General features: G+C 63.6%; 50 protein-coding genes (2 of these 50 cut by a window edge). 11 read left to right on the forward strand and 39 right to left on the reverse strand.

What is annotated here, in order from left to right; translation table 11 throughout:
- Positions 1-756, forward strand: the 3' portion of a protein-coding gene (locus PPGU16_RS00265) for an exodeoxyribonuclease III (RefSeq protein WP_180721197.1). Its footprint begins 27 nt before the window's first position; the window shows 756 of its 783 coding nt (coding positions 28-783); its start codon lies beyond the left edge, outside the window; the stop codon is at positions 754-756.
- 12 nt (positions 757-768) lie between these two features.
- Here PPGU16_RS00265 and PPGU16_RS00270 read toward each other — a convergent pair whose 3' ends face one another.
- The 7 genes from PPGU16_RS00270 to argB all read right to left on the reverse strand — a co-directional run bounded on the left by PPGU16_RS00270 (position 769) and on the right by argB (position 7,912).
- Positions 769-1,944 carry a M48 family metallopeptidase gene (locus PPGU16_RS00270; protein WP_180722503.1) on the reverse strand — a complete coding sequence of 392 codons (1,176 nt, stop codon included), beginning with the start codon at positions 1,942-1,944 and terminating at the stop codon, positions 769-771.
- Positions 1,944-3,338, reverse strand: a complete 1,395-nt coding sequence (locus PPGU16_RS00275; RefSeq protein WP_180721198.1) for an AmpG family muropeptide MFS transporter — start codon at positions 3,336-3,338, stop codon at positions 1,944-1,946. Before PPGU16_RS00275 ends, PPGU16_RS00270 begins: the two co-directional genes overlap by 1 nt.
- A 12-nt stretch (positions 3,339-3,350) precedes the next feature.
- Positions 3,351-3,959: a methionine biosynthesis protein MetW gene (gene metW / locus PPGU16_RS00280; protein ID WP_180721199.1), complete on the reverse strand. Its 609-nt coding sequence runs from the start codon at positions 3,957-3,959 to the stop codon at positions 3,351-3,353.
- A complete protein-coding gene (gene metX / locus PPGU16_RS00285; protein ID WP_180721200.1) occupies positions 3,956-5,101 on the reverse strand; it encodes a homoserine O-succinyltransferase MetX in 1,146 nt (381 codons plus the stop codon). The genes metW and metX overlap by 4 nt, the downstream gene beginning before the upstream one ends.
- Positions 5,102-5,339: 238 nt before the next feature.
- Positions 5,340-6,005, reverse strand: coding sequence for a nucleoid occlusion factor SlmA (gene slmA / locus PPGU16_RS00290; protein ID WP_180721201.1), 666 nt, complete (start codon positions 6,003-6,005; stop codon positions 5,340-5,342).
- A 14-nt stretch (positions 6,006-6,019) separates the two neighbouring features.
- Positions 6,020-6,799 carry a pyrimidine 5'-nucleotidase gene (locus tag PPGU16_RS00295; protein ID WP_180721202.1) on the reverse strand — a complete coding sequence of 260 codons (780 nt, stop codon included), beginning with the start codon at positions 6,797-6,799 and terminating at the stop codon, positions 6,020-6,022.
- 213 nt (positions 6,800-7,012) lie between these two features.
- Entirely contained in the window at positions 7,013-7,912 is a 900-nt protein-coding gene (gene argB, locus PPGU16_RS00300) for an acetylglutamate kinase (protein ID WP_012399489.1), read from the reverse strand.
- A gap of 301 nt (positions 7,913-8,213) precedes the next feature.
- Between argB and PPGU16_RS00305 the strand changes: the two genes are divergently transcribed.
- Positions 8,214-8,495 (forward strand): cysteine-rich CWC family protein, encoded by a 282-nt coding sequence (locus tag PPGU16_RS00305; RefSeq protein WP_180721203.1) that lies wholly within the window; start codon positions 8,214-8,216, stop codon positions 8,493-8,495.
- Here PPGU16_RS00305 and PPGU16_RS00310 read toward each other — a convergent pair.
- Entirely contained in the window at positions 8,492-10,114 is a 1,623-nt protein-coding gene (locus PPGU16_RS00310) for a tetratricopeptide repeat protein (RefSeq protein ID WP_180721204.1), read from the reverse strand. The genes PPGU16_RS00305 and PPGU16_RS00310 overlap by 4 nt on opposite strands.
- Before the next feature lie 114 nt (positions 10,115-10,228).
- Here PPGU16_RS00310 and PPGU16_RS00315 point away from each other — a divergent pair, with 114 nt between their 5' ends.
- Entirely contained in the window at positions 10,229-11,533 is a 1,305-nt protein-coding gene (locus PPGU16_RS00315; RefSeq protein ID WP_180721205.1) for an ATP-binding protein, read from the forward strand.
- On the forward strand, positions 11,530-12,072 hold the full coding sequence (locus PPGU16_RS00320; RefSeq protein ID WP_180721206.1) for a response regulator transcription factor: 543 nt from the start codon (positions 11,530-11,532) through the stop codon (positions 12,070-12,072). Before PPGU16_RS00315 ends, PPGU16_RS00320 begins: the two co-directional genes overlap by 4 nt.
- Positions 12,073-12,171: 99 nt before the next feature.
- Here PPGU16_RS00320 and hslU read toward each other — a convergent pair whose 3' ends face one another.
- The 9 genes from hslU to PPGU16_RS00365 all read right to left on the reverse strand — a co-directional run bounded on the left by hslU (position 12,172) and on the right by PPGU16_RS00365 (position 21,578).
- Positions 12,172-13,512, reverse strand: a complete 1,341-nt coding sequence (hslU, locus tag PPGU16_RS00325) for an ATP-dependent protease ATPase subunit HslU (protein WP_180721207.1) — start codon at positions 13,510-13,512, stop codon at positions 12,172-12,174.
- Positions 13,513-13,521: 9 nt separating this feature from the next.
- A complete protein-coding gene (gene hslV / locus PPGU16_RS00330; protein ID WP_035987163.1) occupies positions 13,522-14,058 on the reverse strand; it encodes an ATP-dependent protease subunit HslV in 537 nt (178 codons plus the stop codon).
- Between the two features lie 414 nt (positions 14,059-14,472).
- Positions 14,473-14,892 (reverse strand): RNA polymerase-binding protein DksA, encoded by a 420-nt coding sequence (dksA, locus tag PPGU16_RS00335; RefSeq protein WP_012399496.1) that lies wholly within the window; start codon positions 14,890-14,892, stop codon positions 14,473-14,475.
- Between the two features lie 604 nt (positions 14,893-15,496).
- Entirely contained in the window at positions 15,497-16,585 is a 1,089-nt protein-coding gene (locus tag PPGU16_RS00340) for a CobW family GTP-binding protein (protein ID WP_180722504.1), read from the reverse strand.
- A 178-nt stretch (positions 16,586-16,763) separates the two neighbouring features.
- Complete coding sequence (locus PPGU16_RS00345) at positions 16,764-17,966, reverse strand: class I SAM-dependent rRNA methyltransferase (protein WP_180721208.1); 1,203 nt, start codon at positions 17,964-17,966, stop codon at positions 16,764-16,766.
- Positions 17,967-18,041: 75 nt separating this feature from the next.
- The gene (gene xerC / locus PPGU16_RS00350) at positions 18,042-18,965 is read right to left on the reverse strand and encodes a tyrosine recombinase XerC (protein WP_180721209.1); all 924 of its coding nucleotides are present in this window, start codon (positions 18,963-18,965) and stop codon (positions 18,042-18,044) included.
- A gap of 11 nt (positions 18,966-18,976) precedes the next feature.
- Entirely contained in the window at positions 18,977-19,696 is a 720-nt protein-coding gene (locus PPGU16_RS00355) for a DUF484 family protein (RefSeq protein ID WP_180721210.1), read from the reverse strand.
- 82 nt (positions 19,697-19,778) lie between these two features.
- Positions 19,779-20,639: a diaminopimelate epimerase gene (gene dapF, locus PPGU16_RS00360; protein ID WP_180721211.1), complete on the reverse strand. Its 861-nt coding sequence runs from the start codon at positions 20,637-20,639 to the stop codon at positions 19,779-19,781.
- A 54-nt stretch (positions 20,640-20,693) separates the two neighbouring features.
- On the reverse strand, positions 20,694-21,578 hold the full coding sequence (locus PPGU16_RS00365; RefSeq protein WP_180721212.1) for a lipid A biosynthesis lauroyl acyltransferase: 885 nt from the start codon (positions 21,576-21,578) through the stop codon (positions 20,694-20,696).
- Positions 21,579-21,851: 273 nt separating this feature from the next.
- Here PPGU16_RS00365 and metK point away from each other — a divergent pair, with 273 nt between their 5' ends.
- On the forward strand, positions 21,852-23,039 hold the full coding sequence (gene metK / locus PPGU16_RS00370; RefSeq protein WP_007744723.1) for a methionine adenosyltransferase: 1,188 nt from the start codon (positions 21,852-21,854) through the stop codon (positions 23,037-23,039).
- A gap of 224 nt (positions 23,040-23,263) precedes the next feature.
- Here metK and PPGU16_RS00375 read toward each other — a convergent pair whose 3' ends face one another.
- On the reverse strand, positions 23,264-23,626 hold the full coding sequence (locus tag PPGU16_RS00375; RefSeq protein ID WP_180721213.1) for a hypothetical protein: 363 nt from the start codon (positions 23,624-23,626) through the stop codon (positions 23,264-23,266).
- Between the two features lie 414 nt (positions 23,627-24,040).
- On the opposite strand from PPGU16_RS00375, the gene PPGU16_RS00380 reads away from it, so the two are divergent.
- Positions 24,041-24,802 carry a phytanoyl-CoA dioxygenase family protein gene (locus PPGU16_RS00380; RefSeq protein ID WP_180721214.1) on the forward strand — a complete coding sequence of 254 codons (762 nt, stop codon included), beginning with the start codon at positions 24,041-24,043 and terminating at the stop codon, positions 24,800-24,802.
- A gap of 12 nt (positions 24,803-24,814) precedes the next feature.
- Here the strand turns inward: PPGU16_RS00380 and PPGU16_RS00385 are convergent, their stop codons facing one another.
- The gene (locus PPGU16_RS00385) at positions 24,815-25,015 is read right to left on the reverse strand and encodes a DUF3185 family protein (protein ID WP_028363859.1); all 201 of its coding nucleotides are present in this window, start codon (positions 25,013-25,015) and stop codon (positions 24,815-24,817) included.
- 311 nt (positions 25,016-25,326) lie between these two features.
- Between PPGU16_RS00385 and mgrA the strand changes: the two genes are divergently transcribed.
- Both mgrA and PPGU16_RS00395 read left to right on the forward strand, forming a co-directional pair.
- On the forward strand, positions 25,327-26,370 hold the full coding sequence (mgrA, locus tag PPGU16_RS00390) for an L-glyceraldehyde 3-phosphate reductase (protein ID WP_180721215.1): 1,044 nt from the start codon (positions 25,327-25,329) through the stop codon (positions 26,368-26,370).
- Between the two features lie 753 nt (positions 26,371-27,123).
- Positions 27,124-28,263, forward strand: a complete 1,140-nt coding sequence (locus PPGU16_RS00395; RefSeq protein ID WP_180721216.1) for an IS481 family transposase — start codon at positions 27,124-27,126, stop codon at positions 28,261-28,263.
- A gap of 211 nt (positions 28,264-28,474) precedes the next feature.
- Here the strand turns inward: PPGU16_RS00395 and PPGU16_RS00400 are convergent, their stop codons facing one another.
- The 5 genes from PPGU16_RS00400 to PPGU16_RS00420 all read right to left on the reverse strand — a co-directional run bounded on the left by PPGU16_RS00400 (position 28,475) and on the right by PPGU16_RS00420 (position 36,350).
- Complete coding sequence (locus PPGU16_RS00400) at positions 28,475-28,657, reverse strand: hypothetical protein (RefSeq protein WP_007582094.1); 183 nt, start codon at positions 28,655-28,657, stop codon at positions 28,475-28,477.
- A gap of 260 nt (positions 28,658-28,917) precedes the next feature.
- The gene (locus PPGU16_RS00405; protein WP_180721217.1) at positions 28,918-30,192 is read right to left on the reverse strand and encodes an MFS transporter; all 1,275 of its coding nucleotides are present in this window, start codon (positions 30,190-30,192) and stop codon (positions 28,918-28,920) included.
- A 139-nt stretch (positions 30,193-30,331) separates the two neighbouring features.
- Entirely contained in the window at positions 30,332-31,822 is a 1,491-nt protein-coding gene (locus PPGU16_RS00410) for an efflux transporter outer membrane subunit (protein WP_180721218.1), read from the reverse strand.
- An 11-nt stretch (positions 31,823-31,833) separates the two neighbouring features.
- On the reverse strand, positions 31,834-33,108 hold the full coding sequence (locus PPGU16_RS00415) for an efflux RND transporter periplasmic adaptor subunit (protein WP_180721219.1): 1,275 nt from the start codon (positions 33,106-33,108) through the stop codon (positions 31,834-31,836).
- A 59-nt stretch (positions 33,109-33,167) separates the two neighbouring features.
- Positions 33,168-36,350 carry an efflux RND transporter permease subunit gene (locus PPGU16_RS00420; RefSeq protein WP_180721220.1) on the reverse strand — a complete coding sequence of 1,061 codons (3,183 nt, stop codon included), beginning with the start codon at positions 36,348-36,350 and terminating at the stop codon, positions 33,168-33,170.
- 439 nt (positions 36,351-36,789) lie between these two features.
- Here PPGU16_RS00420 and PPGU16_RS00425 point away from each other — a divergent pair, with 439 nt between their 5' ends.
- Both PPGU16_RS00425 and PPGU16_RS00430 read left to right on the forward strand, forming a co-directional pair.
- Complete coding sequence (locus tag PPGU16_RS00425; RefSeq protein ID WP_007582104.1) at positions 36,790-37,002, forward strand: hypothetical protein; 213 nt, start codon at positions 36,790-36,792, stop codon at positions 37,000-37,002.
- 115 nt (positions 37,003-37,117) lie between these two features.
- The gene (locus PPGU16_RS00430; protein ID WP_180721221.1) at positions 37,118-38,149 is read left to right on the forward strand and encodes a serine/threonine protein kinase; all 1,032 of its coding nucleotides are present in this window, start codon (positions 37,118-37,120) and stop codon (positions 38,147-38,149) included.
- A 23-nt stretch (positions 38,150-38,172) separates the two neighbouring features.
- Here PPGU16_RS00430 and PPGU16_RS00435 read toward each other — a convergent pair whose 3' ends face one another.
- Positions 38,173-40,170: a DUF3857 domain-containing transglutaminase family protein gene (locus PPGU16_RS00435; protein ID WP_180721222.1), complete on the reverse strand. Its 1,998-nt coding sequence runs from the start codon at positions 40,168-40,170 to the stop codon at positions 38,173-38,175.
- Positions 40,171-40,568: 398 nt separating this feature from the next.
- On the opposite strand from PPGU16_RS00435, the gene PPGU16_RS00440 reads away from it, so the two are divergent.
- Positions 40,569-41,291 carry a PepSY-associated TM helix domain-containing protein gene (locus PPGU16_RS00440; protein ID WP_180721223.1) on the forward strand — a complete coding sequence of 241 codons (723 nt, stop codon included), beginning with the start codon at positions 40,569-40,571 and terminating at the stop codon, positions 41,289-41,291.
- A 287-nt stretch (positions 41,292-41,578) separates the two neighbouring features.
- Here PPGU16_RS00440 and PPGU16_RS00445 read toward each other — a convergent pair whose 3' ends face one another.
- From PPGU16_RS00445 to PPGU16_RS00510, 14 genes are all read right to left on the reverse strand, one after another.
- On the reverse strand, positions 41,579-42,607 hold the full coding sequence (locus PPGU16_RS00445) for an XdhC family protein (protein ID WP_180721224.1): 1,029 nt from the start codon (positions 42,605-42,607) through the stop codon (positions 41,579-41,581).
- Complete coding sequence (locus PPGU16_RS00450; protein WP_180721225.1) at positions 42,580-43,161, reverse strand: SRPBCC family protein; 582 nt, start codon at positions 43,159-43,161, stop codon at positions 42,580-42,582. The genes PPGU16_RS00445 and PPGU16_RS00450 overlap by 28 nt, the downstream gene beginning before the upstream one ends.
- Positions 43,152-44,393: a vWA domain-containing protein gene (locus PPGU16_RS00455; RefSeq protein ID WP_180721226.1), complete on the reverse strand. Its 1,242-nt coding sequence runs from the start codon at positions 44,391-44,393 to the stop codon at positions 43,152-43,154. The genes PPGU16_RS00450 and PPGU16_RS00455 overlap by 10 nt, the downstream gene beginning before the upstream one ends.
- 5 nt (positions 44,394-44,398) lie before the next feature.
- Positions 44,399-45,286, reverse strand: coding sequence for an AAA family ATPase (locus tag PPGU16_RS00460; RefSeq protein ID WP_180721227.1), 888 nt, complete (start codon positions 45,284-45,286; stop codon positions 44,399-44,401).
- A 122-nt stretch (positions 45,287-45,408) separates the two neighbouring features.
- Positions 45,409-46,206, reverse strand: coding sequence for an FAD binding domain-containing protein (locus PPGU16_RS00465; RefSeq protein ID WP_180721228.1), 798 nt, complete (start codon positions 46,204-46,206; stop codon positions 45,409-45,411).
- 12 nt (positions 46,207-46,218) lie between these two features.
- On the reverse strand, positions 46,219-48,606 hold the full coding sequence (locus PPGU16_RS00470) for a xanthine dehydrogenase family protein molybdopterin-binding subunit (protein ID WP_180721229.1): 2,388 nt from the start codon (positions 48,604-48,606) through the stop codon (positions 46,219-46,221).
- 10 nt (positions 48,607-48,616) lie between these two features.
- Positions 48,617-49,117 (reverse strand): (2Fe-2S)-binding protein, encoded by a 501-nt coding sequence (locus PPGU16_RS00475; RefSeq protein ID WP_180721230.1) that lies wholly within the window; start codon positions 49,115-49,117, stop codon positions 48,617-48,619.
- A 979-nt stretch (positions 49,118-50,096) separates the two neighbouring features.
- Positions 50,097-51,494, reverse strand: a complete 1,398-nt coding sequence (gene bcaP, locus PPGU16_RS00480; protein ID WP_180721231.1) for a branched-chain amino acid transporter BcaP — start codon at positions 51,492-51,494, stop codon at positions 50,097-50,099.
- Positions 51,495-51,625: 131 nt separating this feature from the next.
- Entirely contained in the window at positions 51,626-52,282 is a 657-nt protein-coding gene (rqpR, locus tag PPGU16_RS00485) for a response regulator transcription factor RqpR (RefSeq protein WP_180721232.1), read from the reverse strand.
- 38 nt (positions 52,283-52,320) lie between these two features.
- Positions 52,321-53,208, reverse strand: coding sequence for a sensor histidine kinase (locus PPGU16_RS00490; RefSeq protein ID WP_180721233.1), 888 nt, complete (start codon positions 53,206-53,208; stop codon positions 52,321-52,323).
- Between the two features lie 513 nt (positions 53,209-53,721).
- Entirely contained in the window at positions 53,722-54,492 is a 771-nt protein-coding gene (locus PPGU16_RS00495; protein ID WP_035987107.1) for a ferredoxin--NADP reductase, read from the reverse strand.
- Positions 54,493-55,004: 512 nt separating this feature from the next.
- Positions 55,005-55,646 (reverse strand): LysE family translocator, encoded by a 642-nt coding sequence (locus PPGU16_RS00500; RefSeq protein WP_180721234.1) that lies wholly within the window; start codon positions 55,644-55,646, stop codon positions 55,005-55,007.
- A gap of 114 nt (positions 55,647-55,760) precedes the next feature.
- Positions 55,761-56,741 carry an ABC transporter permease gene (locus tag PPGU16_RS00505; RefSeq protein ID WP_180721235.1) on the reverse strand — a complete coding sequence of 327 codons (981 nt, stop codon included), beginning with the start codon at positions 56,739-56,741 and terminating at the stop codon, positions 55,761-55,763.
- A 22-nt stretch (positions 56,742-56,763) separates the two neighbouring features.
- Positions 56,764-57,671 carry the 3' portion of an ABC transporter permease gene (locus PPGU16_RS00510; protein ID WP_243460556.1) on the reverse strand. 100 nt of this gene lie beyond the right edge of the window, so the window shows 908 of its 1,008 coding nt (coding positions 101-1,008); its start codon lies beyond the right edge, outside the window; the stop codon is at positions 56,764-56,766.

Genomic DNA, 57,671 nt, shown 5'->3' on the forward strand with positions numbered 1-57,671 from the left:
AACGGCATCCGTTCGGCGGCCAAGAAGGGATTTTTCGAGTGGTTCGGCGAGCAGAAGGCCGACGTCGTGTGCGTGCAGGAAATCAAATGCTCGCAGGACGACATGACGCCTGAATTTCTCGCGCCGCACGGTTTCACCGGCTATTTCCAGCATGCGGTGAAGAAGGGTTATAGCGGCGCGGGTCTCTATACGCGTCACGAACCGGATGAAGTCGTGATCGGTTTCGGCAGCGAAGAGTTCGATCCCGAAGGGCGTTACGTGGAAGCGCGTTTCGGCAATCTCTCGGTGATTTCGGTGTATGTGCCGTCGGGTTCGAGCGGCGACGAACGCCAGCAGGCGAAGTACCGCTTCATGGACGAGTTCATGCCGCATCTCGCGGAGTTGTCGAAAGAGCGCGAAGTGATCGTGTGCGGCGACGTGAACATCGTGCACAAGGAAATCGACATCAAGAACTGGAAGGGCAACCAGAAGAACTCGGGCTGCCTGCCGGAAGAGCGCGCGTGGCTCACGAAGCTGTTCGACGACGTTGGCTACGTGGACGTGTTCCGCACGCTCGATCAGCGGCCCGAGCAATATACGTGGTGGAGCAATCGCGGCCAGGCGTATGCGAAGAACGTGGGGTGGCGTATCGACTACCAGATCGCGACGCAGGGCATTGCGGCGACGGCGAAGCGTGTGGATGTGTTCCGCGACATCAAGTTCAGCGATCACGCGCCCGTGACCGTCGACTACGCGCACAAGATCGCGAAGAAATAAGCGAAAGCGGCGTCAGTCGCTCGCGGTCGTACGACGCGGGCGGCCGATGCCCGCGTAGTCCGGCAGTGCATCGACGTTCTTGCCGATGGCTTTCGCGTACAGCGGCAGCATGTCGGCCAGTCGCTTCATGATGTCCGCGCGGCGTTCCGCGTTGTACGGGTGCACGTAGATAAAGCCCTGATCGCGGTTGTTGCGCGTCGCGACGGCGAGCTTGTCCCAAAGCGTGATGGCCGCGCGCGGATCGTACCCGGCACGCGATGCAATATCGCTGCCGATCACATCGGCTTCCGTTTCGTCCGCGCGTTCATACTTCATTTCCAGCAACTGGGTGCCGATGCCGAGCGGCGCTTCGCCGAGATCGGCGAGGCCGAAGAGTTGCGGAATCGTCCCCGATCCGAGTTGCGCGGCCTGCTGTTCGCCGAGACGCTCGCGCGCATGCTCACGCAGCGCGTGCGCGATTTCATGGCCGAGCAGCATACCGAGTTCGTTGTCGTTGGGCTTGACCTTGTCGAGCATGCCGCCGTACACGACGATCTTGCCGCCAGGCAAACAGTACACACGAATGTCCGGCGAACGCAGCACCGCGATGTCCCACTTCCAGTTCTTCGCGCGGTCGTTCCATTTCAGCGAATACGGAATCAGCTTGTCGACGATCGCCTGCACGCGCTTCACATGCGCGTCCGATGTCGGATAGAGCCGGCTCATATGCTCAGCGCCGCGCGCGATCTGATCGAATTCCTCAGCCGATTGCGCTTCGAGCATCGGCGACGGAATCAGATTGCGGAAGACTGCGTAGCCGCCGTAGCGCAATTGCGGATTCGGCATGAAAGGCGGCGGGGGCGTTGGCGCTGGCGTGCGAGCCGTCACGGGTGCTGGCGGCGTCGCTATCGCTGTGCCCGCAGATGCGCCGGACGTGGCGGCCGGCGCTGATTCGGACTTCGGCGCCGATGGCGCGGAAGGCGTCGAAGGCGCGGCAGCAGGCGGGTTCGCAGCGGGCGGCGCGCTGACGCTCGACGTCGCTTCGGCAGCACATGCCTGTATCGACGGCGTCACGCCGAACACCGCGCACGCGGCGAGCACAGCCAGATGCAGCGCACGCGTACGGGCGCGCATGCGATATGCAGGCGATCGACGAAAAGCGGCGCGCGAAGGCGGACCCATGTCGGCGCGCCGCGACGCAAACACCATCACGACTGCTTTCTCCAAGGGGCGATCCGGAACAACAGTAGCATGCCCGGTATAGCAAGCGCTGTGCAGACCAGGAAGTAGTTGAACCAGCCGATCTGCGCAACGACGAAACCGCTTGCTGCCGACGCCAGCGTGCGCGGCACCGAAGCCAGCGACGTGAAGAGCGCGAACTGTGTCGCTGTATAGCGCGGATCGGTCGTGCTGGCGATATACGCGGTGAACGCAGCCAGCGTGAGACCTGTCGTGAAAGTCTCGAAGCCGTACACGAGCGCGAGCGCCACCGACATCGGATCGAGCTGTACCGTCCAGCCAACGCCGAGCAGCGACAGCAGTTTGGTCGTGCCCGCGCTGAGCGCGACGGCGATGTCGTACACGACTGTGAGTCCCGGCGAAGTGGGCCCGACATGCGCGAGCCACGCGAAGCCGAGCGTCGACACCATCTGCAGGATGCCGAAGATCCACAACCCGCGGCCAATGCCGATGCGCATCAGCGCAATCCCGCCGATGATGCCGCCCGCCAGACTCGCCCCGAACGCCGTCGTCTTCGCGATCACGCCGATCTGCGTGCGCGAAAAGCCGATGTCGAGAAAGAACGACGTGGACAGCGTGGTCGCCATCGTATCGCCGAGCTTGTACAGGAAGATGAAGCCAAGTACGAACAGCGCGCCGCGCCAGCCGTCACGCAGAATGAACTCGCGGAACGGCTCGACGATCGCTTCGCGCAGGTTCTTCGGCGGCGTGCCGTGCACTTCGGGCTCGCGCACGACGAGCGTCATCACCATGCCCGGCAGCATGAACGCGGCCGTCACGATGAACACGGTCGCCCACGGCAGATGGTCCGAGAGAATCAGCGCGAGCGAACCGGGCACGAGCGCCGCGATCTTGTAGGCGTTCACGTGCACCGCATTGCCGAGGCCCTGCTCGGTGTCATGCAGCAGTTCGCGTCGATACGCGTCGATCACGATATCCGAACTCGCGCCGAAGAACGCGACGAGCGCGGTCAACGCGGCCACCGTCCAGATCGAATCGCGCGGCGAGACGATGCCGAGCGATGCGATCGCGCCGGCGACCAGAATCTGCGTGAAGAGCATCCAGCCGCGCCGGCGACCCGGCCGCCAGCCGGGCAGACGCGGCACGTAACGGTCCATCAGCGGCGCCCAGAGGAATTTCCACGTGTAGGGAAACTGGATCAGCGCGAACAGGCCGATTTCCTTCAGGTTCACGCCTTCGGAGCGCAGCCAGGCCTGGACGAGATAGACGAGGGTGAACAGCGGCAACCCCGACGTGAAGCCGAGGAAAACGCAGATCAGCATGCGCGCGTTGAGAAACGCGCGCCAGCCGGGATGTTCTTCGTGAGCGGTTAGTGCAGGCGCCTCGTGTGGCGGGTTCGACATGAGATAGTGACGTTAGCTTTTCTTGACGCGATAGACCGCAAGACTACCACGCCAGTTCACGCCCCATCGCACCTGCTGGCCGCCATGCAGCACGACGCGGTCGAGAATCTCGATACCGACTTCCGGCGCGAGCGCCTCGAAATCCTTGATGGTCAACACACGCACATTCGGGGTGTTGTGCCACTGATAAGGCAGCGACTTCGACACGGGCATGCGTCCCTGCAAAACCGACAGGCGGTGCGCCCAATACCCGAAATTTGGGAACGAAACGATGCATTCCTTACCGACCCGCACCGTCTCGCGCAGGATCGCGGCCGTCTGGTGAATGGTCTGCAGCGTTTGAGAAAGGATCGCAAAATCGAAGCTGCCGTCTTCGAACAGGCGCAGGCCGTCTTCCAGATTCTGCTGGATCACGTTGATGCCGTTCTTCGTCGAAGCGAGCACGCCGACGTCGTTGATCTCGATGCCGTAGCCCGTCACTTCGAGTTCTTCCATCAGCAGTGACAACAGCGAGCCGTCGCCGCAGCCCAGATCGAGCACTGTCCCGCGCGGCTCGACCCAACGGGCGATCGCGCGGAAATCCGGCCGCGTCGCAAGATAATCGAGAGCGCGCTGGTTCATGCGTTCACCTCTGCAGCAATGCGTTCGTAGTAGGCGCGCATCAGGTTGTGGTAGCGCGCGTCGTCGAGGAGAAAGGCGTCGTGGCCGTGTGGCGCATCGATTTCGCCGTACGTGACCTGGCGCTTGTGATCGAGCAGCGCCTTCACCAGTTCGCGCGAGCGCGCGGGCGCGAAACGCCAGTCGGTCGTGAAGCTCGCGATCAGATACTTCGCCTTGGTATGCGCGAGCGCGGCCGTGAGGTCGCCGTCGTACGCTTTGGCGGGATCGAAGTAATCGAGTGCGCGCGTGATCAGCAGATACGTGTTCGCGTCGAAGTAATCGGCGAACTTGTCGCCCTGATAGCGCAGATACGATTCCACTTCGAACTCGACGTCGAAGTTGAAGTTGTAGGCATCCTCCGCGCCTTCCGCGCGGCGCAGCGCACGGCCGAACTTCGCGGCCATGTCGTCATCCGACAGATACGTGATGTGGCCGATCATCCGCGCGACGCGCAAGCCGCGCTTCGGCTTCACGTTATGCGCGTAGTAGTTGCCGCCGTGGAAGTCGGGGTCCGACAGGATCGACGAGCGTGCCACTTCATTGAACGCGATGTTCTGTGCCGAGAGCTTCGGCGTCGATGCCACGACGATGCAATGCGCGAGCCGCTCGGGATACATCATGCTCCACGCGAGCGCCTGCATGCCGCCCAGGCTCCCGCCCATCACGGCCGCGAATTTCTCGATGCCGAACGTGTCGGCGACGAGCGCCTGCGCGTTCACCCAGTCTTCGACCGTCACGACGGGGAAGCGCGCGCCGTAGGGGACGCCTGTCGACGGATCGATGCTCATCGGGCCGGTCGAACCGAAGCACGAACCGAGGTTGTTCACGCCGATCACGAAGAAGCGGTTGGTGTCGAGCGGTTTGCCGGGGCCGACCATGTTGTCCCACCAGCCGACGTTCTTCGGATCATCCGCGTAGACGCCCGCCACGTGATGCGACGCATTGAGTGCGTGGCACACGAGCACGGCATTGCTGCGCGCGGCGTTGAGCGTGCCGTACGTTTCGACGACGAGGTCGTAGTTCGCGAGCGAGCTGCCGTTCTGCAGACGCAGCGGCTCGGAGAAATGCATTGTTTGTGGAGTGACGATCCCGATCGATTCCATTCATTCCGCCTTCTGACATGGGGCGGCTAAATGGTGTCGGCGATGGCGCGGAAGGAGCATGTGCGCGGCTGACGACCTCTTTAGCCGCATTTATAGTGAACCGGAATGGATGAACTCCATCCGCTGGTTCGCGCGCCCGCAATCGAGTCAGCAAATCGGCGCGTTGTGCAATTCTGGACCGTCAAGAACGGTCAAGCGCAGAGTATAGCGGAAAATGCGCCGCGCCTGCGTTGGCCGGCTACTGCAGGATGAGGCGCAGTTGCGCGTCGGCCTGTTCGATCGGTGCACGCGAGAAGCCGCTGCGCACGAAACGATGCCAGCGTCCGATGATGTAGCTGAGCAAAAGACTCGCGCGCGCCACGGGATCGTAGTCGGCGGGCAGGGGGATTGGATTGTGTTCGGCGTGGCTCGACGCGTCCATCAATCCGAGTCGCAGACACTGCTTGAGCGACGCCTCGACGCGCTCGAGCAGCTGATTCACGCGCTCGGTCAGCCGTTCGTGTTCGCCGACGAGCGCTTCGCAGGTCAGCACGCGCGTCATGCCGGGATTCTTCGCTGAAAAATTGAGCAACATGAGCGCGATTGCGCGTGCCTGCAGCACGCCGTTCGGCTCTTTCGCGATGATCTGGTTGATGAGCCCGAAAAGCGTCTGCTCGATGAATTCGATCAGCCCTTCGAACATCTGCGCCTTGCTCGCGAAATGGCGATACAGCGCCGCTTCCGATACGCCGATGCGCGCGGCCAAAGCCGCCGTGGTGATCTTTTCGTTCTTCGGGGCCTCCAGCATCGCGGCCAGCGTCTGGAGGATATGCACGCGCCGTTCGCCCGGTTTCAGGCGCGTCGCGCGCGGTGCGGTTGACTGTTCTTCGGTTACGTCCTCGTCATGCTTGCGGATAGGCTGCATGTCTGTCGTCCCTGTTATCGCCAGGCCGGATGCTCCGTGAGTGGTTCGATCGGCCTGCCCGGGCGGGTGCCCAGTCTCAACGATTTTAGCGAACGAATGCAGCGGTCGACATAGTGCGGGCGACCGGTGCCCGGCAATCGCGCAAGCGAACCGTCCGGGCGGACATGCTGCGGCAGGTGGCCGGTGATCCACACCGTGCGGATGCCGAGCCGCCGGTAATTCTTCAAATGGCTGCGCGTGTCTTCGACAAGTACCGCGTCGGCGAGACGCACATGCGCGTCTCGCATCGCACGGCGCAGCATCCCGTGATCCGGCTTGGCGCGCCAGTAGCGGCGGTCGCGCATATGTTCGATGGCGATCACGCGCTCGAACAGCCGCTCGATGCCGAGTTCTTTCAGCACGTCGAGCGCGTACGCTTCCGGCGCGTTGGTCAGCACGATCTTGCGGCCGGGCAGCGCATCGACGAGCCGTTTCAGGCCGCGCTCGCTGCGCAGCATCGCGCGCAGATCGGGGAACGTGTGGACGTAGTCGAGGAAGTCGTGCGCATCGACGTCATGATGGCGCGTGAGTCCCAGCAGCGCCGCGCCGTAGCGCTGCGTGTAGCCGGTGCGCAGGCGGTTCGCTTCGTCGCGCTCGACTTGCAGCGTATCGATGATGTACTGCGTCATCGCGGAGTTGATGGCCGGGAAGATCGCGTGCGACGCGTGATGCAGCGTGTTGTCGAGATCGAACAGCCAGACGGGCGTGCCGGCGTGAATCTGCGGCCGACGGCGCTTCGGACGGAAAGTGCGCATGATGTTGCGGCGTGGTAGATATCAAGCGCGCGAGGCGGTCCGCTGCCGTGCGACACGGGCGGCGCGCGATGCGTGCAAAGGGAAAGCTCGAGACAGCGCAGGACACTGCGCGAAAGACCGAAGGCCAGTATGCCTTCTGCGAAGCACGGCGGCCAGCGTGCCGTGCTTCGCGTGAAGCGTGAGTCAGCGTGATACGTGACGCAATGAAGCCGCTCAGTGCGAGCGGATCATCGTGCCGAACGGCTGCTCCGTCAGGATTTCGAGCAGCACCGAATGCTCGATGCGGCCGTCGATGATGTGCACCGAACGCACGCCGCTCTTGGCGGCGTCGAGCGCCGACGAGATCTTCGGCAGCATGCCGCCCGAGATCGTGCCGTCGGCGAACAATGCGTCGATTTCGCGCGCGGACAGATCGGTCAGCAGCGTGCCTTCCTTGTCCATCACGCCCGGGATGTTCGTCATCATGACGAGCTTCTCGGCGTTCAGCACGACGGCCAGCTTGCCCGCGACGAGGTCCGCGTTGATGTTGTACGACAGGCCGTCTTCACCGAAGCCGATCGGCGAAATGACGGGAATGAACGCATCGTCCTGCAGCGCCTTCACGACGGCCGGGTTGATCGCCTCGACTTCGCCGACCTGGCCGATGTCGATGTACTGGCCGGGGTTGTCGCGATCCGGCATCAGCAGCTTGCGCGCGTGGATCAGGCCGCCGTCCTTGCCCGTCAGACCGACCGCGTGACCGCCGAAATGGTTGATCAGCGTGACGATGTCCTGCTGCACTTCGCCGCCCAGCACCCATTCGACGACTTCCATCGTCTCTTCGTCGGTGACGCGCATGCCCTGGATGAACGTGCCCTGTTTGCCGATCTTCTTCAACGCCTGATCGATCTGCGGACCGCCGCCGTGCACGATAACCGGGTTGATGCCGACCAGCTTCAGCAGGATCACGTCGCGCGCGAAGCCCTGCTTCAGGCGCTCTTCCGTCATCGCGTTGCCGCCGTATTTGATGACGACGGTCTTGCCGTGGTACTGGCGGATATAAGGCAGCGCCTCGGCGAGAATTTCAGCCTTCAGCGTGGGGGCGATCTGGGACAGGTCGGGAGACTCGGACATGGCGGCGGCTCGGACACGGAAACGGTGAAAACAACGCCGGATTGTACACAACTGGCGCGGTGCAATAGTGAAACTGACGTGTGCCGTCGCGGTGATCGTGGCCATTTTGCCGCAGTGCGGAAAAGCGGATTTCACGGGTGACGGTTGCAATGTTCACGCGCAATTTGCAGGGAGCGGCGAAAGGTTTGGGCCGTTGCCAGGCTGGTTAGTTCTGTCGCGCGAACGAAAAGGCCTGCCTCGAAAGGCGGCCCGGATGGGCGGCAGCGGGCAGGCGTTTTGCTGGCTTGCGCGAAGTGGCATCATGTCTGAATCCACTGACCGGTTTCAGCCCGTTGTCATGAATCCGTCCCCATTCGAATCGACTGGATCTTCCGCGATGTCCAGCGCGCGCTGCCCGCGCTGCCGCCGTGTGTTCGACTGCGGTGCGCGCGGCGGCCGCGAGGCGTGCTGGTGTGTATCGATGCCCGCAATGCCCACCGAGGCGCTCGACGCCGGCACCGGCTGTCTATGCCCCGAATGCCTGGCCGATGCGATCGCACGCACGCGCGCAGTGGAAGGAAGCGCCGCGCCCGCGCCGGACTAGGCGCGCGAATCCGACAGTGCCGAGAGGTCGCGCGTCAGCTTGTCGAACACCGGTTCCCACTGCGCGAACTGCGACTGCCGGTACAGGGTCGCGCTCGGATACCACGGGCTGTCGGTGCGATCGAGCAGCCAGACCCAATGCGGATTCACGTCGAGCAGCACCCACGTGCGCTGCCCGATGGCGCCGCTCAGATGCGCGACGGACGTGCATACGGTGATCACCAGATCGAGCGCGCCGAGATAGGCGGCGGTGTCGTCGAAGCTTTTGAACTCGGCCGTGTGGTCGGCGATATCGAGTCCTGCCGTGCGGGCTGCCGCCACTTCGGCTGAGGCGCCGGGCTGCAGCGAATAGAAAGCGACGTTGTCGAACTCGCGGAAGGCGTCGACGTAGCGTTCCAGGCCGACGCGGCGGTACGGATTGCGCTGGTGTCCGTGGCTGCCCGTCCAGACGAGTCCGACCTTCAGCCGCTTTTCGCCGGCGAGGCGTTGGCGCCACGCGTCGACGGCCTGCGGATCGGCTTGCAGATACGGAACAGTCGACGGGATCGTTTCTTCGCGCGTATCGAACAGCAAAGGCAGCGAGAGCAGCGAGATTTCATAGTCGAACTTCGGCAGGTGCTCGATGCCGCCACCTAGTGTGAACTCATCGACGTGTTGCGCGAGCGAGCGTCCGAGCAGCGCGCCCATTTGCGGAAACGAATTCCACGAAAGACGCCCGCCTTCGCGATGCACGCGCTCGGCCAGCAACGGAACATACCGGCAGAACTGCAGCAGATCGCCCATCCCCTGTTCGCCCCACAGCAGCAGCGTCTTGCCTGCGAGCGATTCGCCGCGCCAGGCGGGCCCGGGCAGCACCGGTCGTCTGCCCGCGAGTTCCTTCGATCCGTCCCAGCGCGCTTCGTGCTCGCGCCAGCCGTCGGCGTAATTGCCGCGCAGCAGATGGATCATGCTCAGGTTGGACAGGTGCGATGGCGTGTCCGGCGCGGCGCGGTGCGCGGCCAAGGTGAAGCGCTCGGCGTTTTCCCATTGTTGCGCTTCGCGCAGTGTCTGCCCGTGATTGCCGAGCACGATCGGATTGTCGGGCTGAAGCCCGATCGCGCGACGCTCGGCTTCCAGCGCGCTGTCGAGGTCCAGCCGGGCGAGGTGCGACCTCGCGAGATTGACCCACACGTTCGCGTCGTCGGGATTCTGGTGAAGCGCGGCCATCAGCAGTTCGTTCGCTTCCACTGAAGACGAATTCGTCCACATCAACGCGCCCGCCAGATTGTTGCGCAGGCTATACAGGTCGGGCTCGATGGCGAGCGCGTCACGGTAGGGCGCAACGGCATCGCCGTGACGGTTCATCAACTGCAGCGTAAGGCCCAGGCGAAAGAGCGCTCTGGGATCGCGCGGCGCGAGCGCGGCACACGCACGGGCAATCGTCTCTGCCTCGCGGCCCCGTTGCCGGGCGACCAGTTGAGGCATCATGTCGTCGAGCGAAGCGGGATCGGTTGGAAACAGATGGGAAGCCGCCTGAAGCCAGATGTCATGGGCTTGCCGGTCGTCTTGCTGCAGTGCTGCGACAGCATGACGCAGAAATGTCTGGAAGGAATCCAAAAGAACTTGATGTGGATCAACCATTGTTTGGGGTGTTGTGGGTAGAGAATGTCGGGCGCGTCGGAAGCGTCAAAGAACACTATAGTTCCGATCATTCGCTGGATGAATCAGACCCCTCCCAACAGGTAAACTCGCAGGATGCAGCGCATAACCGTCACCGGCCGGGTCAATCTCGGGCATCTCTTCTGGCTACGCAGTCTTGCCATCATCGGGCAACTCGTGACAATCGGGTTCGTCCAGATCTTTGTCGGCGTCAAGCTGCCGTTGCCGGCCATGTTGCTCATCATCGGGCTCGAAGTGATTTTCAACGGGCTGACCTGGCTGCGTGTCGCGAGCCAGAAGCCCGAGTCGAATCTCGAGCTATTCGGGCAGTTGTGGGTCGACCTCGGCGCGCTGTCCGCGTTGCTGTTTCTGTCGGGCGGCACGACCAATCCTTTTGTCTCGTTGTATCTGCCGTCGCTGGCGATTGCGGCTGCCGTGCTGCCCTGGCATCTGATGGCATGGCTCGCCGCGTTCGCGGTGGCGTGCTATGCGGTGCTCGGCTTCGAATCGGTGCCGCTCAATCTCGACAATCCCGCGAATCTGTTCGACTACTACCGCGCCGGCATGTGGGTGAACTTCATGGTCAGCGTCGGGTTGATCGCGTGGTTCGTGGCGCGCATGTCGCGCGGGCTGCGTCAGCGCGATGCGGCGCTCGGCGATGCGCAACAGCGTCTGCTGCGCGACGAGCGCGCGGTCGCGCTGGGCGTGCAGGCCGCGACGGTTGCCCATGAAATCGGCACGCCGCTGTCGACGATCGCGATGCTCACGGAAGAACTGCGCGACGCCGCGCGCAGCGACGAAGGCCTGAAGCCCTACGCCGCCGACCTCGACATCCTCGACCAGCAGATGACGCTGTGCACGTCGGCGCTCGCGCGCCTGCGCAGCCGCGCATCGACGCAAGGCAGCCGCCAGCGGATCGACGAATGGCTCGACTCCTTCGCCGATCAGTGGCGCCTGCGGCATCCGCACGTCAAGTTCGAGCGCCTCGGCGAGCCGCCCGCGAACGTCAGTGTCGACGACACCGTCGCTGTCGGCCAGATTCTCACCATCCTGCTCGACAACGCCGCGCGCGCGAGCCGCGATCACGTGACGCTCGCCGCGAAGCTCGCCGACAACGATTCCATCGAATTCGAGGTCTGCGACGCCGGGCCTGGTGTGCCCGCGTCGCTGCGTGGCGTGCTGGGCGCGGCGCCCGTCGACAGCACGCAGGGCGGTCATGGCGTCGGGCTGTATCTGGCGTTTTCGGCGGCGGCGCGGCTCGGTGGATCGATCGAGCTCACCGACGTCAGCGAAATCAAGCCGCGCGGCACGCGCGCAGTATTGCGGTTGCCTTTGGCCCGCGAGCAAACGGGCGCGGGCCGGCAGGGCGCCGCGTCGTCCAATACGGAGAAGCAAGCATGAGCGATAAGAATTTTCTGGTCATCGACGACGATGAAGTGTTCTCCGGCATCCTCGCGCGCGGTCTGACGCGTCGCGGCTTCACGGTGTCCGAGGCTCACAACGCCGACGAAGCGATTCGCCTCGCGAATCAGCAGAAGTTCGGGCAGATCACCGTCGATCTGCATCTGGGCGACGACTCCGGCCTGAATCTCGTGGCGCCGCTGCGCGATCTGCAGCCGAACGCGCGGATGCTGGTGCTGACGGGCTATGCGAGCATCGCGACGGCTGTGCAGGCGGTGAAGGACGGCGCGGATAACTATCTGGCGAAGCCCGCGAACGTCGAAACGATCCTCTCCGCGCTGCAAACGGAAGCGAGCGCGTTGCAGGCGGAAGAGGCGATCGAAAATCCGACGCCGCTGTCGGTGGCGCGGCTGGAGTGGGAGCACATCCAGCGCGTGCTCGCGGAAAACGGCGGCAACATTTCGGCGACGGCGCGCGCGCTGAACATGCATCGACGCACGTTGCAGCGCAAGCTCGCGAAGCGGCCGGTCAAGCAGTGACCTTGCCGTCGCCTGTTTGCGGACGAGCATGAAAAAGGGCGGCGCTCCTCGTGGAGCGCCGCCCTTTCGTTTGGGCGTTCGCCAGCGTAAAGACGCGCGTTACAGCACGTAGCGCGACAGGTCCTCGTCTTGCGCGACCTCGTTCAGCGCGCGATCGACGTACGTCGCGTCGATCACCACGTTCTTGCCGGCATGATTGCCCGCCGAGAACGAGACTTCCTCGAGCAGCTTTTCGATCACCGTATAAAGACGGCGCGCGCCGATGTTTTCCGTCTTCTCGTTCACCGAGTAAGCGATTTCCGCAAGGCGGCGGATGCCGTCGTCGGCGAATTCGAGGTGGACGTCTTCCGTTTCGAGCAGCGCCTGATATTGCTTGACGAGGCTGGCGTCGGTGGCGTCGAGAATCGCTTCGAAGTCCTTCACCGACAGCGAATCCAGTTCGACGCGAATCGGAAAGCGCCCTTGCAGTTCGGGAATCAGATCGCTCGGCTTCGCGAGATGGAACGCGCCGCTCGCGATGAACAGGATGTGATCGGTCTTCACCATCCCGTACTTCGTGTTGATCGTCGTGCCTTCGACGAGCGGCAGCAGATCGCGCTGCACGCCTTGACGCGAAACTTCGCCGCCGCCGGCTTCGCTGCGCGACGCGATCTTGTCGATTTCGTCGAGGAACACGATGCCGTTCTGCTCGACGTTCTGCACGGCCTTCGCCTTGACCTCTTCGTCATTGAGCATCTTCGCGGCTTCTTCGTCGGTGAGGAGCTTCAGCGCTTCCTTCACCTTCACCTTGCGGCGCGTCTTCTTGCCGCCGCCCAGGTTCGCGAACATCGAGCGGATTTGCTCGGTCATGTCTTCCATGCCCGGCGGACCCATGATGTCCATCGCGGGTTGCGGCATCTCGATGTCGAGCTCGATTTCCTTGTCGTCGAGCAGGCCTTCGCGCAGGCGCTTGCGGAACGTCTGGCGCGTCGCGTTCGATTCATCGCCGCCCGACTCCGAACCCGAACCGAAGCCGACCGTGCGCGCCCCCGGCAGCAGCGTGTCGAGAATGCGGTCTTCGGCGAGATCTTCGGCCTTGGTGCGGACCTTGCGCATTTCGGTTTCGCGCGTCTGCTTGACCGAAATTTCGATCAGGTCGCGCACGATGCTGTCGACGTCGCGGCCCACATAACCCACTTCCGTGAACTTGGTCGCTTCGATCTTGATGAACGGCGCGTCGGCGAGCTTGGCGAGGCGCCGCGCGATTTCCGTCTTGCCGACGCCCGTCGGCCCGATCATCAGGATGTTCTTCGGCGTGATTTCCTGGCGCAGCGGGTCGGCGACCTGCTGGCGGCGCCAGCGGTTGCGCAATGCAACCGCGACGGCCTTCTTCGCGCGATGCTGGCCGATGATGTGCTTGTCGAGTTCCGAGACGATCTCGGCGGGAGTCATGGTGCTCATCGTGTGTCCTTACTCGATTGTCTCGATGACGCGGTTGTGGTTCGTGTAGATACACATGTCGCCGGCGATCTCCAGCGACTTTTCGACGATTTCGCGCGGCGAAAGATCCGTGTTGTCGGCGAGCGCCTTCGCGGCGGCCTGCGCATACGCGCCGCCCGAGCCGATCGCGCAGATGCCGCCTTCCGGGTCGAGCACGTCGCCGTTGCCGGTGATGACGAGCGTGGTGGTCGCGTCGGCCGTGATCAGCATGGCTTCGAGCCGGCGCAGCATGCGGTCGGTGCGCCAGTCTTTCGCCAGCTCGACGGCGGCGCGCGTGAGATTGCCCTGATGCTTCTCGAGCTTGGCTTCGAAGCGGTCGAGCAGCGAGAACGCGTCGGCCGTGCCGCCGGCGAAGCCGACCAGCACCTTGCCGTTGTAGATGCGACGCACTTTCTTCGCGCCGCCCTTCATGACGATGTTGCCCAGCGTGACCTGGCCGTCGCCGCCGAGCGCGACCTTGTCGCCGCGGCGCACGGAGACGATCGTCGTGCCGTGAAATTGCTCCATATGCGTTCCTTTTCCAAAACTAGCGTGGACGCGGAGGCGTCGATGCGCCACCACGGAATCCGAAAGCGGCCGGCGCGCGATGCTGGGTGCCGCGCGCGCGTGCAACGCATGTCGGATTTATTTTAGGGCGGTCGCTGCCATATCAAGAGCCTGAGTCGAACAGGCGCGAGAAAAGGCGGATGGGATGCGGTGAGTGGGAAACGCGTTGCGCGAGGCTTCAGCGGCGGTAAAAGGTGCTGACAGGCTGCGCGCAGATCAGGTTATGCAGCGCGCATTTACCGATTCGCCCGGGCAAACCGTCGATTGGGCCGATAAAAGCGCGGGCTGAAAAGAAAAAAGAGGCGCACGGTTCACCGTGCGCCTCTGACGAAGCGTATCTGGGGCGCGGACCCCGAAAACCGCGCCGCCCGTCGATCAGTCGCCGAACAGCTTCTGGCGCAGTTCGCGGCGTTCCTGTGCTTCGAGCGACAGGGTCGCGGTCGGACGCGCGAGCAGGCGGGGAATGCCGATCGGCTCGCCCGTTTCCTCGCACCAGCCGTATTCGCCCGACTCGATCCGTGCGATCGATTGCTGCACCTTCTTCAGCAGCTTGCGTTCGCGGTCGCGCGTGCGCAGTTCCAGCGCATGCTCTTCCTCGATCGTCGCGCGGTCGGCCGGGTCCGGCACGATCACGGTTTCGCGGAGGTTCTCGGTGGTCTGGCCGGCATTGCGGAGGATATCCGCCTGCAGCTGCTCGAGCCGGTTCTTGAAGAAAGCGAGCTGATCCTCATTCATGTAATCCTTGTCGCTCATCTTCAGGATTTCGGCTTCGGTCAAGAGTCGTTTCGTCGTCATCTGGCTTGCTTCGTCAATGTGAGGCAAATCATTGCCCGCACTTTCGTGTTGCCCGCAAAGGCGCCTCGATGACGCTCAAATGAGCGCCGGCGAACACGGACGGTGGGCTGTCGTGACGCCGAAGCGCCGATGCGGGGCCGAACTCCTCTGGAAACCGATTCTTCCAATGCTCCTGAGGCAATGCTTCCCGGCAGCGCGTTATGCGCCGGAGTGTGACCGGCCGGCATATCGGCGATGTCCCCGGATTAGATTTTCCGGCGCCGTTTTTCGGCCCGGCACGGCTGCGAAGCGACTACGCGCTTTACACCGGGCAAATCGTTCTCTTTCTCCAGTGGGGCCGTATTGTAACTGAATCACAATACGAAACCGCAAGCGGGGGAAATCCGTGCCGCAAACTCCACTTATCGTGAAAATATAACGCGCTGTTCACTAAAAAGCGATGGTCGTACACGTATTCTCGTAACAGGGTTTTCACGTGCTTTGACCGCAAACGGGCTTTTAAATTGCCGCGCTCGCGCTTTTGACGCGGTTTTCGCGTGGGGTAGCGAACAGATGGCGGCGGGGGCAAACGCCAAACGGCGTCCACCCCAGCCATTAGAACGAATCAGACGAGGCAGGCTTCAAGACCGTCGGTGATCAGGTCTTGCGGCAGGTCGATGCCGATAAACACCATCTTGTTGGTCTTTTTCTCGATGGGTTGCCACTTCGCCGCGAGGTCGCTGCCCATCATCTGATGCACGCCCTGGAAGACGACCTTGCGATCGACGCCCTTCATGTAGAGCACGCCCTTGTAGCGCAGCAGGCGCTCGCCATAAATCTGCAGAATGCCGCCGAGGAAGTCTTCGAGCTTGTTCGGATCGAACGGGCGGTCGCTGCGGAAGACGAACGACTTGATCTTGTCGTCGTGATGCGCATGATGGTGATGATGATGGCCGTGATCGTGGCCTTCGTGATCGCACTTGCCGTGATCGTGATCGCAGTTCGCGTGGTCATCATGATCGTGGTCGTGGTCGTGATCGTGATGCGCGTGATCGTGATCGTCTTCGGCGAGGAAGTCCGGATCGATTTCGAGCTTCGAGTTCAGGTTGAAGCCGCGCAGGTCGAAGATTTCCTTGATGTCCGCTTCACCGAAGTTCACGACGCGGATCTGCGCCCGCGGGTTCATGTGCAGCAGACGGTGGCGCAGGTCGCCGACCGCGTTTTCGTCGACGAGATCGGACTTCGTGATGAACAGGCGGTCCGCGAAACCGACCTGGCGTTGCACGACTTCGTGTTCGTCGAGTTGTGCGTTGGCGTGCTTCGCGTCGACCAGCGTGATGATCGCGTCGAGCAGGAATTCGTCGGCGATCTGGTTATCCATGAAGAAGGTCTGCGCGACCGGGCCGGGATTGGCGAGACCCGTCGTTTCGATCACGACGCGGTCGAAGTCCACCTTGCCTTCCTGCTTCTGCGCGGCGAGGTCGCCCAGCACGCGCGCGAGGTCGCCGCGAATCGTGCAGCAGATGCAGCCGTTGCTCATCTGGATGATCTGCTCGCCCGTGTCCTGCACGAGGATGTCGTTGTCGATGTTCTCTTCGCCGAACTCGTTTTCGATCACGGCGATCTTCATGCCGTGCTTCTCGTTCAGGATGCGCTTGAGCAGCGTGGTTTTGCCGCTGCCGAGGAAGCCGGTCAGGATAGTGACGGGAATCATGTTGTTCGCCATGTGAAGTCGCCTTGTGTTCGTCAAACTGGGGTGCGAACCGTACGCTGCGCGCAGGGCCCGAACCGCATGAATTCAGCTGGATATTGAAGCATAAGTGCCGGAGCGCCGCTGTTGCATGGCCAAAGCCCCGTCAACGCCAGGGAAATAACGCCTTAACTATGGGCGATCAGGCGATTTGCAACAATAGGCCTTTCAGATACTCACCTTCCGGAAACGCCGTCAGCAGCGGATGATCGACCCCGGCGCCCAAGCGCTTGAGAATACGCGCATCGACACGCGCGTCGGCGGCCGCGCCGGCGACGATCTTCTGGAACAGCTCGGCATCGATCGCGCCCGAGCACGAATAGGTGAACAGCAGGCCGCCCGGCCGCAGCAGCTTGAGGCCGGTCAGGTTGATGTCCTTGTACGCGCGCGCGGCGCGGTCCACGTGCTCGCGCGACGGCGCGAATTTCGGCGGATCGAGCACGATCAGGTCGAAGCGCTCGCCGTCATCGTACAGGCGGCGCAGCGTCTTGAAGGCATCGGCGTCGAGCCAGGTCGCGCGTTCGGCGTCGAAGCCGTTCGCCGCAACGTTCTGTTGAGCCAGCGCGAGCGCTTCGCCGGACGAATCGATCGATACCACGCGCTTCGCGCCGCCCTTGAGCGCCGCGAGCGAGAAGCCGCCCGTGTAGCAGAAGCAGTTCAACACGTCGCGGTCGTTCGACAATTCCTGCACCAGCGCGCGGTTGTCGCGCTGATCGACATAGAAGCCCGTTTTGTGGCCGTTGTGCACGTCGACGTGATAGCGCACGCCGTTTTCGCTGGCGATCAGCGTGTCGGGCGGCGCGTCGCCGGCGAGCACGCCGACGGTCTGTTCGAGCCCTTCCTTTTCGCGGATCGACACGTCCGAGCGTTCATAGACGTTCGGACAGCCCGTCGCGCCGATCAGCGCCTGAACGATCGCTTCTTTCCACGCTTCGACGCCCGCTGCCATGAACTGACAGACGATCTGGCCGCGCTTCGTTTCGTCGTCCTGGATGTAGTAATCGACGATCAGTCCCGGCAGGCCGTCCGCCTCGCCGAAGATCAGCCGCGTCGCGCCCGTGTTGTGCACCATCGACTGACGGTGCGCGAGCGCGCGCTGCACGCGGCGCTTGAAGAACGCGTGATCGACGGGTTCGCTTTCGTCGAAGCTCCAGACGCGCGCGCGGATCTGCGAATGCGGGCTGTACGCGGCGCGCGCGAGAAAGCGGCCGTCGTGCGCGCGCACCAGCACAGTGGCGCCGGCGGCGGGCTTGCCGTCGACGCGGTCGATCGCATTCGCGTAGACCCACGGATGGCGGCGCAGCAGCGATTTCTCTTTCGACGGTTTCAGCGTAACGGTATTCATGACTTCGTGAGGATTCAGCAGAACAATATGCCGCCGGAAGCGGCAAAGCGGATATGACTGACGACGCGGACAGCGTCAGTCGCGTTTTTTGGCGCGCGGATGCGCCTGGTCGTAGATGCGCGCGAGATGCTGGAAATCGAGGCTCGTGTAGACCTGGGTCGCGGCGATGCTCGCGTGGCCGAGCAGTTCCTGCACGGCGCGCAGATCGCCGCTCGATTGCAGCACGTGTGTCGCGAACGAATGGCGCAGCACGTGCGGATGAACATTGGCGGGAATACCCGCCGTGAGCGCCATGCGCTTCACACGATCGCGCACGACGTTCGGCGACATGCGGTTGCCGCGCGCCGACACGAACAGCGGATGCGGATCGAGCTTCACCAGTTCGCCGCGTACCGCGAGCCATGCGCGGAGTGCATCCAGCGCCTTGCTGCCGACGGGCACCATGCGCCGCCGGTTGCCTTTGCCGAGCACTTCGACTTCCGCTTCGTCGAGCTTCAGCCAGCCTGTCGAGCGATAGCCGTCGACGTCGAAGAATTGCACGTCGAGGCCGACCAGTTCCGACAGGCGCAAGCCCGACGAATAGAACAGCTCGAGCATCGCGTGATCGCGCGCGCCTTCGGCTGTGGCCGTTGCGGGCGCTTCCATCAGCCGGTGGGCATCGTCGACGGAGAGTGCCTTGGGCAGCGTCTTCGCGCGTTTGGGTGCGCGCACCGTCGCGACCGGGTTCGCGGGCAGCTCGATGCGGCCGGCGAGCCAGCGGTAGAAGGCGCGCCACGCCGACAGCCGATGCCCGATCGAGCGCGCCGACAGCCCGCCCGCATGCGCGCGCGCGACGGCGCCGCGGATATCGGTGGCGGTGAGATTTTCGAGCGGACGCCCGTTCGCGAGCGTTTTCAGCTCGTCCAGTTCATGCGTGTAGGCGCGCAAGGTATGCGCCGACAACCGCCGCTCGTGCTCGAGGCTCGACAGATACGAGGCGATCGGGTCGGCGGATGTCACGTGGCGGGCGCTCAGCGCGGCAGCAGACGGCTCAGCGCGGCGCTCGCGAGCGCGCCGATCTGCGTGAGGAAATCGGTGGCCATGCCGTCGTGGAAGCGGCGCGAATCGGGCGAGCCCATCACCAGCAGCCCAAACGCGGCGGCGTCATTCGACGCTTCCGGGTCCCGCAGCGCGATCAGCGCGATCGATTCGGTGCCGTTCACGGACAGGCCGTCGCCCGGGGGAGTCGGTTCGCCGGCAACGGCGGATACGGCGGCCGTCAGCCATTGCGCTGCCTCGAAACCCGTATTCGCACCGCAGTACGGCGTGGCGAGGCTGTTCGCGAAGATGCGCACTTCCTCGCCGACGTGGCGCGTGAACTCCGCTTGCGAATACGGCTCGGACACGTCCCACACGCGCAACGCCGCTTGCGGCACGTCGAACACGTCGCGCAGGCCCATGGCGATCGTGCGCGGCAGCGCGCCTGGATCGCGCTCGGCCATCACACGCGTCGTCCAGCGGCCGAATTTCGACGCGATGCTGTCGTTTTCGTGTCCGTAGCGCAGCAGTTCGGCGAGACGCCGCTCGAGATGCTTGTTCTTCTCGCGCAGCATGTCCATCTGACGTTCCTGCAGCGACACGGCGGCCTTGCCGTGCGGATTGGCAAGCCGCACGGACGCCAGCAGTTCCGCGTGCTCGGCGAAGAATTCGGGGTTGGCTAGCAGGTAGTCGGCGACTTCGCGTTCGTTCATGGTTTCAGCTTAATGGTTGCGCGCTTCGTTGCTGTCTTGCTGCCGCGCCGCGCGGTCCAGCCTCCGCGCGGCGGTGATGCATTCAGTCGGCCAGTTCTATTTCGCCTTCGAACACAGTGGCGGCCGGCCCCGCCATCATCAGCGGCGACGCGGATTCTCCGTTCCACGTGATGGTCAGCGCGCCGCCGTGCGTGTGCACCTTGACGGGCGCGTCCAGCAAGCCGCGACGGATGCCTGCCGCGACGGCCGCGCAGGCGCCCGTGCCGCACGCCAGCGTTTCGCCCGCACCGCGCTCGTACACGCGCAGCTTGATCTCGCTGCGGCTGACGATCTGCATGAACCCCGCATTGACCCGCTGCGGGAAGCGCGGATGGTTTTCGATCACGGGACCGTCGACCAGCACGGGGAACGCCTCGACGTCGTCCACGATCTGCACCGCGTGCGGATTGCCCATCGACACCACAGATATCCAGCGCGTCGCGCCGTTGACGTCGAGCGGATAGAGCGCGTCGTTGCCTTCGCGGCGCGCATCGAGTCCGCTTGCGTCGAACGGCACCTGAGCCGGCTCGAACACGGGCGTGCCCATGTCGACGACGACTTCGCCGTTTGCCTGCATGGTCAGCGTAATCACGCCTTTCTGGACCTGCACACGCACGCTCTGCTTGTCGGTGAGGTGCGTGTCGCGCACGAACTTAACGAAGCATCGCGCGCCGTTGCCGCAATGCTCGACCTCGCCGCCATCGCAATTGAAGATTCGGTATCTGAAATCGACGCCTTCGACGGTCGGCTTCTCGACCACCAGCAACTGGTCCGCGCCGACGCCGAAATGCCGGTTGGCGAGCGCGCGCACCTGCGCCTCCGTCAGGTTGAGCGGTTGCGTGTAGCCGTCGAGCACGACGAAGTCGTTGCCCGCGCCGTGCATCTTGGTGAATTTCAGTTTCATGCCGCTATTGTAAGTGACTGGCCGGACCTCTCGCCCACTGTGCGACGCCGTGCTTCAGTAAAAACTCGGATCGCCGGGCGGGCGCGTCTTGAAGCGCTTGTGGACCCAGTAATACTGCTCGGGAATCCGCGGAATCTGCTCTTCGAGAAACGCGTTCATGCGGCGGGCGTCGGCGTCGTCGTCGCCCGTCGGATAGTTGTCCCACGGCTTGAACACCTTCAGCCTGTAGCCCTTGTAGTTCGGCAGCACTTCGCCGATGAACGGCACGACCTGCGCCCGCCCGACTTTGGCGAGACGCCCGACGGCCGTCAGCGTGCAGGTCGGCACGCCGAAGAACGGCACGAAGGTCGAATTGCGCATGCCGTAGTCCATGTCGGCGCCGAGCATCACCGGTTTGCGATCGCGCAGCCAGCGCAGCACGATGCGCGCGCTGTCGGCGCGGCTGGCCATTTCGGCGTCGAAACGGCCGCGCTGCGCTTTCGCCACTTCTTCGAGCTGCGGGTTCGACATCGGCTGATACAGCGAGCCGCACGGGCGTTTCAGCGAATAGTTGAGGAAGATCGAACCCGCCTCGATCCCGACGAAGTGGAAACCCAGAAACAGCGTGGGCGGCAGATTCGGGTCGGTAAGGTCGATTTCGCTGTCCAGATGGATCAGCTTCTCGAGCTTTTTCGCCGAGCCGAACCACTGCACGCTGCGTTCGAGATAGCTGCGGATCGCGTGCCGGAAGTGCTTTTGCGCGACTTCCTCGCGGCGCTCGTCGCTCCACTCGGGGAAGCACAGCTTCAGATTGATATGGACGATGCGGCGGCGGCGGCTCGGAATCTGATAAAGCAGCCAGCCGAGGCCGTCGCCAAGACGCGCGACGAAGCCATACGGCAGCAAAGCGAACAGCTTGAGCAGACCGATGGCGAGGTTGACGCCCAGTCGGCTCAGCATGCGACGTCTCCGAAGTGTGCGCGAGACCACGCGGGGTAAAGAAAAACGGCAGAAAGGTCGATATACCGCACGCGCAGACACTCTGTGACAAAAGAAAGAAGTCGCTATAATAAGGGCTTCGCCGAGTTAATAGACAACTTGCGGGGCGAAGCCGACGGACGCTTATCTTTCAGATAGCCGGCCGACGGTCAGGAAATCCGCTAAAGCGTCGCCGCTTCAGGCTCGAAGCAGGCTACGTGAAACTCAACCGTAACCAACAAAGGAGCCTGTAACGTGGCTAACGACTACCTCTTCACCTCTGAATCCGTCTCTGAAGGCCATCCGGACAAGGTCGCCGACCAGATCTCGGACGCCATCCTCGACGCGATCCTCGCCCAGGACAAATACTCGCGCGTTGCCGCGGAAACGCTGTGCAACACGGGTCTCGTCGTGCTGGCGGGTGAAATCACCACGACGGCCAACGTCGATTACATCCAGGTCGCGCGCGACACGATCAAGCGCATCGGCTACGACAACACCGACTACGGCATCGACTACCGCGGCTGCGCGGTGCTCGTCGCGTACGACAAGCAATCGCCGGATATCGCGCAAGGCGTCGACCGCGCGCACGACAACAACCTCGACCAGGGTGCCGGCGACCAGGGCCTGATGTTCGGCTACGCGTGCGACGAAACGCCCGAACTGATGCCGCTGCCGATCTACCTGTCGCACCGCCTCGTCGAGCGTCAGGCCAATCTGCGCCGCGATGGCCGCCTGCCCTGGTTGCGTCCGGACGCGAAGTCGCAGGTCACCGTTCGCTACGTCGACGGCAAGCCGCACTCGATCGACACCGTCGTTCTGTCGACGCAGCACGCACCGGAAATGGAACTGGCGCAACTGCGCGAAGCCGTGATCGAAGAGATCATCAAACCGACGCTGCCCGCTGATCTGATCAAGGGCGACATCAAGTTCCTCGTGAACCCGACCGGCCGGTTCGTGATCGGCGGCCCGCAGGGCGACTGCGGTCTGACGGGCCGCAAGATCATCGTCGACACGTACGGCGGCGCGGCTCCGCACGGCGGCGGCGCGTTCTCGGGCAAGGATCCGTCGAAGGTCGACCGCTCGGCTGCTTACGCTGGCCGCTATGTCGCGAAGAACATCGTCGCGGCGGGCCTCGCATCGCGCGCGCTGATCCAGGTGTCGTACGCAATCGGCGTGGCACAGCCCACGTCCGTGATGGTCAACACGTTCGGCACGGGCCGCGTGTCGGATGCGACGATCACGCGTCTGGTTCAGGAACACTTCGATCTGCGTCCGAAGGGCATCGTCCAGATGCTCGACCTGCTGCGCCCGATCTACGAAAAGACGGCAGCTTACGGCCACTTCGGCCGCGAAGAGCCGGAATTCTCGTGGGAAGCGACCGACAAGGCACTCGCGCTGGCAGAAGCCGCCGGCACGGAGCCGGTTGCCGCGCTCGCCTGAGTGAGGCTGTGAATGCGCCGCGCGGCTGATTGTCGCGCGGTGCTGTTCAGATCCCAGGAAGCGAAAACGCCCTGCATGCGTTGAGAAGCGCATGCAGGGCGTTTTGTTTTGATGGGGCGGTTTCGAGCGAGCTGCGTACGCCGCAGTTCGCGCGCGCCGCGACGCACTAAGGGTCGCAGCGACGCATCTATCGCGTACGAAGGCGGAAACGAACGGGCGCGCGCTCAGCGCGCAAACGCGAACCAGCCTTCGCTCGTCACCGACAGACGACGCGGACGGCGGCTCGTCGGATGCGTCACGATCGCGGGCTTGGCTGCGCGCGGCGACACGCCGAGCATTCGCACGGGCGCCGGGTTGCGCAGCAGCGTGCGCAGCGAGAAGCGCCGCGACGCGCCTTGCAGACTCAGTGCGCTGAAGAAGGTGCGGAACCAGACGCGCACGTTATCGACGGGCTTCGCGTCGCGCAATTGCTCGGCGAGCGCGCGCGTGCGGGCGGTATGGTGACGCAGCGCGCGCGCCACATGACGGCGTGCGGGACGTGCGGCGTTGAACGCGTGGGTGAGGCGAGTGCTCAATGGGCTGTGCATGGCTTTAGGAATCAGGCGACGTAACACGCGACGAAAGGTGCGGCAAAAGCAGCACCATCCATGCCAGCGAGTGGGACGCAATAGCCTGAGGAAAGACGGAGTGAATCAGCAGCGGCTGCGGATGGCCGTGCCGATGGCGGGATAGCGTGTGTTGCAATCGACATGGACGACAGGCTACACGTGATTCGTGACCGTCGAAAGTCTGGCGGGATCAGGGTTTTTACGAGGACGAAGCCCGCACGATCGCGCCCTTTGCGCTCGACGAACGTGCATGGCTGCCCATCCGCCGTGCAGCGTCGCCCGCCCCGATTGCATGTCTGGCGCAAGAGAAACGCATGACTGGCGCCGGTACGATCGTGCCCGTTTTACAATGAGAAGCCGTTGTCGAACGAACGCTAGCTGAACGGAACGTCCATGTCAGTCCATTCGAAGAAAGAGCAGATCCAGGTGCTGCGGGATCAGGGTTATGTCATCGTCCCGGGTCTCATCACGCCCGAGCGCTGCGCTGAGATGAAACAGATCGCGCGCCAGCAGTTGCAGGAAGCCGCCGATCCCGTCGAATTCGAAGCGGACCTGCGCTATCCGGGCGCGCCGGAGTCGAAGCACGCACCGGGCGGTCATACGGTGCGGCGGCTGCTGGATGCGTACGCGCGTCATCCGCACTTTGCCGCATGGGCGACGGCGCCTGAGATTCGCGGCTGGATGGAACTGTATTTCGGCGAAGAGCCGCGCCTGTCGCGCGCGCATCACAACTGCATGATGACCAAGCATCCAGCGTACGGCAGCCTGACGGGCTGGCATCGCGACGTGCGTTACTGGTCCTTCGAGCGGGACGATCTGGTGTCGGTATGGCTCGCGCTCGGCGACGAAACCGTCGATAACGGCGCGCTGTGGTTCGTGCCCGGCTCGCACTCGGCGCCGTTCACGTCCGAACGTTTCGACGACGCGAAATTTTTCCGCTCCGATTTGCCCGAGAACGACGCGCTGATCCAGAAAGCAGTGTCGCCCGCATTGAAAGCGGGCGACGTCGTCTTCTTCCATTGCAACACGCTGCATTCGGCGGGGAAGAATCTGTCCGATCAGGTGAAGTTCTCGCTGGTCTTCACCTATCACGGCGCCAGCAACGTGCCGCTGCCGGGTTCGCGCTCCGCGTCCAAGCCGGAAGTGGCGTTCTGAGCGTTCAGCGTTCTAGCGCTTCGACGACGCGAGCCCGATCAATCCGGCGAGCGTCGCGACGATGCCGCCTGCGATCAGGAAAATGGTCTTGTTGGTCGGCGAGCCGGTGAACACGCGGGACACGTCGTTGCTGAACGAATGAAACGACTGGCCGCCGAAGTACAGCAGCACCACGCCGCCGACGATCAATGCGAGCGAGATCGCTTTGGTCATGAACACTCCTTATCGATGGATTACGGTGGCCGAAAGTCTAGGTGAAGGGCGGCGCCACGTCCATGTTCGCTTCCCGCAATGTGGGCGTCTGCAGCGAGCGCGGCGATTGGCTAACATAGCGTGTTGCGCCGCTGCTGCATGCGCTGCGTGCCGGTGTGATACCGGTATCAGATTGCGGGTATCCGCGTATGGCATCTGCAAGGGCGGCGCTTCGCTACAAAGCATCACCAATCACAACAAACACGCATTATTCACGCGATGCGCACGCCGCATCGCCGACTCCACTCCTGTTCTCGACAAGGACACCAGCAATGGCTTACGAAGCAGCTTCAGCACGCTATTCGGACATGCAGTACCGCGTTAGCGGCAAGTCAGGTCTCAAACTGCCGGCGCTGTCGCTCGGCCTGTGGCACAACTTCGGCGACACCACGCCGATCTCGACGCAGCGCGACATTCTGCGCACGTCGTTCGATCTCGGCATCACGCACTTCGACCTCGCGAACAACTATGGGCCGCCGTACGGCAGCGCCGAAACCAACTTCGGCCGCATCTTCAAGGACGACTTCAAGCCGTACCGCGACGAGCTGCTGATCTCGTCGAAGGCTGGCTGGGACATGTGGCCCGGTCCGTACGGCCAGGGCGGCGGCTCGCGCAAGTACATCCTTGCGAGCCTCGACCAGAGCCTGCAGCGCATGGGTCTCGACTACGTCGACATTTTCTATTCGCATCGCTTCGACGTCGACACGCCGCTCGAAGAAACGGCGGGCGCGCTCGCGAGCGCAGTTCAGCAGGGCAAGGCGTTGTATATCGGCATTTCGTCGTACTCGGCGCAGAAGACGCGCGAAATGGCCAAGCTGCTTGCCGAATACAAGGTGCCGCTGCTGATCCATCAGCCGGCGTACAACATGCTGAACCGCTGGATCGAAGAGGAACTGCTCGACACGCTCGAAGAAACCGGCTCGGGCGCGATCGCGTTCACGCCGCTCGCGCAAGGCGTGCTGACTGGCAAGTACCTGAACGGTGTGCCGCAGGATGCGCGCGTCAACAAGGCGGGCGGCGGCTCGCTGAAGCAGGAGCATCTGAGCGAGCAGAACATCGAGCGCGTGCGCAAGCTGAATGACATCGCGCAGCGTCGCGGTCAGAGCCTCGCGCAGATGGCGCTCGCATGGACGCTGCGCGATCCGCGCGTGACGTCGGCGTTGATCGGCGCGAGCAAGGCCGAGCAGGTTCGCGAGAATGTCGCTGCGCTGAAGAATCTTTCGTTCACGGCAGAAGAACTGGCCGAGATCGACCGGTATGCGACGGAAGGTAGTGTGAACCTGTGGGAGAAGCCGTCGACGGATCAGCATATCTGAGGGGTTGAGCAGGGTTTTGGTTTTTGCAGTCGCTGGTATCTGGAAGGCGGTGTTTGCTGCGCAGGCTTTCTGCGGTTTGCCGTCGCGCTGGCATCCGCGTGATGTTTTCGGTTTTCATGCGTTGCCCCTGTGCGGGGCGGCACCTACTTTTCTTTGCCGCCGCAAAGAAAAGTAGGCAAAAGAAAGCGGCTCACACCGCCAGTTCTTGTTCCTGCCTGAGGGCCCCCACAGGTTCTTACACTTCACACGGCAACCACGTGACCGACGTTCGTTGCCAGCGCTCTCGCGATGCGCCTCACCCGCTTCGCCCTCCCGCGTTACAGCATGCCGCGCCACACAGTCCACCGCCGCCCAGGTGGCAAACTGTGTGTCGGCCCAAGTGCTCCACACGCCTCACTTCGGACCGGTAACGCACGCGTTCCATCTGTAAGAGCGCTAACGCATACGACGCAACAACCTACACACAGTTTGCCACCTGGGCGGCAGCGACCAGTCGCTGCCGCTAGCCCGTGTGCGGGTGTTTGAAGTGGGTGAGGCGTTCATTCAGCGCGTTTGCAACGCAGGCGAACAAGGGCGTTGCCGTGTGAAGGGTGGGGACGTTGGGGACCCGTGGATAGAAACACGGGCTGGCGGTGTGAGCCGCTTTCTTTTGCCTACTTTTCTTTGCGGCGGTGTACAGACTGGAGACATCGCTGACAGGTGTACAGGGACATGACTGACACTTTCGGGTAATCAAACGCCCGGATTTCCACCATGCCCTGGGATGTAAAAGACACCATGAATCGTCGCGAAGACTTCGTCTGCGAGGCTGCCACACAGGCGGTCCCGTTCAGCGAGCTATGCCGTAAATTCAAGATCACCCGCCAGACCGGCTACAAGTGGCTCGCCCGCCACAAGTCTGAGGGTAGCAAGGGGCTGGCCGACCGCTCCCGGCGCCCGCATCACAGCCCCACACGCTCACCGGAGCACATCGAGGCACTGGTGCTGGACCTGCGCCGCCAGCATGGCTGGGGCGGACGCAAGATCGCACGGCGCCTGCGCGATCTGGGCCAGATTGAGGTTCCCGCGCCCGCCACCATCACCGAGATCCTGCGACGCCACGGGCTCATTGATGAACAGGCGTCCCGCCAGCGCCAGCACTGGCAACGCTTCGAGCACGAGCATCCGAACTCGTTGTGGCAGATAGACTTCAAGGGCGACTTCCCGACGCTGGAGAGCGGGCGCTGCGCGCCGCTGACGGTCATCGATGACCACTCGCGCTACAACATCGTGCTGAGCGCCTGCGCGCGCACCACCACCGGGATCGTGCAGGCAGAGCTTGAGCGGGCGTTTCGCTGCTACGGACTGCCATCGCGCATCAACACCGACAACGGCGCGCCGTGGGGCTCGCCCAGTGCGCCGGGGCAGCTCACCGAGCTCGCGGTCTGGCTGATCCGGCTGGGCATCCAGGTGAGCTACAGCCGCCCATATCACCCGCAGACCAATGGCAAGGATGAACGGTTTCACCGCTCGCTGAAGGCTGAAGTGCTGGAGCGGCACACGTTCACCACGCACGCGCACGTGCAGCAGGCACTGGATCGCTGGCGGCAGGTGTACAACACCGAGCGTCCGCATGAGGCACTGGACATGGCGGTGCCGGTCACCCGCTACGCGTGCAGCCTGCGCAGGATGCCGGAGCGGCTGCCCGAGCCCGAATACGGTTGCGGCGATGAAGTGCTACAGGTCAATGCAAGCGGCGTGGTGCGCGTGCGAGGCGAGAAAGTGAAGCTCTCGATTGCGCTCAAGGGGCTGCAGGTGGCAGCCCGCCCGAGCGAAAACGAAGACGGAGTGATCGAGCTCTGGTTTGCCCATCAGCGAGTCGCAAAACTTGACCTGAAGACAGTAAAACCCTGACCATCATGTGTCAGCGATGTCCCTGTACATGTGTCAACCATGTCTCCAGTCTGTACACGGCGGCAAAGAAAAGTAGGTGCCGCCCCGCACAGGGGCGACGCTTGAAGCACGACAACAAAGCGCGGATGCCAGCGCAAAACAAAACACAAGCAAACCACACAGCTTGCGCAGCAATGCAAGAATGAAAAACAAAAAAACCAAAACCAAACCGCTACACCAGCGCAGGCAGCCCCTCCACCAGCACAACCGCAAACACCACACCCAGCAGCGCGCCAAGAACACGCAGCGTGTTATGCCTGAACTCGGTTTTGCAGGGCAGCGCGCCAAGGAACAGTGCCCCGGCCAGCGCCATCGGAATGACCAGAATGAAATCACCGATCGTGAAGTAGTGCATGCCTGTCTCCTTTATGTACTCGTCTGACGCGACTGCATGCGGCGCGCCTGACTACCAGTATAGGAGACGGTATCGATGCGTTTTGTGGGCTGGAGCGCACGCGGGCGTCTGTCTCTCCCGGCGCACAGCCAAGCGGGACAAGGCTTTGCGCCATCCCCGAGACAACACGTAAAATTCGGCGCCGTGCGAACGCCCGCTTACGCCGACCTTTCCGAATATGCGTTTTGTCGGTGGAAATGCGGGCGGACGCCGTGTAACGCTTACGCCATGCCGACGCGCTCGCGAGCCCGCAGTCGCGCCGACGCAAGTATGCCGATCACCAGCAATCCGCCGACGAGCACGGCCACGCCCGTCCACGCATAAGCCGCCCACACACGCCCGCCATACGACCCGACGATGCTCGATCCGAGGTAATACGCAAGCAGGTACAGCGCGGCCGCCTGGCCTTTCGCTTCCTTCGCGATGCGACCCACCCACCCGCTCGCAACGGCATGTCCTGCGAAGAAGCCGAACGTCACACAGGCAATGCCGCACGCGATCAGCGCAAGCGACTGCGTCGTGGTCAGCAGCAGACCGCACAGCATGATGACGATGCTGCCGATCAGCACGCGCCCGCGCCCGAACGTGTCGGCCATGCGGCCCGACCACGGCGACGCGACGACGCCCGTCAGATACACGACGAAGATCCCGCCGATGGCCGTCTGACTCAGTCCGAACGGCGGCGCGAGCAGGCGATAACCAATGTAGTTGTAGAGCGTGACGAAGCTGCCCATCAGCACGAAGCCCATCAGAAACAGCAGCGGCAAACCGGGGCGTCCGAGATGCTTTACGAGCGCCGTGCGGTGATGCGAGAAGCCGAGTCCGCGACGCGGGACGAAGTGACGCGAGGGCGGCAACAGCGAGCGGAACGCGAGCATCGAAAGAATGCCGAGCACGCCGATCGTGCCGATCGCCACGCGCCACGAGAACAGATCCGCGACAACGCCCGTAATCACACGCCCCGCCATGCCGCCGATCGCCGTGCCGCCCACATAGAGGCCCATCGCAAGGCCGAGGCCATCGGGATGCACTTCCTCCGCGAGGTACGCCATCGCGACGGCAGGCACGCCGCCGAGCGCCAGCCCTTCGAGCGCGCGCAGCAACAACAGCGCGTGCCATTGCGGCGTGAACGCGACCGCGAGCGTCAGCAGCGACGACGCCGTGAGCGAAGCCGTCATCAACCGATGGCGGCTCCATCCTTCCGACACGAAGCCCGCGACGAACACGGCGAGCGCGAGCGCCGCCGTCGTCAGCGACAACGACAGGCTGCTTTGCGCGGGGCTGACGTCGAATGAGGCGGAGAACGCGGGCAACAGCGGCTGCACGCAATAGAGCAGCGAGAACGTCGCGTAACCGGCGAACAGCAGCGCGAGGCTGGCGCGCCAGTAAGCGCGCGTGCCGCGTTCGAGATACGGCGCGCCGGTGGAGGAAGCTGAAGAGGATGAAGCGAAAGACGATGAATCAGCGGGCCGACTCGGGTCCGACGATGCGGTCACAACAAAACTCCCGGAAACGATTGAAACGACGCAGAGACTCGCGCAATCAACGTGTGCAATCAGCGCGAAGGGTCAACGATACGCCGATTGCGCGTACCACGTCGTCGAATCCGGCAACAGGAAAGGAACGCGAGCCGTGTTAGCCGCGCGTCGCACCGGCGGCGCTGGCGGGCTGATCGGCGGCATCGGGATGCGTGAGCTGTTCGTCGGTGGGCAGCGACGTCGCGTCCCAGCCGCCGCCGAGCGCCTTGATCAGCGCGACGCTCGCGGCCATCCGGCGGCGCGCGATCGAGACCGCTTGGCGCTCGTTGGTGAGCGCCGTCGTCTGCGCGACTACGACGTCGAGATACGTGATCGCACCGTTCTTGTAGCGGTTCGACACGATCGCGAGCGAGCGCTGTGCCGCCGAGACGGCGTCGTCCTGCGCCTGCGCTTCCTGTTCCAGCACGCGCAAGGCTGCGATGTTGTCTTCGACCTGGCCGAACGCCGACAGCACAGTTTGCCGGTACTGCGCGATGCCTTCGTCGTAGTTCGCCTGCGCTTCGGCTTTTTTCGCGGCGCGTCCGCCGAAGTCGAGCAGCGTACCGGCGAGCGTCGGACCGAGCGACCAGAAGCGGGCCGGCGCGAGCAGCCAATCGCTGAAATTGGTCGCCTCCAGCCCACCCGACACCGACAAAATCAGATTCGGAAAATACGCTGCCGTTGCAACGCCGATCTGCGCGTTCAGATCGACCATCTGCCGCTCGGCGGCGGCGATGTCGGGCCGGCGTTCGAGCAGCGTCGACGGCACGCCGACGGGTGCGATCACGGGCACGGCAACGAGCGGTGCGACAGGCAGCGAGAATGTCGACGGCGTCTGGCCAGTCAGGATCGCGATCGCGTGTTCGAGTTGGGCGCGCTGCACGCCGAGATCGATCGCTTGAGCCTGCGTCGTGCGCAACTGCGTCTGGGCCTGGGCGACGTCGGCGTCGGTGGCGATGCCGCCCTTGTAGCGGTTCTGCGTGAGTTCGACGGCTTCCTTGTAGGCGGCGATCGTGTCGTCGAGCAGTTGCCGTTCGCGGTCGATGCCGCGCAGTTCGAAATAGTCGGTCGCGAGTTCGGCCTGCATCGACAGCAGCACACTTTGCGCATCGGCGGCGCTTGCCTGCGCGTTCGCACGTGCGCCTTCGACGCTGCGCGACACGCGGCCCCACAAGTCGGGCTCCCACGTCGCGTCGGCGCCGACGATCCAGTCGTTGAGCGTCTTGCCCGCCGTCGATTTGAACTTCACGTTCTCCGACGACCGCGCGCGCGAGTAGCCGCCATTCGCGGTGACGACGGGGAAGAACTGCGAGCGGAATTGCTCGACCTGCGCGCGCGCCGCGCGAAAACGCGCCTGCGCGGCCTGCACGTTCTGGTTCGCGCTGGCCACCTGCTGTTCGAGCGCGTTCAGCGCGGGGTCGTCGTAGACCTCCCACCAGGCACTGCGGATGTGCGCGTCGGCGGGCTCGGCCGTTTTCCAGCCGGTGCCTTCGAGTTCCTTGTACGTGGCGGCCGTTGTTGCCGAAGGCCGCTTGTAGTCGGGGCCGACCGTGCACGCGGCAAGCAGACTCGCGCCCATCAGCGCGAAAGCCACCGAACGACGACGCATGCGGTACGTGCTCACTCTTGTGCCTTTGCAGTCTGCTCGCTTTGCGCGGGAGCGGAACCCGTCGTGCCGGAAGCGCCCGACGCACCCGCTGCGCCGCCCGCTTTCGGATGCACGATACGCACCGCGGCGCCATCGACGATCGAATCCTGCGGATTCAGAATCACCTGTTCGTCGCCCGTCAGCCCGGATGCGATCGCGACGCGCGTGCCGTAATCGGTACCGAGCGCGACCTTGACGAGTTTCACGCGCTGCTGCGCATCGACGGTTGCGACTTTCACGCCGTCCGGACGGAACAGGAACGCGTTGCCCGGCAGCGTGTACGGCGCGGCGGCCTGCGATTTCAGCGCGAAATGAACCTGCGCATAAGCGCCCGGCAGCAGATCGCCGTTGCGGTTGTCGACGTCGACTTCGACGAGCATCGTGCGCTGCTGTTGATCGACGGCGCCCGATGTGCGCGCGACGGTGCCGGGGTAGTGCTTCGCCGGCGTTTCGGTGAGCGTCAGAAACGCGCTCTGCTGCGCCTTCACTTCCTGCGCGTAAGCCTGCGGCACGTTCACGTAGACGCGCAGCCGGTCGGCTTGCGCGACATGGAACAGTTCCTTCGCCGGGCCGCCCGAACTGCCCGCATCGATCAGCGCGCCGACGTCGACGTTGCGCGCGGTCACGATGCCGTCGAACGGTGCGTAGACCTTCTGGAACGACTGCATCTTTTCGAGCCGCGCGACGTTGAAGCGCGCCGCGTCGAGCGTGCCTTTCTTCGCGAGCATGTCGCCGACCTTTTCGTCGGTTTCCTGCTTCGAGACGGAATTGCTGCGAAGCATCTCCGACCAGCGGTCGGCGGTGCTTTTCGCGAGCGTGTAGGTTGCTTGTGCGTTGGCCAGATCGGCGTTGGCCGCTTTCAACTGATCGTCGACTTCGGGCGTGTCGATTTCGGCGAGCAGTTGTCCCGCCTTCACGCGCGCGCCGATATCCGCGTACCACTTCTTCACATAGCCGTTGGTGCGCGCGTAGATCGGCGTGTCGAGGAACGCCTGTACGTTGCCGGGCAGCACGAGATCGAGCGCGGCTGCGGATTTCTGCGGCTTCACCACCTCGACGCTCAGTTGCGCGGAATGCTGCGCGTCGCGTTCGAGCGCGGCCTGCGCGTCATGACGCGACCAGATGCCCTGCGCAGCGAGCGCCAGCACGACGATCGCCGCGGCGATGACGATCCAGCGCGAACGTTTCGATGAGCTGCGCGGGCCTTCCCCGTGCGGCGCGGACTCATCAGGACGATTCACTTCCATCGGCACTCCAGATACTGTGCTTGCGCATCGTTGTTATGACCGTGGCCACGTCGGCCACCTTATTGCGGCTTCTGGACGACATGCGCGGCGGCGCGTGCGCGTCGTTCCGAGAGCCGTCGATAGATCATCGAAAACACCACGGGCACGAACACCAGCGTCGCAATCGTGCCGATGGTCAAACCGCCGATCACCGCGCGTCCGAGCGGCGCATTCTGCTCGCCGCCTTCGCCGAGGCCGATCGCCATCGGCACCATGCCGATCACCATCGCGAGGGCCGTCATCAGCACGGGACGGAAGCGCGTGAAACCCGCTTCGATCGCGGCGCGCGTCGCGTCGCCATGTTCGAGCAACTGCTCGCGCGCAAAGCTGACGACGAGAATCGAGTTCGCCGTCGCGATGCCGATACACATGATCGCACCCGTCAACGCTGGAATGGACAGCGTCGTATGCGTGAGGAACAGCATCCACACGATGCCCGCCAGCGCGCCCGGCAAACCCGTGATGATGATGAACGGATCGAGCCACGACTGGAAGTTCACGACGATCAGCAGATACACCAGCACGATCGCGAACACGAGGCCGGTGAACAGGCCCGAAAACGAATCGTTCATGGTCTGGACCTGGCCGCGCAGTTCGATCGACGAGCCCTTCGGCAATTGTGCCTTGGTGTCGGCGATGATCTTCTGGATATCGTCGGAGACGGCGCCGAGATCGCGGCCGTCTGCCGTGCCGTAGATATCGATTGTGGTTTGCGCGTTGTAGTGCGTGAGCACGGCGTTGCCGGCTTCGCGCCGCATCGTCGACAGCGCGCCGAGGATGTTCGTGTGGCCGTTCGCGTTCAGCGGAATGTTCGCGAGCGATTGCAAGGAATCGATCGTGTATTGCGGCGCTTCCGTTATGACGTTGTAACTGACGCCATTGCGCGGATTGAGCCAGAACGTCGGCGTCGTCTGCTGGCTGCCGGACAGTGTGATCAGCAGATTGCTCGCGACGTCGCGCTGCGTGAAGCCTGCCTGTTGCGCGCGCGTGCGGTCGACGTCGACGAAGATGCGCGGCAAGTCGGACGGCTGCTGGATGCGTGCATCCGCAAAGCCCGGAATCGCGCGCAGCTTGTCGAGCAGCATCGCGGCGAACGCGCGGTTGCCCGGCACGTCGCGCCCGACGATCTGAATGTCGATCGGCGACGGCATGCCGAAGTTCAGCGTCTGGCTGACGATGTCCGCAGGCAGGAACGCGAACTGCACGCCGGGGAATTCATCGGTCAGCGTGCGACGCAGTTTGCGCACGTACTCGGCCGTCGGTTTGTGATCGGGGTTCAGACTGATCAGGATGTCGGCATCCGAGGTGCCGATCGTCCCCGTTGCGCTGTACGACAGGTTGATACCCGATACGGGCAAGCCGATGTTGTCGATGATCGAATGCAGTTCGTCGCGCGGGATCAGTTCGCGGATGCGCGCATCGACACGATCGGTGACGACGGCCGTTTCTTCGACGCGCATGCCCGTCTTCGCGCGCAGATGCAGCGCGATCGTGCCGGCGTCGACGGAAGGAAAGAAGTCGCGGCCCAGGAACGGCATCAGCAGCAGCGACAGCAGACAGCACGCGAGAAAGCCCGTCACGAAGATGCCGGGCCGCGCGACGCGCGCCACGAGAAACTCACGATAACGCCCGCGCAGATTCGCAAAGCCGCGCTCGAACGCGAGGTGCACGCGCATGAACGGATTGCGCGTCTCATGCGAATGATGGAAGTCGGCGGGACGATGGTGATGTCGCAGCAGATACTTCGCGAGCGTCGGCACCAGCGTTCGCGAGAAGAAGTACGACGCGAGCATCGCGAATACGACGGCTTCGGCGAGGGGAATGAACAGATAGTGCGCGACGCCCGTCAGCAGGAACATCGGCACGAACACGATACAGATCGACAGCGTGGAAACCAGCGTTGGAATCGCGATCTGATGCGCGCCGTCGAGAATCGCCTGTTCGAGGTTCTTGCCCTGTTCGAGCTGGTGACTGATGTTCTCGATCGCGACCGTCGCGTCGTCGACGAGAATACCGACGGCGAGCGCGAGCCCGCCTAACGTCATGATGTTGATTGTTTCGCCGAGCGCGGACAGGGCGATGATCGACGTGATCATCGACAGCGGAATCGACACGGCGATGATCAGTGTCGCGCGCCAGTTGCCGAGGAACAGCAGAATCATCAGGCCCGTCAGGCACGCGGCGATCAGCGCTTCGCGCAGCACGCCTTGCACCGATGCGCGCACGAACAGCGATTGATCCGCGACGGGATCGATATTCAGCGACTCGGGCACGAGGTTGCGCAGCGTCGGCATCATGGTCTTGATGCGATCGACGATTTCGAGTGTCGAGGTATTGCCGCTCTTGTTGATGGTCAAGAGCGATGCGCGCTGGCCGTCGACGCGCACGATGTTGGTCTGCGGCTGATAACCGTCACGCACATGCGCGACGTCGCGAATATAGACGGTGCCGTTCGGCCCCGATTTGATGGGGATGTTGTTCAGGCCTGCGAGCGAATCGGGGCTCGCATTCAACTGCACCGAGTATTCCGTCGAACCGATTTTCGCGGTGCCCGTCGGCACGATCAGGTTCTGCGCCGTGATGGAATTCACCACGTCCATCGGCGACAGATTGCGCTCCTGCAGCTTGCGCGAGTCGATATCGACCATGATCTGACGCTGCTTGCCGCCGTACGGCAGCGGCGCCGACGCGCCCGGTACGGTCGCGAGCTGCGTCTTCAGGAAGTTATTACCGTAGTCGAACAGTTCCTGTTCGGTGAGCGACGGCGACGACAGCGACAGCCGCAGGATAGGCACGGTGGATGCGTTGTAACGCAGTATGTTCGGCGGCGTGATGCCGGGCGGCAGCGAACGCAACTGCGTTTGCGACAGCGCCGTGACTTGTGCAAGCGCTTCGTTGATGTTCGCGTGCGGCTGAAAGAAGATCTTGACGACGGCGATGCCGTTCAGCGAAGTCGATTCGACGTGCTCGATATCGTTCACCGCGACGGACAGCCCGCGCTCGTAGTTCAGTACGATGCGCTTTTCCATCTCGTCGGCAGGCAGGCCGTTGTACGTCCAGATCACCGACAGCACGGGAATGTCGATGTTCGGGAAGATGTCGGTAGGCGTGCGCAGGATCGTCAGCGGGCCGATGATCAGCAGCAGCAGCGCGAGCACGACAAACGTATAGGGGCGCCGCAGCGCGAGACGAACGATCCACATGAACAGGGCGGTCCGGTGAGGGCGGGGGCCGCTGCTTCTGGCGGCAGCGAGCATTGCGCGACGGCGGCCCGGCCGGGCGTGCGCGACAGGAATATAACGCGTATCGTAGCTTACATCGACATTTTTGAGACTACCGTGCGGTCCGGTTTATGATGAGCCTGTTACGGGTCGTTACAGTTAGGTTTTCGTAAGTCGAATCGACGGATCGGACGCCTCACGAGGCCTTACTTTTTACTTTGCCAAAGCGCCCAAAAGGGCAACAATGGGGCTCAGGGGTTCGCATCGGCGCAGGTGTGCCGGATGGAATGCGAGTCGAACCTGGCCCCTGGTTTTTCGATTCAGGTGCGCACGCAACCATCCGGATGTTGCGGCGCTTTTATCATCACGTTGACCGGCGCAGTCCCAAACAAGCCGGCAATTGGGAGAACGGGGAAACATCATGCAAGTCGGTTCTATTGTTCGATCCGTGCATATCGCCGTGCCACAAGGTGCACGCGGGATCGTGATGCGCATTCTCGGCGACATGGCGATGGTGGCGTGGTACGCCGGCGAGCCGGGAACGTCGAAGATACTGAACACGGAACCCTTTTTCCTCGAGGATCTGATCGACACGGGCGAATTCGTCCGCCCCGCAGGCGCGCAGATACACTGATCGCGGCCTTCTTTCCCGCAGTGTGATTGACGAGGTGTGGCGCCGCCGAGCGGCCGACGCATCCCGAGTGACACTTGCGCTCGTTTTTGTGCGCGGCACGGCGCACAATGCGGGCATGAACGAAGACACTCCCGAGATCCCCAACCCGCAGGACGGCCACGCCGTTCCCTTCGCCCGTCTCACGCCGGAAGTCGTGCTCGACGCGCTCGATAGCGCGTTGAGCACGGTGGGCGTTCGCACGGACGGGCGCATGCTGCCCCTCAACAGCTACGAGAATCGCGTGTATCAGGTCGGTGTCGAAGACGGGCCGCCTGTCGTCGCGAAGTTCTATCGGCCCGAGCGCTGGACCGACGAAGCGATTCTCGAAGAGCATGCCTTCGTCGCGGAACTGTGCGAGCGGGAGATTCCCGCCGTGCCGGCGCGCACGCTCGATGGCCGCACGCTGCACACATTCGACGGCTTTCGCTTTTCCATCTTCGAGCGGCGCGGCGGCCGTGCGCCCGATCTCGACCGCAAGGACACGCTCGAATGGCTCGGGCGGTTTATCGGGCGCATTCATGCTGTTGGCCAGACGGTGAACTACACGGCGCGTCCGACGCTCGACATCCATACCTTCGGCTACGAGCCACGCGACTATCTGCTCTCGCAAAGCGTCGTGCCCGCCGACGTGCGTGTTGCGTGGGAAGCGGTTGTGAACATGGCATTGGAAGGCGTCGAGCAGGCCTTCGAACGCGCCGGCGACGTGCGCCAGTTGCGCATGCACGGAGACTGTCATCCGAGCAACGTGCTGTGGACGGACGCAGGTCCGCATTTCGTCGATTTCGACGACAGCCGCATGGGCCCCGCGATTCAGGATCTATGGCTGCTGCTGCCGGGCGAACGCAACGAGGCGTCGCGCGCCTTGACCGATCTGCTCGCGGGCTATGAGGACTTCTGCGACTTCGATCAGCGCGAACTGCATCTGATCGAAGCGCTGCGGACCTTGCGCCTGATTCACTACTCGGCGTGGCTCGCGCGTCGTTGGGACGATCCGGCGTTTCCCGTCGCGTTTCCGTGGTTCAACTCGCAACGCTATTGGGAAGACCGCATTCTCGAGTTGCGCGAACAGATCGGCGCGATGCAGGAAGGGCCGCTCTGGCCGGTGTGATGCTTGAGCGTGCGTGTCGGCCGTCAGTCAGCGGATTGCGCGCGGGCTGGCGATCCGGCTATCACGCGCGATGGCACCGATAGCGTCGACGATGCGCCGCGCGCCACATCGGCAAGCGTCGAACGCACGATGACTTGCGCGCGCACGTCGCGGCCGATCGTTTCGATGCCGGCGCGCATCTGCGTGAAATCTTCAGGCGAACAGACTTCGCTGCCGAAACGCGTGGCCCCGTCGCGCGTCACGGTGATGACATTCGCGTTCGCGTCGTACGAATAGCTCGAGCGGTAGTCGACGAAACGGTCGCGCGCGGCCATCGCTTCCGGCATGTCGAGCACGCGAAAATTCGCAGGCAGTGCAATCTGCGTGCGCTCGTGCAACTCGACATTGCGGCACACGAAAGGCTGCGTGCGCTGCCGCTCGCCGAGCCAGTAGCGTGCGTCCGACTGAAATCCTCCGACGAAGCTCGTAAGCGCCGGAATCGACGCGGCTGTGCCTGGCACGACGAAATCTTCGAGTTTGCCTTTCATCGTGAGCGTCAGTGGGCCGTCCGTCGCGTTGAGGTTGCTGGTCGACAGTGTGGCCGTGCCTGAGAGGTTCACAAAACGCAGTTCCGCCTGCAGCGACTCTTCGCGCTGCGCGGGCGTTTGCATGCGCAGCAGCGCGCGTCCCTGCTCTGCCGCCCAACCCGTTGAATCCAGCCGGTAGACGAAGCTCGCGGTGCCGTCGTGCGCGACGTTGATCGACAGATCGGTAGTGCGCGACATGGTGGCCGTCGAAGGTGTGCGCGACAGCACGCCTTCGTTGACGAGCACGACAGGGCGATTCATGTCGGTTGACGGCAGATAGCCGAATTCGACGTTCGGCGCGGTCGAATCGGCGTACAGCTGAAGATCGGGCAGCCACGTGATCACATGATTCAGCACGCCGTAGCCGGGCAGCTCGGGCAGCGTGTAGATCGTGCCGCTACTGATCAGCGTCGGCTCGTTGCGGATGCCGACGGCATCCAGCAGCGCGCCATACAGCGCGACGTGGTCCTTGCAGTCGCCGTAGCGCAGCGCGAGGATCTCGGTCGCGCGATGCGGCACGACCGCGCCGCGCCCGATATTGACGGCGACATAGCGCACGTTCTTGCGCACCCAATCGTAGAGTGTCCTGGCTTTTGCGCGCGGCGTCTGATCGCCGGCAGTGAGCGAGCGGGCCAGTCCGACGATCGCGGGATCGCTGCCGCTCGCATCGACGGCCGATTCGCGGTACTTCGCCGCGAACGCGGCGTAGTCGGGATAGGTCGAGACCATCAGCCGGTCGCCATAGCTCACGTACGCAATCGATCCATATTCGAGCCGCGCGAAATGCGCCTTGTCGTAGCGGAACTCATAACGCGTGCGGCCGTCCTTCGTCGACGGCGGCAGCGCGACGAAGCCGCGCGCGTCGGCGTAAAGCGGCTTGCCGGCAGGCAGATCGTAGACGAGACGGAAGTTGTGGGTCGGCGCCAGATCGGGTGGCGTGAAGTCGCTGAAATGGCCCGGTACGATCGGCTGCATCTGCGTCTTCCGATACTTCAGGTGCACACGCGCGCCCGGCTCGACGGCGGGAAACACGATCACCTTTTCGAGGATGTCCTGGAACATCGGCGCGTCGAACGAACGCGCTTCCTGCACGTCGCGAATCTGCTCGGGACGCACGTCGTGGCGCGTGCCGTCGGCGGAGGTCGTGTACGCCTCCAGAATGTCGACGCTCGCCATGTTGCGGTTGAACCAGATGTAGTACTGCGCGACACGCGCGACGCCCGCCTCGTTGTTCACGCGCAGCGTCATTTCGTCGACCTTCGTATAGGAGCCGTCCGCGTTCACCATGAAGGTCTGCGTTTCGCGTTCGTTCGTGTAGGGTTCGATGGGCGCGACTGTTGCGGCGTTCAGTGCCGTCAGGCCAGCCTGGTTCGTCGCCTGATCGGCGGCGCGGGCCGCGCCTGTGCAAAAGGCGCAAACCGCCATCGCGATACGGAAGATCGTGAAAAGGCGCATGGGGAATCAGGCGTCCGAAGGAATTGGTCTAGTTCTGTCGCACCTCACACTTCAAGTTCACGCGACGTTTGTGTCAAGCGGGCAAACCGCACACAACGGCAACATTTTCCGGAGGCCGGCCCAAGCCTTCGGGATTGAAAGAAATGACTTTCTGTGTAATGATAGTTATTCTCATCTGAAGGGCGTCGCCAGCTGATTGTCATCTTTCTCCTCATGACAAAGCCGCCAGCCAGCCCTTCGATGAACATCCTGCTTTTGCCCGAAATGCCATAGCTGCCATTTGTCACACGGCAAGCGTGCTTCCGGCATCCGTCTTTCCGCTCCGGAACGACATTTCCAGTTTCCCTTTGAACGTTGCCGCACGCCGGCGACGCACGACCCGCTTTGCCAGGAACACGATGAACGCGCCCGAATCGATCGAACTGAAGCCTGTTGCCCGCGCGGGCGTGATGCCAGCCGGCGTCCAGCAGCTGGACGCGGATGAACTGGCAGCGCGGCGCCAGCGCTCGCGGCGCGCGAACTTCATCAAGTGGCTGCGCAAGGTGCACGGCTGGGTGGGGCTATGGGGCGCCGTGCTCGGGCTGCTGTTCGGTGTGACGGGTTTTCTGCTGAATCACCGCGCAGGGCCGCTGAAGGTGTCCTCGGGCGAGCCGCAGGTCGAGCAGTTGCAGATCGCGTTGCCGGAGAAAGGCTTCAAATCGCCCGGCGACATGGCGCACTGGCTGAAGGATGAACTGCATATCGACGGCAAGCCGGGCAGGGCGCGCCGCGAGGCCGCGCACCCGGTCGCGTGGGGCGATCAAAGTGCCATGCAGCCGGAGTTCTGGCAGATCGGGATCGCCGGGCCGGGGCAGAACGTGCAGGCCGAATACTGGGTGGGCAACGGCTTCGTGTCGGTGAAGCGCACGCAAAACTCGTTTCTCGGCACGATGAACAACCTGCATAAGGGCGTTGGGTTGAGCGTCGGCTGGGTGCTGTTGATCGATACGATCGCGGGCAGTCTGATTCTGTTGTCGCTGACGGGCGTGCTGCTGTGGACGGAACTCAACAAGCGTCGGACCGTGGGTGTGGTGCTGGTCGGTGGGTCGATCGTGGCGGCGGTCGTTTGTGGGTTGATGTGAGTGTGACGGATGGAGCGCTTAGCTCTTGAGCGGTGACATCCGTCAGTCGTCTTGCGCTTCTTCGCGAATTGGATCTTCGATTTGCGCAAAGTTGGTGATCTTCACCTCCCCCTCCGGAAAACGCGCGATGACCTGAGAGAGACCGCGGGCTTGCCGCAAGCCGCGCGTGGCAGTCCGCAAAAATTCGATGCCAGGGATCAGAAGAGCCCGACGACAGTCAGCCGAATGGCTAAAGCCGGGCGAGAGAAATCGACCGCGAACCGATATCGTCCGCGGTCTGAGAGGATTTAATCCGGAATACTACAAGCCGCCCCACCGCTAGCAGCAATCTCACGCGCCGCCTTGGCGCCTTCGACCTGCAGCAGCGTCGGCAGCGACACACCATTCTTGGCCGCCGTCACTTCGGCAAGAATCGACACAGCGATCTCAGGCGGCGTTCTGCTGCCGATATAAATCCCAACCGGCCCGTGCAGCCGCGCGAGTTCCGTCTCGCTGAGATCGAACTCCTTGAGCCTTTCGCGCCGCGCCGCGTTATTGCGCCGCGAGCCCAGCGCGCCGACATAAAACGCAGGCGTTTTCAATGCTTCCATCAGCGCGAGATCGTCGAGCTTCGGATCATGCGTGAGCGCGATCACGGCGCAACGCTCATCGAGCTTCATATCGAGCACGGTATCGTCGGGCATCGTACGAACGACCTTGGTACCCGGCACGTCCCACTCATCCGTGTACTCTTCGCGTGGATCGCACACCGTCACCTGATAATCGAGCCCCACCGCGATATTGCACAGATAGCGCGACAGTTGCCCCGCGCCGATCACCAGCATCCGATAACGCGGGCCGTGTATCGTCAGCAGACGCTTGTCGTTGAAGTCGACGCCATCGGTTGCCTGTGCGGGGCCCAAACGGGCGACGCCCGTTTCCATATCGAGGGTGCGCGCAACGAGCCGTCCGTCCTCAACGGCATCGCACAGTTCAGCGATGCCGCTCGCCTCCGTCAAAGGCTCCAGCACGAGCTGAATGGTCCCGCCGCAAGGCAAACCAAAACGATGCGCCTCTTCGGCCGAAATGCCGTACTTCACCGCTTCGGGCTTCGTCTGCTCGATGCCGCGCTGACGCACGCGATCGATCAGATCGTCTTCGATACAGCCGCCCGACACCGAGCCGACCACCGCGCCATCTTCGCGCACGACGAGCATCGCGCCTTCGGGACGCGGCGACGAGCCCCACGTCTTCACGACCGTCACGAGTAGCGCGCGATGTCCCTGTTCGAGCCAGCGCGCGCTGGACTTCAGGACTTCGAGATCCACGCTGTCCATGATTTCTTCCTCTTCGGTTCTTCGCCACTGCCTTCGGCGGCGGCTTCGCCGTCACCGGCGGGACTGGCAGTGTCGCCTGAATCTTCCGATTCTGCCTGCGCTTCGCCACCGCCGCCCGTCAACTGTTCGCCGAAGCGCCTGAAAAATTCACCCGCAAGTTTACGCGCCGCGCCGTCGACGAGCCGCGAGCCGATCTGCGCGAGCTTGCCGCCGACCTGCGCCGTCGCCGTGTAGGTGAGCTTCGTCGTGTCGTCGCCTTCGGGTTCGAGCGTCACATGGGTCCGCCCTTTACCGAAGCCCGCCGCGCCGCCCTGGCCTTCGAATACGATCGTATAGGTGTGAGGCGCGTCGATCTCGGTGAGTTCCATGCGGCCCTTGAAGCGCGCCTTCACTGGTCCAACAGCCGCGCTCAACGCGACGGCGTACGCGTTTTCGCCGTCCGGTTCGATGCTGTCGCAGCCGGGAATCGACGCACGCAGAATCTCCGTGTCGTTCAGCGCCTCCCATGCGCGCTGCTGCGGCACGGGCAGCGTGTAGGTTTCGGTCAGCTCCATGACGTCGCTCCTCCAGATATCGCGGCGCGCCCGGCATCGCGGGACACGCGCGTCAATTGCGCGAGATCGCGGCCGAACGCAGCCAGGCTGTCGAGATTGTGAACCGGCTTGTGCGCGTCGACGAACGGCAGCATCGCCTGCACGCCGCGCGCCTTCGGCGAGAACTCGCGGTAACGCAACAACGGATTGAGCCACACGATGCGATGCGCGAAGCGCCGCAGGCGGGCCATTTCGGTTTCGAGCACGTCGATGGCTTCGTGATCGAGGCCGTCGGTGACGAGCAGCACGGTCGCCCTGCCTGTCAGCACTCTGCGTGCCCAACGACGGTTGAATTCGGCGAGCGCCGCGCCGATACGCGTGCCGCCCGACCAGTCGACCACCTGATCCGCGAGCGCCGCAATCGCGACATCGGGATCGCGTTCTTTTAACGCACGCGTCGCATTGGTGAGGCGCGTACCGAACAGAAACACCTGCAAGCGTTCGCGCGATTGCAGCAGCGCATGGCAGAAGTACAGCACGGCACGCGAATAGCTGCTCATCGAGCCGGAAATATCGAGCAGCAGCACGAGCGGTGGCTTGCGCGCGACCACCGCGCGGTACTTCCACACGGTCCAGTCGCCGCCCGCGCGCACCGCATGCCGCGCGCTCGCGCGCAGATCCGCATGCGTGCCGCGCGACGCCGCTTTCAGCCGACGCGTCGGCTCCATCGCGAGCGGCAGACGCTGCGCGCGAATCAGATGACGCAGCGTGCGCCATTCGTCTGCGGTGAGCGTGTCGAAATCGCGATGACGCAAACGTTCTTCCGCGCTGAACGTCACGTGCGCGTGCAGTTCGTGACGGTCCTTGTCGGCGGCTTGCCCGGTCTTTTTGCGCTGCTTCGCGTGATGCGCGGCGAGCGCATCGGCGAGCCGGTTGTTGCGCTTCGGCGGCGGGATGCCGCTCGTCACCTTCGGCAGCAGCAGCGCGCGCAGCTTGCCTTCCCAATCGGGATCGCGCCAGAAGAGATCGAACGCGGCGTTGAAGAGCTCGCGCTCGTCGGGCGCGCACAGCAGCAACGCGGCGAGCGCCGCGCGCACGTCGTCGCGCCGGTCGAGATCGATCCAGCGCAATGCTTCGAGCGCGTCGACGGCTTGCGCGGGCGACATCGGCAAGCCCGCGCCGCGCAACAGCCGCACGAAGTGCACGACGTTGCGCGCGAGCGTCGCTGAGCCGGGATCGCTGACGGGTGTCATCGACGCTACTCCGCTGCCGCGAGACATTGGCGGATCTGTTCGGCGTCGAATCGCGCGAGGTCGTCCTGATACTTCAGCAGCACGCCGAGCGTGTCCTGAACCGATTGCGGATCGAGTTCGGTGACGGTGAGCGCGGCGAGCGCGCGGCACCAGTCGATCGTCTCCGCGATGCCCGGCGCCTTGAACAGATCCATGCCGCGCAGCCGATGCACGAAATCGACGGCGCGGCGTTGCAGCGCTTCGCCCGTTTCGGGCGCGCGCGCGGCGACGATCGCCAGCTCGCGCTCGCGGTCGGGGTAACCGATCCATTGATATAAACAGCGGCGCTTCAACGCGTCGTGCACTTCACGTGTGCGATTCGACGTCATCACGACGAGCGGCGGATGCTCGGCGCTCACCGTGCCGTACTCGGGTATCGACACCTGGAAGTCCGACAGCAGTTCGAGCAGGAACGCTTCGAACGGCTCGTCGGCGCGGTCGATTTCGTCGATCAGCAGCACGCGTCGCGCGCCGGGATGATGCTCATCCGGCATGAGCGCCTGCAGCAGCGGGCGCTTCAATAAAAACTCGCTGCGATACAGCGTGCTGCTGTCGGGCTTCTCGCCGGCCGCTTCGGCGAGCCGCAGCGCCATGATCTGACGCGGATAGTCCCACTCGTACAACGCGCTCGCCGTATCGAGCCCTTCATAGCATTGCAGCCGCAGCATCGACGTGCCGAGCATGCCCGCCGCCGCTTTGGCGAGTTCCGTCTTGCCGACGCCCGGCTCGCCTTCGACGAACAGCGGCCGTTCCATGCGCAGCGCGAGAAAGAGCGCCGTCGCCAGTTCGCGGCTCGCGAAGTAACATTGCGCGGTGAGCTGGGCGAGGGTGTCGTCGATTGAAGCGGGCTGCATGGTCCTCCCTGGCCTGTCGGCTTGCATCGCTCGAATACTGAAGAAGCCGGACAAACCCGATAAACGAAATGGCCCGGACGCGCCGGGCCTCGGGTGCTCAAACGCCTCGCACGCCGCGTCCGCTAGCCGTTTGCGGCTCGCACCGCGCGCGCCGTCAGCACGGGTATCAGATGAGCGCGATATTCGGCGCTCGCGTGCATGTCGGTGTTGAGGTCGTCCGGTGCGATCGTCACGCCGCGCGCGGCGGCTTCCGTGAAGTTCGCGGCGAGCGCGTTCTCCATGTCCGTCGCGCGAAACACCGACGCCGCCGCGCCCGTGATCGCGACGCGCACACCGCCCGCTGTTTTCGCGACGAACACGCCCGTCAACGCGAAGTGCGACGCTGGATTCCTGAACTTCTCGTACGCGGCTTTTTCCGGCACAGGAAACTCGACGGCGACGATCAGTTCGTCCGGTTGCAACGCGGTTTCATACATGCCGACGAAGAAATCCGCAGCCGAAATGCGTCGCCGGTCCGTCACGACCGTTCCATCGAGGCCAAGCACGGCGGCTGGATAATCCGCCGCAGGATCGTTGTTCGCGATCGATCCGCCGATCGTGCCGAGAGAACGCACCTGCCGGTCGCCGATGTGCCCCGCGAGAAATGCGAGCGCGGGCAACACACGCTGCACGTCCGCGTTGTTCGCCACGTCCGCATGACAGACGGCCGCGCCGACCGTCACCTTGGTCGGCTCGACGCGAATCTCCTTCAACTGCGGAATGCGCGTGACGTCGATCAGCTTCGACGGTTGGGCGAGACGCAGGCGCATCGTCGGCAACAAGCTTTGTCCGCCCGCCAGATACTTCGCGTCGCTGTCGGCGTTCAACACGGCGACGGCGCTCTTCGGATCGGCTGCACGTTGATAGTCGAATGAATACATGTCGGCCTCCGCTCAGGGACGTGAGTTTTGTGCAGCGTGGATCGCGGACCACACGCGATGCGGCGTGGCCGGCATCTGCAGATCCGTGACGCCGAGCGGCGCGAGCGCATCGATGATCGCGTTGATCACGGCTGGCGGCGAACCGATTGCGCCCGCTTCGCCGCACCCCTTCACGCCGAGCGGGTTGTGCGTGCACGGCGTGCCCTTCGCGGTTTCGACGGTGAACGACGGCAGATCGGACGCGTGCGGCATCGCGTAGTCCATGTACGAGCCGGACAGCAACTGGCCGGTGTCCTTGTCGTACACGCAGCGCTCCAGCATCGCCTGGCCGATGCCCTGGCCAAGACCGCCGTGCACCTGCCCTTCGACGATCATCGGGTTGATCACGTTGCCGAAGTCATCGACGGCCGTGAAGCGCTCGATGCGCGTCTCGCCTGTATCCACATCGACTTCGACTTCGCAGATATACGCGCCCGCCGGATAGGTGAAGTTGGTCGGGTCGTAGAACGCGCTTTCGTCGAGGCCCGGTTCGAGCTTGTCGAGCGGATAGTTGTGCGGCACGTAGGCGGCGAGCGATACGTCGGCGAAGGTCTTCGTGCGGTCCGTGCCCGCGACGCGGAACGTGCCGTCCTTGAACTCGATGTCGTCCGCCGATGCTTCGAGCAGATGCGCCGCGATCTTCTTCGCTTTCGATTCGATCTTGTCGAGCGCTTTCATGATCGCCGAGCCGCCGACTGCGATCGAACGCGAGCCGTACGTGCCCATGCCGAACGGAATGCGCCCGGTGTCGCCGTGCACGATATCGATGTTCTCGATCGGTACGCCAAGGCGGTCGGACACGACTTGCGCGAAGGTCGTCTCGTGGCCCTGACCGTGACTGTGCGAACCGGTGAAGACGGTGACCGAGCCGGTTGGGTGCACGCGCACTTCGCCTGCTTCGAACAGGCCCGCGCGCGCACCGAGCGCGCCCGCGATGTTCGACGGCGCGAGCCCGCACGCTTCGATGTAGCACGAGTAACCGAGTCCGCGACGCTTGCCGTTCTTCTCCGATTCCTGTCTGCGCGCGGCGAAGCCTTTGACGTCCGCGAGTTCCATCGCGCGATCGAGGCAGGGTTCGTAGTCGCCCGTGTCGTAGGTGAGGCCTACGGGCGTGGCATACGGGAAGGTGCGGATGAAATTGCGGCGGCGGATTTCGGCGGGGTCCATGTTCATGTCGCGCGCCGCGGTTTCGACGAGGCGCTCGACTACGTATGTCGCTTCCGGACGTCCAGCGCCGCGATACGCATCGACGGGCACTGTGTTCGTGAAGACCGCTTTCACTTCCGCATAGATCGCAGGCGTCGCGTACTGGCCCGCGAGCAGCGTCGCGTACAGGATGGTCGGCACGCTGGAGGCGAAGGTCGACAGATACGCGCCCATGTTCGCGATCGTGTGCACGCGCATCGCGAGGAACTTGCCGTCGGCATCCATCGCCAGTTCAGCTTTCGTCACGTGATCGCGGCCGTGCGCGTCCGATAGAAACGCCTCGGAACGTTCGGCCGTCCACTTCACCGGACGGCGGATTTTCTTCGATGCCCACGTCAGCGCGACGTCTTCCGCGTACAGGAAAATCTTCGAGCCGAAGCCGCCGCCGACATCCGGCGCGACCACGCGCACTTTCGATTCCGGCAGTGACAGCACGAACGCCGCCATCAACAGCCGTTCGACGTGCGGGTTCTGATTGGCCACATACACGGTGTAGCTGTCGTCCTGCGGCGCATAGCTGGCGTTGACGGCGCGCGGCTCGATCGCGTTCGGAATGAGGCGGTTGTTGACGATGTCGAGCGTCGTCACATGATGCGCCTTGGCGAACGCGGCATCGGTTGCCGCCTTGTCGCCGTGGCCCCATGTGTAGCAGGTGTTGTCGGGCACTTCGTCGTGGACGGCGGGCTGGCCGGCATCGGACGCGTGCGTGGTGTCGATCACGGCGGGCAGTTCGGCGTAATCGACTTCGATCAGTTCGGCGGCATCTTTTGCGGCCTTCACCGAATCGGCGATGACGATCGCGACCTGGTCGCCGACATGGCGCACTTTCGTATGCGCAATCACGGGATGCGGCGGTTCGTGCATCGGCTTGCCGTCGACGCTGTGGATCAGCCAGCCGCACGGCAGCCCGCCGACGTTTTCAGCGGCGAGATCCGCGCCGGTAAAAATCGCGACGACGCCGGGCGACTGCTTCGCGGCGGTGGTGTCGATACGTGTGATGCGCGCGTGCGCATGCGGCGAGCGCAGGAAGACGGCGTAGGTCTGACCGGGCAGGACGATGTCGTCGGTGTACTGGCCGTTGCCGGTGAGGAAGCGATAGTCTTCCTTGCGCTTGACGGGCATGCCCACCATGCGGTGCGAATCGGGTGCGTTCATGGCGGGCTCCTCAGACGGTCGTGGCGGCTTTCGACGACGCGTCGGCTTGCATGCCGGCTGCGCCTTGAACGACGGCCTTGACGATGTTGTGGTAGCCCGTGCAGCGGCACAGGTTGCCGTCGAGCTGGCGGCGCACTTCGTCTTCCGTGAGGTTCGGATGGGTGGCGACCAGCGCGGTCGCGCTCATCACCATGCCTGGGGTGCAGAACCCGCACTGCAGGCCGTGGCACTCGCGGAAAGCGGCTTGCATCGGGTGCAGTTCGCCGTTTTTCGACAGCCCTTCGATCGTGGTGATGTCCTGGCCTTCGGCCTGCACGGCAAGCATGTTGCAGGATTTGATCGCGCGGCCGTTCAGATGAACCGTGCACGCGCCGCATTGCGCGGTATCGCAGCCGACGTGCGTTCCTGTCAGCCGCAATTGTTCTCGTAGAAACTGGACAAGCAGGGTGTGCGGCTCGATGTTCGCGGTAACGGGTGAACCGTTCACCGTCAGACTGATGCTGATCGCCATGAACTGTCTCCTAGGGGACGCTCTTGTATTGAGCCCCGGGTGGGGCGAGACCGGCTCGGGCCCGCTGTTCACTTGCTACCGCTTGCCTGCTGGAGGGTCCGGTACGGTTGGGTTTTGTTGTTGTTTTTGTTGTTTGTGTCGAAAAGTAAAACACAAAAAACGGGAGGCGGCTATGGGGGAACTGTGCCTGCGGCGCTTTTTTGGGTTTCGGTTTTGGTATTTGCTGCGCAGGCGTGTGGTCCGCCTGTGTTTGCGCTGGCATCCGCGTAATGCCTACGTGCTTCAAGCGTTGCCCCTGTGCGGGGCGGCACCTACTTTTCTTTGCCGCCGCAAAGAAAAGTAGGCAAAAGAAAGCGGCTCACACCGCCAGCCCGTGTTCTTATCCACGGGCCCCGACGTCCCCACGCTTCGCACGGCCGCGCACTTGCACAGGTTCGTTGCCAACGCATCGTTTAAACGCCTCACCCACATCAAACACCCGTAAATGAGCTCGCGCCAGCGAACGGTTACGGCCGCCCAGGTGGCAAACTGTGTGTAGGTTGTCGCGGCGTATAGCCTGGCGCTCTTACACGGTAGAACGCGTGCGCGATCGGTTCGAAGTGAGGCGCGTGGAGCACTTGGGCCTACACACAGTTTGCCACCTGGGCGGCGGTGGACTGTCTGGCACAGCGTGCTGCAGTGCGGGAGCGTGAAGCGGGTGAGGCGCTCATTTAGAGCGCTGGCAACGAGCGTGGGTCACGTGGTTGCCGTGTGAAGCGTAAGACCGTTTGGGGGCCCTCAGGCAAATACAAGAACTGGCGGTGTTAGCCGCTTTCTTTTGCCTACTTTTCTTTGCGGCGGCAAAGAAAAGTAGGTGCCGCCCCGCACAGGGGCGACGCTTGAAGCACGCTAACAAGGCGCGGATGCCAGCGACCTGCGTGGCAAACCAAACCAAACCAAAACAAACAAAACAAAACCCAGCCGCACCGCGAGAAAAACCTTACCGCCCGCCGTGGGCGAGTTTGGAATGCCTCCGCGAGTACCCAAAATAAACAACCATCCCAACCAAAAGCCAGATCACAAACGCAATCCACGTAACCTTACTGAGATTCAGCATCAAAAACAGACAGGAAGCGACAGCAAGAACAGGCACAACCGGCACGCCAGGACACGTAAAAGCGCGAGGCAGATCAGGATGCGTGCGCCGCAGCACAAGCACAGCGATGGACACCATCGAAAACGCCGCCAGCGTCCCGATATTGATCAGCTCAGCAAGCACATTCAACGGAACAAGCGCGCCGATCAAACCAAACACAATCCCAACCAGCCACGTGGTAGCAAACGGCGTAGCAAACCGCGGATGCACCTTCGACAGCGCCGCAGGCAACAACCCATCCCGCGACATCGCGAAGATCACCCGCGTCTGGCCGTAGGCCATCACCAGAATCACGGTCAGCATCCCAAGCACCGCGCCGAGATCGATAAAACCGGCAACCCAGTTTTGCCCCGCCACCTGCAGCGCATACGAAACCGGATGCGAAATATTCGCGAACTGCGCCGACGGCACGATCCCCGTCACGACGGCCGCCACGGCGACATACAACACCGCACAAACACCGAGCGACGCAATGATCCCGATCGGCAGGTCGCGCTTCGGGTCCTTCACTTCTTCAGCCGCCGACGACACCGAATCGAAGCCAATAAACGCAAAGAACATCACAGCCGCCGCGCCGAACACGCCGCCCATGCCGTTCGGCATGAACGGATGCCAGTTCTCCGGCTTGACATGAAACACGCCGACGACGATCACCAGCAGCACCACCGTCACCTTGATCGCGACCATCAGATTGTTCACGCGCGTCGATTCGCGTACGCCGACGGACAGCAGCGTCGTGATCGCCATCATCACGAGAAACGCGGGCAGGTTGAACAGCGTCTCGTGGCCGGGCAGCGCGCCAGGCGCGGCCATCAGTGCGACGGGCAGCGCAACGCCGAAGCCCGACAGCAGCGACTGCAAATAGCCAGACCAGCCCACCGACACCGCCGAAGTCGCAAGCCCGTACTCGAGCATCAGATCCCAGCCGATGATCCACGCGGCCAGTTCGCCGAGCGTCGCGTACGAATAGGTGTAGATCGAGCCGGCGACGGGAATCGTCGAGGCGAATTCCGCGTACGCGAGCGCCGCGAAGCCGCACGCAACGGCGGCGATCAGAAACGACAGCATCAGCGCCGGGCCGGCCTGCACCGCGCCCGTGCCCGTCAGCACGAAGATGCCGGTGCCGATGATGGCGCCGACGCCGAGAAAGGTGAGATCGAGCGCGCCGAGCGCTTTCTTCAGGCCAGCAGCCTGCGCGCCGGCGATCATGTGCTCGACGTTCTTTTTGCGAAAGAGGGACATTTGGCGGGGTCTCCTGTGAAGCACGCGTGTGGGCGCGCCCAATGTCGGGAAAACCCGCAATTTTAGCGGAAGTGGGCCGGACGGCCCTTCGTAGTGCCCAATTAGAGTGCGTCGCGAGCGCGACGCACCTGTCAGCCCGCCATCGCCGGATTCAGGTCGACGAGGCGGTTGCTCATCACGTAGAAGGTCAGCTCGGCGTTGTTGCGCAGCTTCATTTTCTCCAGCAAGCGCGTGCGGTAGACGCTCACCGTCTTCACCGACAGCGACAGCGCGTTCGCGATATCCGTCAGCCGCTTGCCCGACGCGAGCATGCACAGCGTCTGGTACTCGCGGTCGGAGAGCTTTTCGTGCGGCAACTGCTCGCCGTCGAATGAAACGTAATCGGCGAGCGCTTCCGCCATCGCCGGACTCACGTATTTGCGGCCCGCCGCCACCTGCTGGATCGCGGCGATCATCTGCGTGGCGTCGACGGTCTTCGACAGGTAGCCGGCCGCGCCTGCCTTCAGCGCGCGCACCGCGTACTGGTCTTCGCGGTACATCGAGAACATCAGCACGGGCACACGCGGCAGCTTGCGCTTCAGCCGCTTGAGCACCTCGACGCCGTTCATATCGGGCAGCGAGATGTCGAGCAGGATCACGTCGTACACATGCTTCGACGCTTCCATCAGCACCTCGGCACCCGTCTGCGCTTCAGCGACGTCGTCGGCGACGTCGCGGTCGATCAGCAGTTGCCGCACGCCCTGACGAACGATGGCGTGATCCTCGGCAATCAGAATGCGCAGGCTCATAACGGGAAGTCAGTGTTCACAAACAGGTTATAAGCGGATCACAGGCGGATTGCGGTGCGTCGAGCGCGCGGCGCGCTGCCCATCAGGACTTTCCACGCGAAGCGCGCGTGCACGGTCGTGCCGCGCGCCTGACCGGCGGACGCGGCGACGCGCAACTCGCCGTCGAACGCGTTGCAGCGCGCGCGCATGCCTGCCAGCCCGAACTGGCGTTCGTCCTGTCCCGCGTGAGCAGGAATGCCGATGCCGTCGTCGCTGACGATGATGCTCAGATGCTGCGCGGTGGCTTCGATGCGCATGTCGGCGCCCGACGCGCGCGCGTGCTTGGCGACGTTGTTCAGCGCTTCCTGGGCGACGCGGAAGACAGCCAGCGATGCATCGGCCGACAGGCGCGTGAGGCGGGCATCGGCGGCGCACACGAAGCTCATCCGCAGGCCAGTGCGCGCGGCGAAGCTGTTGGTCCAGTGCGACAGCGCGCAGACGATGCCCTTGTCGAGCGTCGGCGAATGCAGATCGCCGACGGCCTGTTGCGCCGCTTCAGTGACGGCGTCGAGCGAACGCTGCGCGGTGGCGAGGGCGGTGGTGCATTGAGGCGGGGCGTCGGCGGGCAGCCAGGTCTCGACGTTCGCGAGCGCGAAGCGCGCGGCCGTCAGCTCGGCGCCGAGGCTGTCGTGCAGTTCCTGCGCGACATGGCGGCGCGTGGTTTCCTGTGTGCGGATCAGCTCGGACGACAGCTCGCGCACTCGAGCCTGCAGGCGCGCGAGTTCGTCGCTGGATGCGGTTCGCGTGGCGGCGTCCGCGGTGACGTCGTTCGCTGTCGCGACTTTGCTGGAACGGCGGCGGGCAGACGCATTCGATGCACGCGTGGCATCGCTCGCGCGGGCCGCCGTGCCGTGCGTGTGCATCGGCACTACGATCGACGAATCCATGGCCCTGCTCACGAAACCGAACGGCCGGCGCCACAACGACGCATCGGCAGCATGTAGACGAAAGAACGCATGCGAACCCTGACCCCCAGAGATGTCCGTCACCGGAACTGCCACGACGGAAAAACGCTACGTCGGGACGTAACGAAATTTACATTCTGTAACAAATAGACGACAGTTTCGTTAAAAGTCTGTCAAATGCTGCTTCGTGGCGATCATATCTTAAAAAAAGAAAAAATGCCCGCCCATCTTGGCTTGCAGCGCGAAGTTCACGCAATAGTCGAGGTAAACTTTGCAGGTCGTGTCGGAAAAACGCCTACACGCAAAGTTGTCCAATCGCCATTGGATTTGTAACCTGGTATCTGACTGGGTATGGCCGCGCTTAGGCGCGATCGGCCATCGCTCCATGCAAGCCGGCGCGCCAAAAGAAAAACCGGAGCGCGAAGGCTCCGGTTTCGGGTGTTACGGCTCGCGCGCGCGTCGTGGACGCGGCACCAGCGTGTGTGCGACGCAGTCTTATCCGACGAACGCCTTTTCGACGACGTAGTGGCCAGGATTGTTGTTGCTGCCTTCCTGGAAGCCCAGGCTGTCGAGCAGTTCACGCGTGTCGCGCAGCATGTGCGGGCTGCCGCAGAGCATCACGCGGTCGTTTTCGAGCGAGAAGTGCGGCAGGTCCAGATCTTCGAAGAGCTTCTTCGTTTCGATCAGGTCCGTGATGCGGCCGCGGTTCGCGAACTGCTCGCGCGTGACGGTCGGGTAGTACACCAGCTTTTCCTGGATCAGCTCGCCGATGTGCTCGTGCGCCGGCAGGTGGTCCGTGATGTATTCCTTGTATGCCAGTTCGTCGACGAAACGGCAGGTGTGCGTCAGCACCACGCGCTCGTAGCGGTCATAGACGTCCGGGTCCTTGATGATCGACATAAAGGGCGCGAGGCCCGTGCCGGTGGACAGCAGCCACAGCGTCTTGCCGGGCAGCAGGTTGTCGGCCATCAGCGTGCCCGTCGGCTTCTTGCCGATCAGGACCTGGTCGCCGACCTTCAGATGCTGGAGGCGCGACGTCAGCGGGCCGTCCTGCACCTTGATGCTGAGGAATTCGAGGTTTTCTTCGTAGTTGGCGCTAGCCATGCTGTACGCACGGATCAGCGGCTTGCCGTCGACTTCGAGACCGACCATCGTGAACTGGCCATTTTCGAAGCGGAACGACGCATCGCGCGTGCAGGTGAAGCTGAAAAGCGTATCGGTCCAGTGGTGGACGCTCAGGACGGTTTGTGGATTCAGGTTGCTCATGGCTTCTTCGATGGTGCGAAATCAAGGTCGGCCACATAAAAGCGGGGCCGGCACGGCAAAGGCAATGCACCGTCCCGCGCCGGAAGCGACCCGGGAATGATGCGCAATCCGCTATTTTACCGCGTTACCGCGCCGGGCATTGCCGCAGCGGGTCGAGCGGTGAATGTGGTCTGTCAAGCTGGTTATCAAGCGCCGGCGCGGCTGTCGCCCGGTTTCGCCGGAAACGGCCAGCTGCGGCGCGGCAAGGGTGTACTGCTGGGGTGTGCGGCGTTGGGTCCGTGCCCGGGTGACCCGCGAGAGTGTTGCCCTTCGGGTCTCGCCCGTCCGTGACGGGCGTTGGGCCGTTGCCGCTTGACCGGCTTTCGCCCGTCAGTCATCGGGTGATGGCAGCCGTTCAACGAAAACAGGCGCTGGTAGGCGCTATTTCGGGATAATACCGGAAACTTATCGCGCGCTGCAGCATTGACCCTTCTCCCGAAGCTGGAAAATCCAGCCGGAGACGGCGCCCGCGCTCAGCTTTCGGCGGCGAGTTTCGCGCCCAGGCCGACGAGCAGCGCGCCGCACACGCCGTCGATCGGCCGGCGCAGGCGGCGATAGCCGCGTTGCGTGCGCTCCGTCGCGAACATCAGCGCGACGCTGCCGTACCAGCCCACCGACATCATCCCGATCATCGCGAGCGCCACGCCGTAGAACCACAGCGGCGGATGCGCCGGAAACAGCGTCGCGAAGATACTGGTCCAGAACGCGCAGGATTTCGGATTCGTCAGACAGGTGAGCATGCCTGTGCGCCATGCGCGGAAATGTGCGCCGCGGTCGTTCGCGGGCGGCGTTTCCACGTTCATCACGACGGACTCGCCGCGTTTCGTGCTCGAGCGCACGAGCTTGATGCCGAACCACACCAGATAGATCGCGCCCGCGATGCGAATGCCGTTGTACAGCCAGTCGATCCGTTGCAGCACGGTCGCGAAGCCGAGCATCGCGAGCGAGGCCCAGATGGTCGACCCTGTGCCGACGCCCAGCGCCGACGCCGCGCCGAGCCCGCGCCGTCCTGCCAGCGACAGCTGCGTGATCATGAAGAAGTTCGGACCGGGGCTGACCAGCGCGATCAGATAGACGAGGGCGATTTGCAGGAGGATCGGCAGGTAATGATGCATGGCGACGATTTGCCGCGCGGTGCGGCGGCGCATTGAGCGGGAAGAGGGCGGAACCGCGATCTTACTCCGCCTCGCGCCTGTTTTATCGCCAGTCAGGCAAGCGCGCGATGCGTTTTATCCCGCCGTCTGTCCTGCGCCCGCACCTGTCTCCGTGCGTTTGTGCCCGCGCTGCTTGAGCACGCGCGCCTGCAGCACGATCACGAGCAGCAGGAACACGCCGCGTATCACTGACTGCCAGTACGCCGACAGACTGATGAACCCAAGCCCGTTTTCGAAGTTCAGCAGATTGAACACGAGCCCGAGCAGCAGCACGCCTGCGATGGTCATCGCGATCGAGCCTTCGCCGCCCGTCAGCAGCGTCCCGCCGAGTACCACGGCCGAAATCGCGAACAGTTCCCAGCCGACGCCTTCGTTCGGCTGCCCCGCGCCAAACTGCGCGGCGAGGATCACGCCAGCCAGGCCCGCCAGCAGTCCGCTCACGGCATATACGGCGACCAGCGTGCGGTTCACGTTCAGGCCCATCAGACGCGCCGCTTCCTCGCTGCCGCCGATCGCCAGCGAATGCCGGCCGAAGCGCGTGCTGCGGAGCGCGAGCCAACCCGCGACGGCAGCGACGAGTGCGATCAGGCCGGGGATTGGCAGGCCGAACAGATCGCCCTGTCCGAAGTTCGCGAAGTTCGTATCGGATGAAATCGATACGGCGTCGTTCTTGCCGAGCAGCAGCCCGAGGCCGTGCGCGCCGAGGCTCGTCGCGAGTGTCGTGATGAACGGCAGGATTTTCAGCCGCGTGATGATGATGCCGTTGAGCACGCCGACCAGCAGACCCGCGCCCGCACCCGCGAGCACGGCGACCCAGCCGCCGTATGGACTCGCCAGCGCCGCAACGACGCTCGACATTGCCGCGACCGTGCCGACGGACAGGTCGATGCCGCCCGTGATGATCACGAACGCCATGCCGACGGAGATCAACGCGAACATCGAGTTGTAGCGCCAGAAGGACGTGATGTTGTACTCGGACGCGAAATGCTCGTAGCGAACGAGTCCGAGCACGATCAGCGCACCGAGCGCGATCAGGATGGGCAGGTTCTTTTTCATCGGATCGTCTCTTGCAAATCGTTCAGCGCGAACGGCGCTGCACGTACACCGCCGCGATGATGATGCCCGCCTTCACGACGAGCGCGGCCGCATCGGGAATACCGTGCGCGAGCAGGGTGTAGCGCAACAACTGGATGATCAGCGCGCCGATCAGCGTGCCGCCGATATACGCCTTGCCGCCCGTCAACGCCGTGCCGCCGACGGCCACTGCCGCAATCGCATCGAGTTCGATGCCCAGCCCGACCACGTTCGCATCCGACGACGAATTCACCGAAATCGAAATCAGCCCCGCGAGGCCGGACAGCGCCGCGCACAGCGTGTATGCGATCATCTTCACGCGCGCGGTCGGCACGCCGCTCAGATACGCGGACTTTTCGTTGCCGCCCGTCACCAGCAGATACTGACCGAACAGCGTCTTCTTCACGACCCACGCGAAGAACGCGACGAGCGCGAACATCAGCAGCACCTGGAACGGGACGCCCGCGACCTTGCCAAGCGCGATCCACTGGAAGGCAGGGTTGTTGAACGCCTGCAGGCTGCCGTCGGTGACGACCTGCGCGATGCCGCGCCCGGCGATGAACAGCACCAGCGTCGCGACAATCGGCTGCACGGCTAATCGCGTGACGAGAAAGCCGTTGAACACGCCGCATACGGCAGCGGCCAGAACGGGCAGCACGAACGCGAGCGCGATGCCGAGCGGCCCGGCGATGTGCAGGAACAGCATCGGCGCGAGCGCACCCGCAATCGCCATCGACGCGCCCACCGACAGATCGATGCCGCCCGTCGCCACGACCAGCGTCATGCCGATGCCGACGATCACGATCGTCACGACCTGCGTCAGATTGACGTTGAAGGTCTGCAACGACCAGAAGTGCTGCGTGAAAAGCAGATTGAATACGAGCATCGCCAGCAGCACGACGATCTCGCGCT

It is taken from the genome of Paraburkholderia largidicola, from assembly GCF_013426895.1.
Classification (GTDB): domain Bacteria; phylum Pseudomonadota; class Gammaproteobacteria; order Burkholderiales; family Burkholderiaceae; genus Paraburkholderia; species Paraburkholderia largidicola.

Coding starts and splice junctions, on each gene's coding strand:
- PPGU16_RS00270 (WP_180722503.1), bottom strand. CDS start 1,944: ATGGTGTTTGCGTCGCGGCGCGCCGACATGGGTCCGCCTTCGCGCGCC.
- PPGU16_RS00275 (WP_180721198.1), bottom strand. CDS start 3,338: ATGTCGAACCCGCCACACGAGGCGCCTGCACTAACCGCTCACGAAGAA.
- metW (WP_180721199.1), bottom strand. CDS start 3,959: ATGAACCAGCGCGCTCTCGATTATCTTGCGACGCGGCCGGATTTCCGC.
- metX (WP_180721200.1), bottom strand. CDS start 5,101: ATGGAATCGATCGGGATCGTCACTCCACAAACAATGCATTTCTCCGAG.
- slmA (WP_180721201.1), bottom strand. CDS start 6,005: ATGCAGCCTATCCGCAAGCATGACGAGGACGTAACCGAAGAACAGTCA.
- PPGU16_RS00295 (WP_180721202.1), bottom strand. CDS start 6,799: ATGCGCACTTTCCGTCCGAAGCGCCGTCGGCCGCAGATTCACGCCGGC.
- argB (WP_012399489.1), bottom strand. CDS start 7,912: ATGTCCGAGTCTCCCGACCTGTCCCAGATCGCCCCCACGCTGAAGGCT.
- PPGU16_RS00305 (WP_180721203.1), top strand. CDS start 8,214: ATGTCTGAATCCACTGACCGGTTTCAGCCCGTTGTCATGAATCCGTCC.
- PPGU16_RS00310 (WP_180721204.1), bottom strand. CDS start 10,114: ATGGTTGATCCACATCAAGTTCTTTTGGATTCCTTCCAGACATTTCTG.
- PPGU16_RS00315 (WP_180721205.1), top strand. CDS start 10,229: ATGCAGCGCATAACCGTCACCGGCCGGGTCAATCTCGGGCATCTCTTC.
- PPGU16_RS00320 (WP_180721206.1), top strand. CDS start 11,530: ATGAGCGATAAGAATTTTCTGGTCATCGACGACGATGAAGTGTTCTCC.
- hslU (WP_180721207.1), bottom strand. CDS start 13,512: ATGAGCACCATGACTCCCGCCGAGATCGTCTCGGAACTCGACAAGCAC.
- hslV (WP_035987163.1), bottom strand. CDS start 14,058: ATGGAGCAATTTCACGGCACGACGATCGTCTCCGTGCGCCGCGGCGAC.
- dksA (WP_012399496.1), bottom strand. CDS start 14,892: ATGACGACGAAACGACTCTTGACCGAAGCCGAAATCCTGAAGATGAGC.
- PPGU16_RS00340 (WP_180722504.1), bottom strand. CDS start 16,585: ATGATTCCCGTCACTATCCTGACCGGCTTCCTCGGCAGCGGCAAAACC.
- PPGU16_RS00345 (WP_180721208.1), bottom strand. CDS start 17,966: ATGAATACCGTTACGCTGAAACCGTCGAAAGAGAAATCGCTGCTGCGC.
- PPGU16_RS00355 (WP_180721210.1), bottom strand. CDS start 19,696: ATGAACGAACGCGAAGTCGCCGACTACCTGCTAGCCAACCCCGAATTC.
- dapF (WP_180721211.1), bottom strand. CDS start 20,639: ATGAAACTGAAATTCACCAAGATGCACGGCGCGGGCAACGACTTCGTC.
- PPGU16_RS00365 (WP_180721212.1), bottom strand. CDS start 21,578: ATGCTGAGCCGACTGGGCGTCAACCTCGCCATCGGTCTGCTCAAGCTG.
- PPGU16_RS00375 (WP_180721213.1), bottom strand. CDS start 23,626: ATGCACAGCCCATTGAGCACTCGCCTCACCCACGCGTTCAACGCCGCA.
- PPGU16_RS00380 (WP_180721214.1), top strand. CDS start 24,041: ATGTCAGTCCATTCGAAGAAAGAGCAGATCCAGGTGCTGCGGGATCAG.
- PPGU16_RS00385 (WP_028363859.1), bottom strand. CDS start 25,015: ATGACCAAAGCGATCTCGCTCGCATTGATCGTCGGCGGCGTGGTGCTG.
- mgrA (WP_180721215.1), top strand. CDS start 25,327: ATGGCTTACGAAGCAGCTTCAGCACGCTATTCGGACATGCAGTACCGC.
- PPGU16_RS00395 (WP_180721216.1), top strand. CDS start 27,124: ATGCCCTGGGATGTAAAAGACACCATGAATCGTCGCGAAGACTTCGTC.
- PPGU16_RS00400 (WP_007582094.1), bottom strand. CDS start 28,657: ATGCACTACTTCACGATCGGTGATTTCATTCTGGTCATTCCGATGGCG.
- PPGU16_RS00410 (WP_180721218.1), bottom strand. CDS start 31,822: ATGCGTCGTCGTTCGGTGGCTTTCGCGCTGATGGGCGCGAGTCTGCTT.
- PPGU16_RS00415 (WP_180721219.1), bottom strand. CDS start 33,108: ATGGAAGTGAATCGTCCTGATGAGTCCGCGCCGCACGGGGAAGGCCCG.
- PPGU16_RS00420 (WP_180721220.1), bottom strand. CDS start 36,350: ATGTGGATCGTTCGTCTCGCGCTGCGGCGCCCCTATACGTTTGTCGTG.
- PPGU16_RS00425 (WP_007582104.1), top strand. CDS start 36,790: ATGCAAGTCGGTTCTATTGTTCGATCCGTGCATATCGCCGTGCCACAA.
- PPGU16_RS00430 (WP_180721221.1), top strand. CDS start 37,118: ATGAACGAAGACACTCCCGAGATCCCCAACCCGCAGGACGGCCACGCC.
- PPGU16_RS00435 (WP_180721222.1), bottom strand. CDS start 40,170: ATGCGCCTTTTCACGATCTTCCGTATCGCGATGGCGGTTTGCGCCTTT.
- PPGU16_RS00440 (WP_180721223.1), top strand. CDS start 40,569: ATGAACGCGCCCGAATCGATCGAACTGAAGCCTGTTGCCCGCGCGGGC.
- PPGU16_RS00445 (WP_180721224.1), bottom strand. CDS start 42,607: ATGGACAGCGTGGATCTCGAAGTCCTGAAGTCCAGCGCGCGCTGGCTC.
- PPGU16_RS00450 (WP_180721225.1), bottom strand. CDS start 43,161: ATGGAGCTGACCGAAACCTACACGCTGCCCGTGCCGCAGCAGCGCGCA.
- PPGU16_RS00455 (WP_180721226.1), bottom strand. CDS start 44,393: ATGACACCCGTCAGCGATCCCGGCTCAGCGACGCTCGCGCGCAACGTC.
- PPGU16_RS00460 (WP_180721227.1), bottom strand. CDS start 45,286: ATGCAGCCCGCTTCAATCGACGACACCCTCGCCCAGCTCACCGCGCAA.
- PPGU16_RS00465 (WP_180721228.1), bottom strand. CDS start 46,206: ATGTATTCATTCGACTATCAACGTGCAGCCGATCCGAAGAGCGCCGTC.
- PPGU16_RS00470 (WP_180721229.1), bottom strand. CDS start 48,606: ATGAACGCACCCGATTCGCACCGCATGGTGGGCATGCCCGTCAAGCGC.
- PPGU16_RS00475 (WP_180721230.1), bottom strand. CDS start 49,117: ATGGCGATCAGCATCAGTCTGACGGTGAACGGTTCACCCGTTACCGCG.
- bcaP (WP_180721231.1), bottom strand. CDS start 51,494: ATGTCCCTCTTTCGCAAAAAGAACGTCGAGCACATGATCGCCGGCGCG.
- rqpR (WP_180721232.1), bottom strand. CDS start 52,282: ATGAGCCTGCGCATTCTGATTGCCGAGGATCACGCCATCGTTCGTCAG.
- PPGU16_RS00490 (WP_180721233.1), bottom strand. CDS start 53,208: ATGGATTCGTCGATCGTAGTGCCGATGCACACGCACGGCACGGCGGCC.
- PPGU16_RS00495 (WP_035987107.1), bottom strand. CDS start 54,492: ATGAGCAACCTGAATCCACAAACCGTCCTGAGCGTCCACCACTGGACC.
- PPGU16_RS00500 (WP_180721234.1), bottom strand. CDS start 55,646: ATGCATCATTACCTGCCGATCCTCCTGCAAATCGCCCTCGTCTATCTG.
- PPGU16_RS00505 (WP_180721235.1), bottom strand. CDS start 56,741: ATGAAAAAGAACCTGCCCATCCTGATCGCGCTCGGTGCGCTGATCGTG.